The organism is Spirillospora sp. NPDC047418, from assembly GCF_040643275.1.
GTDB lineage: Bacteria > Actinomycetota > Actinomycetes > Streptosporangiales > Streptosporangiaceae > Spirillospora.
This window is the reverse complement of the sequence record NZ_JBEYTW010000013.1, coordinates 1-56,254: the sequence shown is the minus strand read 5'-3', so window position 1 is coordinate 56,254 and position 56,254 is coordinate 1. Positions and strand designations below refer to the sequence as shown.

56 protein-coding genes and 1 riboswitch (1 of these 57 cut by a window edge) are annotated in these 56,254 nt (G+C 73.6%); of the genes, 36 read left to right on the top strand and 20 right to left on the bottom strand.

The window, feature by feature from the left end:
- The 4 genes from ABZ806_RS10920 to ABZ806_RS10905 all read left to right on the top strand — a co-directional run.
- Positions 1-240, top strand: the 3' end of a protein-coding gene (locus ABZ806_RS10920; RefSeq protein ID WP_500216701.1) for a sulfite oxidase-like oxidoreductase. It extends 384 nt beyond the left edge of the window; only the last 240 of its 624 coding nucleotides appear in the window; its start codon lies beyond the left edge, outside the window; it ends in the stop codon at positions 238-240.
- Positions 241-352: 112 nt separating this feature from the next.
- On the top strand, positions 353-1,957 hold the full coding sequence (locus ABZ806_RS10915) for a histidine kinase (protein ID WP_500216700.1): 1,605 nt from the start codon (positions 353-355) through the stop codon (positions 1,955-1,957).
- Between the two features lie 76 nt (positions 1,958-2,033).
- Positions 2,034-2,819 (top strand): LytR/AlgR family response regulator transcription factor, encoded by a 786-nt coding sequence (locus ABZ806_RS10910; RefSeq protein WP_500216699.1) that lies wholly within the window; start codon positions 2,034-2,036, stop codon positions 2,817-2,819.
- Positions 2,820-3,405: 586 nt separating this feature from the next.
- Complete coding sequence (locus tag ABZ806_RS10905) at positions 3,406-3,621, top strand: hypothetical protein (protein WP_500216698.1); 216 nt, start codon at positions 3,406-3,408, stop codon at positions 3,619-3,621.
- A gap of 434 nt (positions 3,622-4,055) precedes the next feature.
- On the opposite strand, the gene ABZ806_RS10900 is transcribed toward ABZ806_RS10905, so the two are convergent.
- The 8 genes from ABZ806_RS10900 to thiO form a co-directional block, all read right to left on the bottom strand.
- On the bottom strand, positions 4,056-4,271 hold the full coding sequence (locus tag ABZ806_RS10900) for a hypothetical protein (protein ID WP_500216697.1): 216 nt from the start codon (positions 4,269-4,271) through the stop codon (positions 4,056-4,058).
- Positions 4,272-4,452: 181 nt separating this feature from the next.
- Positions 4,453-4,716, bottom strand: coding sequence for a hypothetical protein (locus ABZ806_RS10895; RefSeq protein WP_500216696.1), 264 nt, complete (start codon positions 4,714-4,716; stop codon positions 4,453-4,455).
- Between the two features lie 160 nt (positions 4,717-4,876).
- Positions 4,877-5,725 (bottom strand): deoxyribonuclease IV, encoded by an 849-nt coding sequence (locus ABZ806_RS10890; RefSeq protein WP_500216695.1) that lies wholly within the window; start codon positions 5,723-5,725, stop codon positions 4,877-4,879.
- A 20-nt stretch (positions 5,726-5,745) separates the two neighbouring features.
- Positions 5,746-7,665, bottom strand: coding sequence for a Stk1 family PASTA domain-containing Ser/Thr kinase (gene pknB / locus ABZ806_RS10885; RefSeq protein WP_500216694.1), 1,920 nt, complete (start codon positions 7,663-7,665; stop codon positions 5,746-5,748).
- A gap of 36 nt (positions 7,666-7,701) precedes the next feature.
- Positions 7,702-8,673 carry a DMT family transporter gene (locus tag ABZ806_RS10880; protein WP_500216693.1) on the bottom strand — a complete coding sequence of 324 codons (972 nt, stop codon included), beginning with the start codon at positions 8,671-8,673 and terminating at the stop codon, positions 7,702-7,704.
- Between the two features lie 144 nt (positions 8,674-8,817).
- Positions 8,818-9,588: a thiazole synthase gene (locus ABZ806_RS10875; RefSeq protein ID WP_500216692.1), complete on the bottom strand. Its 771-nt coding sequence runs from the start codon at positions 9,586-9,588 to the stop codon at positions 8,818-8,820.
- Between the two features lies 1 nt (position 9,589).
- Positions 9,590-9,790: a sulfur carrier protein ThiS gene (gene thiS / locus ABZ806_RS10870; RefSeq protein ID WP_500216691.1), complete on the bottom strand. Its 201-nt coding sequence runs from the start codon at positions 9,788-9,790 to the stop codon at positions 9,590-9,592.
- Entirely contained in the window at positions 9,787-10,911 is a 1,125-nt protein-coding gene (gene thiO / locus ABZ806_RS10865; protein WP_500216690.1) for a glycine oxidase ThiO, read from the bottom strand. Before thiO ends, thiS begins: the two co-directional genes overlap by 4 nt.
- Positions 10,901-11,013: riboswitch (TPP riboswitch) on the bottom strand. It overlaps the preceding gene by 11 nt.
- Before the next feature lie 95 nt (positions 11,014-11,108).
- On the opposite strand from thiO, the gene ABZ806_RS10860 reads away from it, so the two are divergent.
- The 4 genes from ABZ806_RS10860 to ABZ806_RS10845 all read left to right on the top strand — a co-directional run bounded on the left by ABZ806_RS10860 (position 11,109) and on the right by ABZ806_RS10845 (position 13,802).
- Entirely contained in the window at positions 11,109-12,323 is a 1,215-nt protein-coding gene (locus ABZ806_RS10860) for an NAD(P)/FAD-dependent oxidoreductase (protein ID WP_500216689.1), read from the top strand.
- Between the two features lie 81 nt (positions 12,324-12,404).
- Positions 12,405-12,779, top strand: a complete 375-nt coding sequence (locus ABZ806_RS10855) for an Rv2175c family DNA-binding protein (RefSeq protein ID WP_500216688.1) — start codon at positions 12,405-12,407, stop codon at positions 12,777-12,779.
- A 126-nt stretch (positions 12,780-12,905) separates the two neighbouring features.
- Positions 12,906-13,574, top strand: coding sequence for a thiamine phosphate synthase (thiE, locus tag ABZ806_RS10850; protein WP_500216687.1), 669 nt, complete (start codon positions 12,906-12,908; stop codon positions 13,572-13,574).
- Positions 13,575-13,637: 63 nt separating this feature from the next.
- The gene (locus ABZ806_RS10845; RefSeq protein WP_346046452.1) at positions 13,638-13,802 is read left to right on the top strand and encodes a hypothetical protein; all 165 of its coding nucleotides are present in this window, start codon (positions 13,638-13,640) and stop codon (positions 13,800-13,802) included.
- 15 nt (positions 13,803-13,817) lie between these two features.
- On the opposite strand, the gene ABZ806_RS10840 is transcribed toward ABZ806_RS10845, so the two are convergent.
- The 4 genes from ABZ806_RS10840 to ABZ806_RS10825 form a co-directional block, all read right to left on the bottom strand.
- A complete protein-coding gene (locus ABZ806_RS10840; RefSeq protein ID WP_500216686.1) occupies positions 13,818-14,897 on the bottom strand; it encodes a serine/threonine-protein kinase in 1,080 nt (359 codons plus the stop codon).
- 92 nt (positions 14,898-14,989) lie between these two features.
- On the bottom strand, positions 14,990-17,131 hold the full coding sequence (locus ABZ806_RS10835; protein WP_500216685.1) for a beta-glucosidase family protein: 2,142 nt from the start codon (positions 17,129-17,131) through the stop codon (positions 14,990-14,992).
- Positions 17,131-17,691, bottom strand: a complete 561-nt coding sequence (locus ABZ806_RS10830; protein WP_500216684.1) for a carboxymuconolactone decarboxylase family protein — start codon at positions 17,689-17,691, stop codon at positions 17,131-17,133. Before ABZ806_RS10830 ends, ABZ806_RS10835 begins: the two co-directional genes overlap by 1 nt.
- Before the next feature lie 77 nt (positions 17,692-17,768).
- Complete coding sequence (locus tag ABZ806_RS10825; protein WP_500216683.1) at positions 17,769-18,821, bottom strand: polyprenyl synthetase family protein; 1,053 nt, start codon at positions 18,819-18,821, stop codon at positions 17,769-17,771.
- 170 nt (positions 18,822-18,991) lie between these two features.
- Between ABZ806_RS10825 and metF the strand changes: the two genes are divergently transcribed.
- A complete protein-coding gene (gene metF / locus ABZ806_RS10820) occupies positions 18,992-19,927 on the top strand; it encodes a methylenetetrahydrofolate reductase [NAD(P)H] (RefSeq protein WP_500216682.1) in 936 nt (311 codons plus the stop codon).
- Here the strand turns inward: metF and ABZ806_RS10815 are convergent.
- Genes ABZ806_RS10815 through ABZ806_RS10795 form a run of 5 tightly spaced genes read right to left on the bottom strand, consistent with a single transcriptional unit; the run spans position 19,864 to position 22,547 of the window.
- A complete protein-coding gene (locus ABZ806_RS10815) occupies positions 19,864-20,466 on the bottom strand; it encodes a GNAT family N-acetyltransferase (RefSeq protein WP_500216681.1) in 603 nt (200 codons plus the stop codon). The two genes, metF and ABZ806_RS10815, sit on opposite strands and share 64 nt — an antisense overlap.
- 10 nt (positions 20,467-20,476) lie before the next feature.
- Complete coding sequence (locus tag ABZ806_RS10810; protein WP_500216680.1) at positions 20,477-20,809, bottom strand: hypothetical protein; 333 nt, start codon at positions 20,807-20,809, stop codon at positions 20,477-20,479.
- Positions 20,810-20,826: 17 nt separating this feature from the next.
- Positions 20,827-21,675, bottom strand: a complete 849-nt coding sequence (locus tag ABZ806_RS10805) for a hypothetical protein (protein WP_500216679.1) — start codon at positions 21,673-21,675, stop codon at positions 20,827-20,829.
- A 56-nt stretch (positions 21,676-21,731) separates the two neighbouring features.
- Positions 21,732-22,082 (bottom strand): arsenate reductase family protein, encoded by a 351-nt coding sequence (locus ABZ806_RS10800; protein ID WP_500216678.1) that lies wholly within the window; start codon positions 22,080-22,082, stop codon positions 21,732-21,734.
- Positions 22,083-22,547, bottom strand: a complete 465-nt coding sequence (locus tag ABZ806_RS10795; RefSeq protein WP_500216677.1) for a YbaK/EbsC family protein — start codon at positions 22,545-22,547, stop codon at positions 22,083-22,085.
- Positions 22,548-22,570: 23 nt separating this feature from the next.
- Here ABZ806_RS10795 and ABZ806_RS10790 point away from each other — a divergent pair, with 23 nt between their 5' ends.
- From ABZ806_RS10790 to ABZ806_RS10780, 3 genes are all read left to right on the top strand, one after another.
- Positions 22,571-23,362 (top strand): L,D-transpeptidase family protein, encoded by a 792-nt coding sequence (locus tag ABZ806_RS10790; protein ID WP_500216676.1) that lies wholly within the window; start codon positions 22,571-22,573, stop codon positions 23,360-23,362.
- Between the two features lie 235 nt (positions 23,363-23,597).
- Entirely contained in the window at positions 23,598-24,107 is a 510-nt protein-coding gene (locus ABZ806_RS10785) for an SAV_6107 family HEPN domain-containing protein (RefSeq protein WP_500216675.1), read from the top strand.
- Between the two features lie 246 nt (positions 24,108-24,353).
- Positions 24,354-25,541 carry a CoA transferase gene (locus ABZ806_RS10780; protein ID WP_500216674.1) on the top strand — a complete coding sequence of 396 codons (1,188 nt, stop codon included), beginning with the start codon at positions 24,354-24,356 and terminating at the stop codon, positions 25,539-25,541.
- Between the two features lie 22 nt (positions 25,542-25,563).
- Here ABZ806_RS10780 and ABZ806_RS10775 read toward each other — a convergent pair whose 3' ends face one another.
- Complete coding sequence (locus tag ABZ806_RS10775; protein WP_500216673.1) at positions 25,564-26,079, bottom strand: hypothetical protein; 516 nt, start codon at positions 26,077-26,079, stop codon at positions 25,564-25,566.
- 141 nt (positions 26,080-26,220) lie between these two features.
- Between ABZ806_RS10775 and ABZ806_RS10770 the strand changes: the two genes are divergently transcribed.
- On the top strand, positions 26,221-27,633 hold the full coding sequence (locus ABZ806_RS10770; RefSeq protein ID WP_500216672.1) for an MFS transporter: 1,413 nt from the start codon (positions 26,221-26,223) through the stop codon (positions 27,631-27,633).
- A gap of 86 nt (positions 27,634-27,719) precedes the next feature.
- Here the strand turns inward: ABZ806_RS10770 and bldD are convergent, their stop codons facing one another.
- Positions 27,720-28,214: a transcriptional regulator BldD gene (gene bldD, locus ABZ806_RS10765; RefSeq protein ID WP_021597992.1), complete on the bottom strand. Its 495-nt coding sequence runs from the start codon at positions 28,212-28,214 to the stop codon at positions 27,720-27,722.
- 425 nt (positions 28,215-28,639) lie between these two features.
- Between bldD and pyrR the strand changes: the two genes are divergently transcribed.
- The 13 genes from pyrR (at position 28,640) to metK (ending at position 43,337) form a co-directional block, all read left to right on the top strand.
- A complete protein-coding gene (gene pyrR, locus ABZ806_RS10760) occupies positions 28,640-29,218 on the top strand; it encodes a bifunctional pyr operon transcriptional regulator/uracil phosphoribosyltransferase PyrR (protein WP_500216671.1) in 579 nt (192 codons plus the stop codon).
- Positions 29,215-30,156, top strand: a complete 942-nt coding sequence (locus ABZ806_RS10755) for an aspartate carbamoyltransferase catalytic subunit (protein ID WP_500216670.1) — start codon at positions 29,215-29,217, stop codon at positions 30,154-30,156. Before pyrR ends, ABZ806_RS10755 begins: the two co-directional genes overlap by 4 nt.
- Entirely contained in the window at positions 30,153-31,439 is a 1,287-nt protein-coding gene (locus ABZ806_RS10750) for a dihydroorotase (protein ID WP_500216669.1), read from the top strand. Before ABZ806_RS10755 ends, ABZ806_RS10750 begins: the two co-directional genes overlap by 4 nt.
- On the top strand, positions 31,436-32,554 hold the full coding sequence (gene carA, locus ABZ806_RS10745; RefSeq protein WP_500216668.1) for a glutamine-hydrolyzing carbamoyl-phosphate synthase small subunit: 1,119 nt from the start codon (positions 31,436-31,438) through the stop codon (positions 32,552-32,554). Before ABZ806_RS10750 ends, carA begins: the two co-directional genes overlap by 4 nt.
- Positions 32,554-35,940, top strand: coding sequence for a carbamoyl-phosphate synthase large subunit (carB, locus tag ABZ806_RS10740; RefSeq protein ID WP_500216667.1), 3,387 nt, complete (start codon positions 32,554-32,556; stop codon positions 35,938-35,940). Before carA ends, carB begins: the two co-directional genes overlap by 1 nt.
- Positions 35,941-36,021: 81 nt before the next feature.
- A complete protein-coding gene (locus tag ABZ806_RS10735; RefSeq protein ID WP_500216666.1) occupies positions 36,022-36,909 on the top strand; it encodes a dihydroorotate dehydrogenase electron transfer subunit in 888 nt (295 codons plus the stop codon).
- Positions 36,906-37,898, top strand: a complete 993-nt coding sequence (locus ABZ806_RS10730; protein ID WP_500216665.1) for a dihydroorotate dehydrogenase — start codon at positions 36,906-36,908, stop codon at positions 37,896-37,898. The genes ABZ806_RS10735 and ABZ806_RS10730 overlap by 4 nt, the downstream gene beginning before the upstream one ends.
- Positions 37,895-38,590 (top strand): orotidine-5'-phosphate decarboxylase, encoded by a 696-nt coding sequence (gene pyrF, locus ABZ806_RS10725; RefSeq protein ID WP_500216664.1) that lies wholly within the window; start codon positions 37,895-37,897, stop codon positions 38,588-38,590. Before ABZ806_RS10730 ends, pyrF begins: the two co-directional genes overlap by 4 nt.
- A gap of 790 nt (positions 38,591-39,380) precedes the next feature.
- Positions 39,381-39,707: an integration host factor, actinobacterial type gene (mihF, locus tag ABZ806_RS10720; RefSeq protein WP_131939722.1), complete on the top strand. Its 327-nt coding sequence runs from the start codon at positions 39,381-39,383 to the stop codon at positions 39,705-39,707.
- Positions 39,708-39,801: 94 nt separating this feature from the next.
- A complete protein-coding gene (gmk, locus tag ABZ806_RS10715) occupies positions 39,802-40,389 on the top strand; it encodes a guanylate kinase (protein ID WP_500216783.1) in 588 nt (195 codons plus the stop codon).
- Positions 40,390-40,415: 26 nt separating this feature from the next.
- A complete protein-coding gene (rpoZ, locus tag ABZ806_RS10710; protein WP_021597645.1) occupies positions 40,416-40,670 on the top strand; it encodes a DNA-directed RNA polymerase subunit omega in 255 nt (84 codons plus the stop codon).
- A 43-nt stretch (positions 40,671-40,713) separates the two neighbouring features.
- Complete coding sequence (coaBC, locus tag ABZ806_RS10705) at positions 40,714-41,973, top strand: bifunctional phosphopantothenoylcysteine decarboxylase/phosphopantothenate--cysteine ligase CoaBC (protein WP_500216663.1); 1,260 nt, start codon at positions 40,714-40,716, stop codon at positions 41,971-41,973.
- A gap of 170 nt (positions 41,974-42,143) precedes the next feature.
- The gene (gene metK, locus ABZ806_RS10700; RefSeq protein WP_500216662.1) at positions 42,144-43,337 is read left to right on the top strand and encodes a methionine adenosyltransferase; all 1,194 of its coding nucleotides are present in this window, start codon (positions 42,144-42,146) and stop codon (positions 43,335-43,337) included.
- A gap of 84 nt (positions 43,338-43,421) precedes the next feature.
- On the opposite strand, the gene ABZ806_RS10695 is transcribed toward metK, so the two are convergent.
- Positions 43,422-45,002, bottom strand: a complete 1,581-nt coding sequence (locus tag ABZ806_RS10695; protein WP_500216661.1) for a DUF8823 domain-containing protein — start codon at positions 45,000-45,002, stop codon at positions 43,422-43,424.
- Between the two features lie 248 nt (positions 45,003-45,250).
- On the opposite strand from ABZ806_RS10695, the gene ABZ806_RS10690 reads away from it, so the two are divergent.
- The 10 genes from ABZ806_RS10690 (at position 45,251) to ABZ806_RS10645 (ending at position 56,119) form a co-directional block, all read left to right on the top strand.
- Entirely contained in the window at positions 45,251-47,374 is a 2,124-nt protein-coding gene (locus ABZ806_RS10690; protein WP_500216660.1) for a primosomal protein N', read from the top strand.
- A gap of 16 nt (positions 47,375-47,390) precedes the next feature.
- Complete coding sequence (locus ABZ806_RS10685) at positions 47,391-49,199, top strand: hypothetical protein (protein WP_500216659.1); 1,809 nt, start codon at positions 47,391-47,393, stop codon at positions 49,197-49,199.
- An 89-nt stretch (positions 49,200-49,288) separates the two neighbouring features.
- Positions 49,289-49,834 carry a peptide deformylase gene (gene def, locus ABZ806_RS10680; protein ID WP_500216658.1) on the top strand — a complete coding sequence of 182 codons (546 nt, stop codon included), beginning with the start codon at positions 49,289-49,291 and terminating at the stop codon, positions 49,832-49,834.
- Positions 49,835-50,761, top strand: coding sequence for a methionyl-tRNA formyltransferase (gene fmt / locus ABZ806_RS10675; protein ID WP_500216657.1), 927 nt, complete (start codon positions 49,835-49,837; stop codon positions 50,759-50,761).
- Positions 50,761-52,167, top strand: coding sequence for an RsmB/NOP family class I SAM-dependent RNA methyltransferase (locus ABZ806_RS10670; RefSeq protein WP_500216656.1), 1,407 nt, complete (start codon positions 50,761-50,763; stop codon positions 52,165-52,167). Before fmt ends, ABZ806_RS10670 begins: the two co-directional genes overlap by 1 nt.
- Before the next feature lie 14 nt (positions 52,168-52,181).
- A complete protein-coding gene (locus ABZ806_RS10665) occupies positions 52,182-53,132 on the top strand; it encodes a phosphatase PAP2 family protein (protein ID WP_500216655.1) in 951 nt (316 codons plus the stop codon).
- 13 nt (positions 53,133-53,145) lie between these two features.
- Positions 53,146-53,823, top strand: coding sequence for a ribulose-phosphate 3-epimerase (gene rpe, locus ABZ806_RS10660; RefSeq protein ID WP_500216654.1), 678 nt, complete (start codon positions 53,146-53,148; stop codon positions 53,821-53,823).
- Positions 53,820-54,455: an HAD-IA family hydrolase gene (locus ABZ806_RS10655; protein WP_500216653.1), complete on the top strand. Its 636-nt coding sequence runs from the start codon at positions 53,820-53,822 to the stop codon at positions 54,453-54,455. Before rpe ends, ABZ806_RS10655 begins: the two co-directional genes overlap by 4 nt.
- Before the next feature lie 228 nt (positions 54,456-54,683).
- A complete protein-coding gene (locus ABZ806_RS10650; RefSeq protein ID WP_500216652.1) occupies positions 54,684-55,613 on the top strand; it encodes a hypothetical protein in 930 nt (309 codons plus the stop codon).
- Positions 55,610-56,119, top strand: a complete 510-nt coding sequence (locus ABZ806_RS10645) for an NUDIX domain-containing protein (RefSeq protein ID WP_500216651.1) — start codon at positions 55,610-55,612, stop codon at positions 56,117-56,119. The genes ABZ806_RS10650 and ABZ806_RS10645 overlap by 4 nt, the downstream gene beginning before the upstream one ends.
- Positions 56,120-56,254: the final 135 nt, after the last annotated feature.

Here is a 56,254-nt window from a genome sequence, read left to right as displayed (position 1 = left end):
ACGATGTTCGCCACGCACCACGACGGCGAGCGGCTGACCGCCGACCACGGCTTCCCGCTCCGCATCGTCGTCCCGCACCTGTACTCGTGGAAGAGCGTGAAGTGGGTCCGCGGCATCGAGTACATGGCGAAGGACCGGCGCGGCTTCTGGGAGGAGCGCGGCTACCACAACGTCGCCGACCCGTGGCGGGAGCAGCGCTACTCCTACCAGGAGGACGAGGGCGAGTCCCCGCCCCTGTGACGCCCCGGACGCGCCCGCCCGCGGGCGCGTGGCCGGGTGTGGCCCATCCGAGACATTCGTAAATGGCCAACGGCCGGACTGCCGGGCACGGAAGACGTTACCGTAAGTCGTCATGGTCCTACCGTCCGTCGCCGATGCCGTGGTGTGCGCCACGGCCGCCGGTGCCGCCTCCGGATTCTGGGCGCTGCGCCGGTGGCCGCCCCTGCCGTCCGGCTGCCTGCGCGCCTCCCGCGTCCCCGGCGGCCCGGCCGAGCAGGCGGCGTTCGCGACCCTGCACCTGCTCGCGCGGGCGGCGCAGCCGCTGCGCGCCGGGCTCACCGACGACACGGCCCGCACGGCGGCGCGGCGGCTGCGGCCACTGCTCGGCGCCGAGGCGATCGCCCTGGTCGCAGTGCGCCCCCCGACCAGCGTCCCGAACGACCCCGACGACCCCGACGACCCCGACGACCCCGACGACCCCGACGACCCCAACGGCCACGGTGACCCCCGCCGCTCCGGTGATCTCCGCGGCCCCGATGACCCCGGCGGCTCCGGCGACTTCCGCGGCTCCGGCTGCCCCGGCGACCTCGGCGGCTCCGGTGACCTCCGCGGCCCCGGCAACCTCCGCGGCCTCGGCGGCCTCGGCGGACCCAGCGGCCCCGGAGACCCCCGGGACCCTGGCGCGCCGGGCGTCCCCGGGGACTCCGGCGACTTCGGCGGCGGGCCGCTGCGGGCCGAGCCGCGGCTGCTGGCCTGGGCCGGCCCGGACGGCGGCGCCCATGCGGCGGAGGCCGTCCGGCAGGCGCTGCCCGTGCTGGCCTCCGGCCGGCCCCGGGTCGGCCGGCCCGGCCCGGCCGGCTGCGGCGATCCGCACTGCCCCGCCCGGGTCGCGATGACCGCGCCGCTCACCGTCGAGGGACGGGTGGAGGGCGTGCTGACCGCCTACTGGAGCGGCGCGTCGGCCGCGCGGATCCACGCCACCGGCGAGGCGGCCCGGCAACTGGCCACCCAGCTGGAACTGGCCGAGCTGGACGCGGCCCGCGTCCGGCTCGGCGAGGCCGAGACGCGGGCGCTGCGCGCCCAGATCTCCCCGCACTTCGTCTACAACTCGCTGACCACGATCGCCTCGTTCGTGCGCACCGACCCCGCCCGCGCCCGCGCCCTCCTGCTGGACTTCGCCGACTTCGCCCGCTACTCCTTCCGCAACCCCCGCGACTTCACCACCCTCGCCGACGAGCTGCGCTCCATCGACCGCTACCTGCTGCTGGAGCGGGCCCGGTTCGGCGAGCGGCTGCTGTGCAGCGTCGACGTCGCGCCCGAGGTGTTACCGGTCGCCGTCCCGTTCCTGGCGCTGCAGCCGCTCGTCGAGAACGCCGTCCGGCACGGCATGGCGGGCCGGCGCGGACCGTTCCACATCACGATCACGGCGCGCGACTCCGGCGCCGAGGCCGCGATCAGCGTCGAGGACGACGGGGCCGGCATGGACCCCGAGCGGCTCCAGGAGATCCTGTCCGCCCCGCTCGGCCGCCCCGGCCCGACCGGCTGGGGCAGCATCGCGTCCCGGCCCCGCCGGCGGGACGGGCACGCCGACCCCGGCATCGGCCTCGCCAACGTCGACGAGCGCATGCGGCAGGTCTACGGCGACGAGTACGGGCTCACCGTCGAGACAGCGCTCGGCGCCGGGACCAAGGTCAATTTGCGCGTGCCGAAGTACCGTCCAGGGGTGTTTCCGGAGTGACCCGTGACCGAGCGCCGCCGCACTCACTTCTTGGAATCGATTGCGGACGGACGGTAATCGCGGCAAAGTCGCCCTCATGCTCCACGTCCTTGCCGTCGACGATGAACGCCCCGCGCTGGAGGAACTCGCCCATCTCCTCCGCGAGGACCCGCGGATCGGCCGGGTCACCGGCGCGGGCGACGCCTCGGCGGCGCTCCGCGACCTGAGCCGCATGCTCGTCGAGGGCGAGCGCCTCGACGCGGTGTTCCTGGACATCCGGATGCCGGGCCTCGACGGGCTCGACTTCACCCGGCTGCTCACCGGGTTCGCCGCGCCCCCGCACGTGGTGTTCGTGACCGCGCACGACGACTGCGCCGTCACCGCCTACGAGCTGGGCGCGCTCGACTACCTGCTGAAGCCCGTCCGGCCCGAGCGGCTCGCCGAGTCGGTCCGCCGCGTCGCCGAGGCCGTGCACCGGACCGGCACGCCCGCGGCCGAGCCCACCGACCCCGACGACGAGCTGATCCCCGTCGAGCTCGGCGGCCGCACCCGGCTCGTCTCCCGCCGGACGGTGACGCACGTGGAGGCGCAGGGCGACTACGTCCGGCTGCACACCGCCGACGGCGGCTACCTGGTGCGGATGCCGCTGTCGGCGCTGACCAAGCGGTGGGAACCGGCCGGGTTCATCCGGATCCACCGCAGCACCCTGGTCGCGTGCGCGCACATCACCGAGGTCCGCTTCGACGGCGGCCGCGCGGCCGTCCGGATCGGCGACGAGCTGCTGCAGGTCAGCCGCCGGCACACCCGCGAGGTGCGGGATCGCCTGGTGCGCAGCTTCCACCAGAACGGGGACGGTCCGGGGCAGGCCGGCGATGCCCGCTGAACGCCGCGTCGCGGCGTCACCGGGGACGGCCGCCCCCGCCCGGACGCCCCCGCACGCCGCCCGGCGCCCGCACCGCCGACACGGAGCCACCGGACCCCGGCCCGCCGGACCCCGACCCACTCCATACCGCCCCCACCACCCCCGCAAAACCCACAAGGTCCACCGGGTCCGCAGGGTCCGCTGCGTCCACCGGGTTCACCGCGCCCGCAGGGTCCGCCGCGTCTATCGGGTCCGGCGCGTTCGCTAGGTTGGGCTGGGGCTGGGGCTGGGGCTGGGGCTGGGGGTGCTCGGGGGCGTTGGGGCGAGTGCTCTGATTCGCGCTTAGTTGCGGACGGCCTTCGGGACCGGTGCGGTCGTTCTCGTCGTCCTGGTGGGTCTGCCGTTGTCGGCGCTCGTCCCGGCGGGCCCGCGTGCACGGGGTGCCGCTGTGCTGGCTCGTCCTCGTCCTCGTCCCTCGGCGTCCAGCCCCTCTTGATCGCGCTCGCGTTCCGGCAGCTGAGACGGGCCGAGCGCGCGGCGGACCGCCGGTGACCGTGCCGGCCGCGGCGGCGGCGCTCGCCGCACTCGCCGCCCCCTGTCCGGCGGGATGCGCAGCATCACCCCGGTGCAGGCCGTCCAGTTCTGGGTGAAGCTGGCCGCCGTGGCGGTGCCCGCCGTCGCGCTGCTCGGGACGTGGCACATGTCCGCGGACTCCGGCCCGCTCGGCACCGGCGTCCCCCGGTTCGAGCACGCCACGCGGCCGCGACAACCGGAACAGTCGCGATTGCGACCGAAGGCAGGTTCGAGCGAAGCGAGAACCTGATCGCGCAGCGAGCTGCTAGGCGAGTCGGAGCGATGCAGCAATCGCACCGCATTTCTCGACGATGGAGGGCCGCCAGGCCCGAAGGAGGAGAGAAAGGCAATGAACACAGCACGACTCGGGCGCCGCTGGACAACCCCCCGACTGTTCAGCGACGCCCGAGCCACAGGCCACCGGATCCCACCCCCCCGGTACGGGATCCGGCGACTCCGATCCGGCTTGCGCCGGATCTCCGGGATTTGCTCTTGTGGCGTGTGGTGCCACTGAGAACACTAGACGCGCCGCACGGCTCGGCGGCACCAAGAAAACGCGACCGTCGATGAGCGGTACGTAGTCGTAGATGTGCGTAGCGTAGTTGTACGACGAGCGGTCTGTGCGGCGGGACGAGCGGTCGCGCGGGAACGGTCGCCGTGTCGGGGAGTCCGTTCGTGGATGAGTTACGGGGCGAGCGCCTTCTCCGGGAGGTGGAGCCGACGCAGTGCGTGGGGGACGCGGCGGCGGGTCGGCAGCGACACTGCGGCCATGACGGCGAACGCGGTCGGCGCGATCGGCGGGACCGGCTCGGCGAGGACGGCCGCGGGCCAGCCGGCGGTGGCGTCCCGGAAGAGGCGGGCGACGCCGGTGCGGAACGCGGCCGGGCCGGTGCGGCGCACGCACTGCGAGAGCGTCCCCGCCGACGGCGACGGCGAGCCCGCACGACGCGGAGTTGAACGCGGCGAACGCGCCGGCGGTGACGAGGCCGGTGAGCAGCGCGCCGGGCGGTCCGGGGATCATGCGGCGCGGGAGCAGCAGGAGGGTCGCGTCGGTGTCGCCGGTCATGAGCAGTTCGGGGGCCTACAGGCGTCCGAGCGTTCCTGGGAGGGCGGGGAACACAGAGAACAGGGCGAGGAGGACGGGCACGAGCGCGGCCGTGCGGCCGGCATCGCTCCCGGAGGCGTTGGCGAAGAAGCGCATCAGGATGTGGGGTAACCCCATCGTGCCCAGCAGGACGCACAGCATCGCCGAGTAGGTGCGGAAGAGCGCGTGCTCCTCGCTGCGGGTGAACGGCGTCGCCCAGGTGCCGCCGTCCTGGGCGGGCAGCCGTTCGGCGTGCGGCACCGCCGTGCCGCCGGGGAAGATGACGTCGGTCCCGCGGCCGATGGTGTGGGCGCCCGCGGCCAGCGGGACCGGCTCGCCGCCGCGGTGACGTCGGTGTGCATGTGCACGCTGAGGCGGCGGCTAAAGGCGGTGCGTGCTGTGGTGGGACCTTTGCTGCTGCTTACGTGTCGCGTAGGCGTTTTAGGGTTTCTATGTCCTTCGCGTGTGGCTCGGGGGCCCTGCCCGGGGTCTCGATGATGAAGGGGAGGCCCTGTACTGCTGGGTGGTCGAAGAGGTCTGCGAAGGGGTGTTCGCCGATCTGGCCGGCGCCGATGTTCTCGTGGCGGTCTCGGCCGGAGGCGCAGGGGTCCTTCGAGTCGTTGGCGTGGATCAGCTTCAGGCGGCCCTCGCCCACGGTCGCCACCAGGGCGTCGATCGTGTCCTTGGCGCCGCCCGGGGCCGCCAGGTCGTGGCCGGCGGCGAAGGCGTGGCAGGTGTCGAAGCAGACGCCCAGCTTCGGGTGGTGCTCCAGCTTCTCGAAGAACGGGCCCAGGTCCTGGACCTTGGCGCACAGCATGTTGTTCTGGCCCGCCATGGGCTCCAGGAGGAGGTCCGGGCCGTCGTCCGGGATCTCTTCGAGGAGGGGCAGGACGTGCTCGCGGACCTGCGCCATGGCCTCGTCGTAGGTCTGGGACACGGCGGAGCCGGTGTGGACGACGACGCCGCGGGCGCCGATGGCCCGGCCGCGGGTCAGCGAGTGGCGGACGGTCGCGACCGACTTGGCCAGGGTCTCCGGGGTGGGGGAGCCGAAGTTCACCAGGTACGGGGCGTGCACGTAGACGGGGATGCCGTGCTCGCGGAGCCTCGCGTCCTCGGCGGGCCTCCCCTCGGGGAGCGCCCAGCCGCGCGGGTTGGAGACGAACACCTGGATCGCCTCGGCGCCGATCTGCGCCGCGTACTTCAGGCCGCCGGTGGCGAGGCCGCCGGCCACGGGGACGTGCGCCCCGACGGGGCTGTTCGGTGAGGTCATAGCCGGTTCAGCCTAGCCGGTCACGGGCCCCGGACGATGGTGACCGTGGAGCCGCGCCGGGCCTCGCCGCTGGAGGGCGACTGGAACCGGACGACGTCGCCGCCGAAGCCCGTCACGTTGACCTTGAAGCCGGACTCCTTCAGGGCCTTCCTGGCGTCGTTGACGGTGTGGCCGGTCATGTTGGGGACGGGGACGTTCTGGTCGCCGCCGTCGTCGCAGCCGAACTGGAACGGGCCCGCGTCGACGATGCAGTCGCGCTTGTTGACGACGATGGTGACGTCGTCGCCGCGGGAGACGCCGGTGCCCTCGGCCGGGTCCTGGCTGATCACCGTGTTGGGCTCCTTGCCGCCCACCTGCTTCTTCTGGACGGTGACGTTCAGGCCCATGGAGCGCAGCTGGTTCGCGGCGGCGTCCCCGTTCCGCCCGAGGAGGCCGGGCATCGACATGCCGGTGGAGACGACGATGGCGACCGGCTCGTCCGGCGACCGCTTCTCGCCGCCGTCCGGGTCGGTGCCGATGACCTTGTCCTTCGCGACGGTCTGGGACGGGCTCGTGCTCGTCTCGCCCACCGTGAAGCCCTTGTCCTCCAAGGTCTTCTTGGCGTCGGCGAGGCTCTTGCCCGCGACGTCGGGGACCTCGCGGGGCGTGATCCCCCTGGACGGCGTGAGCGTCACCGTCTGCCCCTTGGCGACGCGGGCGCCGGCGGGCGGGTCGGACTTGGCGACGCCGCCCTTGTGGACGCGGTCGTCGTAGACCGCCTTGGCCGTCCGCACGTCCAGCCCGTTGGAGCGCAGCTGGTCGCGGGCGTCGGAGACCTTCATGCCGATGATCGACGACGGGACGTGCTCGTACTGGCCGGACGTCTGGTACCAGACGGCCCAGCCGAGGATGAGCGCGGCGATCGCGCCGAGGGCGACCAGGACGTAGCGGCCGGTCAGCGCGCCGATGGCGCGGTCGGCCTTCGTGCGCCGCGGGGCGTACTCCTCGGCGGGCACCGTGCGCGGGTCGAGGACGGCGGTGTGGCCCTGCGGGGGCGCCTCCAGCACGCTCGTCGTGCCCCGGCCCGACTCCTCGATGCGCCGGTCGAAGTCGCGGGGGAGCCCGCCGAGCACCTCGGCGACCTCGGCGTGGTACTGGTTCGCGTCCTGCGGGCGGCGCGCCGGGTCGTGGCCGGTGGCGTCGGTGACCAGGTCGTCCACCCGCCGGGGGATGCCGGGCACCAGGTGGGACGGCGGCGGGACCGTCTCGTTCACGTGCTTGTAGGCGACCGCGAGGGGCGTGTCGGCCTGGTGGGGGAGCTGCCCGGTGAGCAGCTCGAACAGCATGATCCCGGCGGCGTACACGTCGGAGCGGACGTCGGCGCTGCCGGACAGCACCTGCTCGGGCGCGAGGTAGCCGACCGTCCCGATGATCATGCCGGTCTTGGTCATCTTGCTCGCGGTCTCGGCCCGGGCGAGCCCGAAGTCGGCGACCTTGACCTGGCCGTCCTCGGTGATCAGCACGTTCTCGGGCTTGACGTCGCGGTGCACGAGCCCGGCGCGGTGCGCGGCGCCGAGCGCGGCGAGCACCGGCTGCACGACCTCCAGCGCGGCGCGCGGGCCGAGCCGGCCGCGCGCGGCGAGGGTGTCGCGGAGCGTGCGGCCCGCGACGTACTCCATCACCAGGAAGACGTGCTCGCCGTCGGTGCGCTGGTCGTAGACCGCGACGACGTTCGGGTGCGACAGCGCCGCCGCGGCCTTGGCCTCCCCGATGAAGCGGGCGACGAAGTCCTCGTCGGAGGCGAGTCCGGCGTGCATCACCTTGATCGCGACGGTGCGGTCGAGGCGGAGGTCCCGCGCGAGGTAGACCGTCGCCATGCCGCCGCGGGCGATGCGGGACTCAATGCGGTAGCGCCCGTCGAGCACCTGCCCGACGAGTGGATCTTCCACCGTCGTGTCCATCGGTGCGAGTTTACGGGCGGATCGCAGCGGATCTCATCAGTCGTGAGTATGAGCATCGATGAGCCCCGGGGCCGATGCGGCCGGGGCGCCCGGTTCCGCTGGGGCGGCCGGGGCGCGCCGCCCGGGCCGACGGGTGCTGCGGGACACGGCCACGCCGGCCAGGCACAGCAGGCCGCCGGCGAGCGTGACCAGCCCGGGGATCTCCCCGAGGAACAGCCACGACATCCCGACGACCAGGGCGGGCACGGCGTAGGTCGTGGCGCCCATCTTCCCGGCGGACGTGCGGGCCAGCGCGTAACCCCAGGTGGTGAACGCGATCGCGGTCGGGAAGACGCCCAGGTAGACCATGTTGAGGGTGGCCCCGGCCGGGGCGTCCGCGGCCTGGGACACCAGCTGCCCGGCGAACGGCAGGCAGAACAGCGCGCCGACGGCGCACGCGAACGTGGTGAACTGCAGCGCGGAGGCGTGCCGCAGCGCGGGCTTCTGGCTGACCACGCCCGCCGCGTACGTCACGGCGGCGACCAGGCAGAGCAGCACCCCGCCGACGGACGCGCGGCCCTCCCCGGACATCGACAGCCCGACGACGGCGGCACCGGCGAACGACACGGCCATGCCGGCGATCAGCCGGGGCGCCAGGCCCTCCTTCAGCAGCCAGCCGCCGAGGAGCGCGATCAGGATCGGGCCGATGTTGACGACGAGGGACGCGGTGCCCGCGTCCACGAGCTGCTCGCCCCAGTTCAGCGCGACCATGTAGGCGCCGAACCACAGGACGCCCGCCGTGACGATGCCCGGCCAGGCCGCCCTGGGCGGCAGCCCCTCGCGCCGGACGAGCCACAGGGCGCCCAGCACGACCGTCCCGGACAGGAGGCGGCCGAGGGCGAGGGCGCCGGGACCGTACTCGGCTCCGGCGCTGCGGATCGAGACGAAGGCGGACGCCCACAGCACCACCGTGATCGTGGCGGCGGCGACCGCGCGCCGGTCGATGCGACCTGTGCTCTCCTGCTGCATGTCATGCACCTTAGGTATGGGACATTTCCACGAACACCGAAGGAACATGCCGGGTCGCGGCATGCCCAAATGGACCGGCCCCAGTCTGCTGACGTGCTGGTTTCAGGTCTAGCGAATATTCCTACAGGCGATTCTTTAGCTCTTCTACGAGGTGGCGAGGCCCTCGAACGGCGACGACGCCTGCGCGTAGCGGCGCTTCGGAATGCGTCCGGCCAGCCTGGCGAGGCGCCCGGCCTCGACCGCGTGCCGCATCGCCGCCGCCATCCGCTCCGGGTGCCGCGCGCGGGTGACGGCGGTCGCCAGCAGCACGGCGTCGCAGCCGAGCTCCATGGCGAGCGCCGCGTCGGACGCGGTGCCGAGCCCGGCGTCCAGGATCACCGGCACGCCCGCCCGCTCCACGATCAGCTCGATGTTGTGCGGGTTGCGGATGCCGAGACCCGACCCGATCGGGGAGCCGAGCGGCATCACCGCGGCGCACCCGATCTGCTCCAGGCGGTGCGCCAGCACCGGGTCGTCATTGGTGTACGGCAGCACGACGAAGCCGTCGTCGACGAGCTGCTCGGCGGCCTCGACCAGCTCGATCGGGTCGGGCAGCAGCGTGTGCTCGTCCGCGATCACCTCCAGCTTGACCCAGTTCACGCCGAGCGCCTCGCGGGCCAGCTTGGCGGTGAGGACGGCCTCCCCGGCGGTGAAGCAGCCCGCCGTGTTCGGCAGCACCCGGATGCCGCACTCCTTCAGCACGTCCAGCACCGAGCCGCGCGCGGACGGGTCCACCCGCCGCATCGCGACCGTGGTCAGCGCCGTCCCGGACGCCGTCAGCGCCTCCCGCAGCACGTGCATGCTGGGCGCGCCGCCCGTCCCCATGATCAGCCGGGAGCCCAGCTCCTCCCCGGCGATGACCAGCGGATCCGACATGTCAGCCTCCTTGCACGGCGGTGAGCACTTCGATGCGGTCGTCCTCGCGCAGCACCGTCGTCTCCCACGCGGAACGGCGGACGACCTCGTCGTTCAGCGCGGCCGCCACGCCGGTCCCGGCGGCGCTCACCGACGCGACGACCGCGGCGACGCTCGTGCCCTCCGGCAGCTCGCGCGGCTCGCCGTTGACGATCACCTTCATGCTCGCACCTCGGAGAAACGGGCCGGGGAGAACGGCCCGGCGACCTCGGGGACGGGGGCGTCCAGCAGCATCGCGGACAGGATGTCGGCGCTCACCGGGGTCAGCAGGACGCCGTTGCGGAAGTGCCCGGTGCCGACGAACAGGCCGGGCGGCCCGGCCGGGCCCATGACCGGCGCGTTGTCCGGGGAGCCGGGCCGCAGCCCGGCGGCGACCTCGGCGAACTCCAGCTCGGTGATGCCGGGCAGCAGCTCGCGGGCGTCCCGCAGCAGCTCCCACAGCCCGCCGGCGGTGACCCGCCGGTCGAAGCCCAGCTCCTCCTGGGTGGCGCCGAGGACGATCTCGCCGTCCGCGCGCGGCACCAGGTAGACCGACGAGCCGCGGACCAGGCCGCGCGTGGTCCGGGTGAGGAAGGGCGTCCGGGTGCGGAGCCGCATCACCTGGCCCTTCACCGGGCGGACGGGCGGGACGGCTCCCGGCGGCAGCCCCTCCAGATCGCCCGACCAGGGCCCGGCGGCGATGAGCACCCGGTCGGCGCGGATCTCCGTCCCGTCGTCCAGGGCGACTCCGGCCGCCGCGCCGCCCTCGGTCAGCAGACGCACGGCCCGCCGCCGGACCAGCCGCACGCCGAGCCGCTCGGCCGCCGCGAGCAGTGCCGCGGTGAGCCGGCGCGGGTCGATCGAGCCGTCGCGCGGGGCGAGCAGCCCGCCGCGCACGCCCGGCGCGAGCATCGGCTCCGCCCGGCGGCTCTCCCGGCCGGTCAGCGCCTGGACGGGGATGCCGAGGCTCTCCTGGAAGCGGCGCAGGTCGTCGAGGTAGGTCAGGTCGTCGGAGTCGAACGCGACCTGGAGCAGCCCGTCGGTGCGGTACCCGGTCCCGAGGCCGGTCAGCTCCTCCAGTTCGGCGACGAACGCGCCGTACCGGTCGCGGGAGGCGAGGCCGAGCCGCAGCAGCGGCTCCTCGCCGTAGGTCAGCTCGCTGACCGGGGTGAGCATGCCCGCCGCCACCGACGAGGCGCCGCTCGCGGGGGACGGGTCGATCACCGTGACCGCGGCGCCCCCCGCCGCGGTGCGCCAGGCGGTCGCGAGGCCGATGACGCCCGCTCCCACGATCGCGATCTGCATGCGCGCTCCCTTCGCCGGCATGATCCGGATCAGGTCCGGCGGTCGGCGGCCCGGTCAGCCGCCCTCTCAGCCCGGTCGCACCGGACTCCCGCGCTCTGTAACGTTTTTACCCGGTTCCCACCCTACGACCTCGGCGGAGCCGTCCATCATCTGGACAGGTGTCCACCCGAAAATCGCGGCGCATTAGGCTGGCCTTCATGGAGAGCGTGATCGTCGTGGGTGGCGGGCTGGCCGGCGTGCGCGCCGTGGAGGCCCTGCGGGGCAAGGGGTACGGGGGCGCGCTGACGCTCGTGTCGGCGGAGCGGCACCGGCCCTACGACCGGCCGCCGCTGTCGAAGGCCGTCCTCGCGGGCGAGTCCGACGACACGACCGTCGACGCGGACTGGGACGCGCTGCGCTGCGACCTGCTGCTCGGCGAGCGCGCCACCGGCCTGGACCTGCACGCGCCGGGACGCGGCGGCGTGCTCGCGTCCACGGCGGGCGGCCTGCCGTTCGACGGGCTGGTCATCGCGACCGGCGCGGCCCCGGTCACGCTGCCGGGGGACGGCCGCCAGCACGTCCTGCGGACCGTCGACGACTCCCGCGACCTGCGGTCCCGGCTCACCGAGGGCGCCCGGATCGTGATCGTCGGGGCCGGCTGGATCGGCGCGGAGGTCGCGACCACCGCCGCGAAGAAGGGCTGCCGGGTCACCGTCGTGGAGGCGGCCGACACCCCGATCGCCCACGCGATCGGGCCGGAGGTGGGCGCGCTGACCGCCCCCTGGTACGCCGAGGCGGGCGTCGAGCTGCGCACCGGCGTGAAGGTCGCGGCGGTCGAGGAGGGCGGCCTGGCCCTCGCCGGCGGCGGCCGGATCGAGGCCGACGAGGTCGTGGTCGGCATCGGCGTCCGCCCGGAGGTGTCCTGGCTGGACGGCTCCGGCCTGCTGGTGCAGCGCGGCGTGGTCACCGACGGCTCGTTCCGCGCCTACCAGGGCGAGGAGGAGCCCGGCGCCCTCCGCCCGGACATCGTTGCGGTCGGCGACTGCGCCGCCTGGTGGTCGGCGCGCTACGGGCGGCGGCTCCTCGTCGAGCACTGGGACACCGCCCTCAACGCGCCCGAGACCGCCGCCGCGGCGCTCCTCGGGCAGGACGCCGCCTACGACGCCGCCCCGTACTTCTGGTCCGAGCAGTTCGGGCGCATGGTCCAGTACGCGGGCAGCCACGCCGCCGCCGAGCGGCTCGTCCACCGCGGCGACCCGTCCGGCCGCAAGTGGTCGGTGGTGTGGCTCACCGGCGACCGGCTCGACGCGATCCTCGCCGTCGACCGGCCCCGCGACCTGGTGCAGGCGAGGCGGGTGATCGCCGCCGGGACGCCGGTGGACCCCGTGGCGATCGCCGACCCGGACGTCCCCGTCCGGCAGGCCGTTCGCTGATGGCGATCGCCGCGGCGGCGGATCGGCTGTCCAGGGGGTTTGAGCGTTCCGGAGGCGTGGTAGCAAGGGGGCGTGACGCAGATGCACGCAACCGTTGACAGCGCACTCGACCCCCGGACCGACGCCCTCGCCGGCGAGTGGCTCACCCTCCGCGAGACCGCCGACCGACTCGGGATCAAGTCCAACCGGATCAAGCAGTTCATCCACGAGCACCGCATCCTCGCGGTGCGCCGGGGCGGTGAGCCGATGGTGCCCGCGGCCTTCATCAAGGACGGCCAGGTCATCAAGGGGCTGCCCGGCACACTGACCCTCCTGTCGGACGCGGGGTTCGACGACGTGGAGACCATCCGCTGGCTGTTCACCGCCGACGACACCCTGCCGGGGACGCCGGTGGACGCGCTCACCGAGAACCGGGGGACCGAGGTCCGCCGCCGAGCCCAGGCCCTCGCCTTCTAGAACCGACCGGTATCAACGGAAGACAACGCACGTGACACGATCGCGGGGCCGTGCGGCGGGACGCCCCCGCCGCGCGGCCCCGCGATCCCGTACGACCGACCGCCGCTGAAAGGACGTTCCTCCGCCGTGTCCAGGCATCTCCCCTCCGAACGCGCCGTCGCGCTGCGCGCCCGCCTCAGCCGGGCCCGCCTCTACCTCTGCACCGACGCGCGGGAGCGGCGGCGGGACCTGCCGGACTTCCTGGACGCCGTCCTCGCGAACGGCGTCGACATCGTCCAGCTCCGGCAGAAGGGCCTGGAGGCCCGCGACGAGATGACCTACCTGGAGATCTTCCGGGCGGCCTGCGAGCGGCACGGGGCGCTGCTCGCGGTCAACGACCGGGCCGACGTGGCGCAGGCCGTCCGCGCGGACGTGCTGCACCTCGGCCAGGACGACCTGCCGGTGCCCGCCGCCCGCGAGATCGTCGGCGGCGACATGCTGGTCGGCCGGTCCACGCACTCCGACGAGCAGGCGTCGGCGGCGGCCGCCGAGCCCGGCGTCGACTACTTCTGCGCGGGTCCGGTCTGGCCCACGCCGACCAAGCCGGGCCGGCCCGCGCCCGGCCCGAAGCTGCTGGAGTACACGGCGGCGCAGCGGGTCCCGCGGCCGTGGTTCGCGATCGGCGGCATCGACCTCGGGAACCTCGGCGAGGTGCTCGCGGCGGGCGCGACGCGGGTCGTGGTGGTGCGGGCCATCACCGAGGCGGACGATCCCGGCGCCGCGGCGGCCGAGTTCGCGCGCCGGCTGGCGGGCTGACCCGCCCGGCCCGGCGGGGGGCCGCGGCGCGGGCCGCTCGGGCGATCACCGACAATGGGGATCATGAGCGTGGGACCTGACGACGACGACCGCACCGTCGACCTGGACGACGACCTGGAGATCCTGCCCGACCAGACGTCCGACGACACCGACACGGGCTGGGGCGACTGGCGCGCGACCGACGACAACGACGCGCGCCTTCTGGAGGACCGCCCGCCGCACTGGTAGGACCGGACCGGCCCGTCAGAACATCATGCCGAGCGCGAACCCGGCGACGACGACCGCGCCGAGCGCGACCATCATCCGCCAGCGGTAGCGCGGTATCCGGGTCGGGCGCGGCCGCGGCGCCGGGCCCTGGCCCCCTCGCAGCGCCCGGACGAGCTGCGGCGCGGTCGGCCGCGCGGCCGGGTTCTTGTCCAGGCAGCGGGCCGCGAGGTCGCGCAGCGGGCCCTGCAGGTCGCCGAGTTCGGGCCGCCGGGAGGTGACGCGGCGCATCACCGCCGCGCTCGGCCCGGTGCCGAACGGCGGGCGCCCGGTCGCGGCGAACACGATCGCGGCGCCCCAGGCGAAGACGTCGGCGGGCGGCCCGACCGGCTCGTCCTCGATCTGCTCGGGCGCCATGTAGGCGGGCGTGCCGACGGGGCCGGTGGTCAGCGGGGCCGCGTCGGCGGTGCGGGCGATGCCGAAGTCGATGACCTTGGCGCCGTCCGGGCCGAGCAGCACGTTGCCGGGCTTGAAGTCGCGGTGCACGATCCCGGCGCGGTGGATCGCGGCGAGCGCCGCCGCGGTCCGCAGCGCGACCTTGCGCAGTTGCGGGGCGGGCAGCGGCCCGCGGTCGGCGACGACGTCCTGCAGCGACGGGCCCTCGACGAACTCGCTGACGATGTAGGGGCGGTCGCCGGTCATGTCGGCGTCCAGCACCCGCGCGGTGTGCCGCCCCGACACCCGCAGGGCGGCGTCCGCCTCCTTGACGAAGCGGCTGCGCGCCCGGTGCCCGGCCGTCGCGCCGCCGCGCAGCAGCTTCACCGTGACCAGATCGCCGTCGCCGTCCCGGCCGAGGTACACGATGCCCTGGCCGCCCTCGCCGAGCCGGCCGAGCAGCGTGTAGCCGCCGAGGCCGCGCGGGTCGTCGGGGCCGAGCGGCGCGCCGCGCCGCCGGTCGCGGCCGTGCCCGGGGCGGGGCCCGCCGCCCGGGCGTCCCTGCCCGGCCCGGGGCTTGCCGGCGCGGCCGCCGTGCCCCGGATGCGCCGGGCGCCCGGTACGGGCGCCGGCGGGACGCGGGGAATGCGGATTCGTCCTCCCGCGGGAGGTGTCGTGCGGCACTGGATGACTCCGACTCGGCGGGGGCGGACGAAGATTTCCTTATTTGTACCGTGTGACGGCTGGGCACGGCAGGGGAACCGAGATCTTTGTTTTTACTGGCATGTCCCCAGTGTCCCCTTCTGGGTGATCTTTCGGGACGAGGCGCCGACCATGACCGTGTAGCAGCCGTCCGCGACCTTCCACGCCTTCGCCTCCTCGTTCCAGTAGGCGAACGACCGCGCGGACAGCGGGAACGTCACCGTGGTGCTCGCGCCAGGCGCGAGGGTGACCTTGCTGTAGCCCTTGAGCTGCTTGGGGGGCTGCCGCACGTCCACGCCCGGCGAGGGCATGCCGATGTAGAGCTGCGGGACGGCGACCCCCGTACGGCCGCCCGTGTTGGTGACGGTCACCTGGACCGCCTTGGTGCTCGCCTTGAGCCCGCTGTAGGAGAACGTCGTGTAGGACAGGCCGTGCCCGAACGGGAACCGCGGCGCGATGCCCTTCGCGTCGTAGTGCCGGTAGCCGACCATGACGCCCTCGGAGAACGTGACGGTCTTGTCGACACCGGGGTATTGGGCGGGGTTCCCGGACGCCGGGGCGTCGTTCTCGTTCACGGGGAAGGTCACCGGCAGCCGCCCACCCGGGTCGACGTCCCCGTACAGGACGCGCGCGAGGGCGTTCCCCGCCTCCTGGCCCGGATACCAGGCCTCGACGATGCCCTTCACCTGGCCGGCCCAGGGCGTCAGCACGGGCCCGCCCGTGTTCAGCACGACGATCGTGTTGGGGTTGGCCTTGGCGACCTCGGAGATCAGCCCGTCCTGGTCGCCCCGGAGCGGTTCGCCGCACTGGAGCGTCAGGCACGACTTGTCGAAGAACTCGCCCTGGCTGTCGGTGGCGAACACGATGGCGACGTCGGCGTTGCGCGCCGCGTTCGCGGCGTCGCCGCGGTCGTCGCCGTTGGTGTAGGTGATCGCGGTGCCGGATCCGGCGCGGCGCGCGATGCCGTCCCGCGCGCTGACCGTCGTGAACGGCACGACCTTCGCCGAGCCGAACCCGCTCGGCGCGTCCTGTGCGGCCCGCCCGATCAGCGCGATCGACTTCGGCGCCGCCAGCGGAAGGGCGCCGTCGTTCTTCAGCAGCGTGATCCCCGCCTCCTCGATCCGGCGCGCGGCGGTCTCGCTCGCCGTCCGGTCGATGCGGGACAGGTCGTTGGGGTACGCCTGCCGGTCGAACACCCCGAACTTGAACATCGTCCGCAGGATGTTGCCGGCGTGCCCGTCGATGGTCGCCTGCGTAACCTTCTTCTGGGCGACGGCCATCTTCAGCATGAACGCGTTGTACTTCATGCTGATCGGCAGCTCCATGTCGAGCCCGCCGTTGGCGGCCCCCACGGTGTCCTGCACGGCGGTGTGGTCGGACGGCACGAACCCCGTGAAGCCCCACTCGGACCGCAGGATCTTGTTGAGGACGCCGTCGTCCTGGCACGCCCACCGGCCGTTCAGCTTCCCGAACCCGCACATGACGGTCGCCGCGCCGCCCTCCTTCACCGCGGCCTCGAACGGCGGCAGGTAGATCTCCCGCAGCGTGCGCGGGTCGACGTTCATGGCGAGCGACAGCCGGTCCTGCTCCTGCGTGTAGACGGCCATGTGCTTGACCGACGTCATCACGCCCTGCGCCTGCGCGCCCCTGATCCACGGGGCGCCGAGCGTCGCCGACAGGTAGGGGTCCTCGCCGAAGCCCTCGAACGTCCGGCCGTTGCGGGGCGTGCGCAGGACGTCCACGGTCGGGCCGAAGACCAGGTCGTTGCCGCGGTGCCTGGCCTCCCACGCGACCGTCCCGCCGTACAGCCCCGCGGCGTCCCGGTCGAAGCCCGCGGCGAGCGCGATCGGCGCGGGCAGCGCGGTCGCCTTGCCCTGCCGGACGCCGGCCGGGCCGTCGGCCATGTAGACGGGCGGGATGCCGAGCCGCTCGATCCCGCGGTTGGTGTCGGCGTGCGCGTCCTCGAAGAACCCGCCGAGCGGGCCGCCGAACGGGTCGTCGGACGCCAGCAGCGCGATCTTCTCGTCGTCGGTCATCCGCGGCAGCAGCAGCGCCGTCCGCTGGTGGGGCGTCAGCGAGGCGTCGCACCAGGGCCGCTGCACCGGGTCGCCGCAGCGGCCCGCCGCGGCCCGCGCGTCCTGCGGCGCCGGGACCGCCGTCAGGGCCAGCACCGCCGTGAGCGCCCCCGCCGCCGGGAGCCACCGTCCCGCCCGCATCAGTGCCCCTCCCCGTTCTGGACGCTTTCCTCGTTCTGGACGCGCAGGGCGTTCAGCGCGAACGCGACCATGTGGTAGTGGCCGATGAGGATGACCAGCTCGATCAGCTCGCGCTCCCCGAACCGGGTGGCCAGCTCCGTCCAGGTCGCGTCGGTGACGGTTCCGGACGCGTGCAGCTCGTCCGCCGCGGTGAGGACCATGTGGTCGTCGTCGCTCCAGTCGTGCGCGTCGATGTCGAGCCGGAGCGCCGCGATCTCGTCCTCGGTGAGCCCGGCGCCGAGCGCGAGCCCGCGGTGGTGGTGCCACTCGTAGCCGCAGGACCGGTGGTGCGCGGTCCGCATGATCGCCAGCTCGCGGTCGCGGGCGCCGAGCGTGCCCTTCATGAGCAGCATCGACCCGAACCCGATCCAGGAGTGGAACAGGTCCGGGTGCCGGGCGAGCGTGGTGAAGATGTTCAGCGGACCGGTCGTGGCGGCCACGGCCTTGAGGACGTCGTCCCACGCGTCCTCGGGCAGCGGATCGAAGCGCGGGACGCGATTCCCCGGGGTGTCGGCGCACATGGCGACATTTCTGCCACCAATCAGTGGGAAAGTTCTAGTCCACCGGGGAAATTTGGCCGAATCGTGTCATTAATCACTTACGTGGTCCGTGTGGTCGCCGCGACGGCCAGCTCCTCCAGGGCCTGCCGGGACTCGTCGGTGACCGGGGCCGAGGCGAGGATCTTCTCCGCCTCCCGCTGGTACCGCTCGATCATGGCCTCGCAGGCGGCCAGCCCGCCGGTCTCCTCGATGATCGTGCGCAGCTCGTCCACGCCGGGGCGGTCCAGGGCGGGGTCGCCGAGGCGGCGCTGCACCGCGGCGGCCTGCGCGGCGGTGGCGCGTTCCAGGGTCAGCGCGATGAGCACGGTCCGCTTGCCCTCGCGCAGGTCGTCGCCGGCGGGCTTGCCCGTCGCGGCCGGGTCGCCGAACACGCCGAGCACGTCGTCGCGGAGCTGGAAGGCGATGCCGAGCGGCAGGCCGTAGCCGGTGAGCGCGGCGGTCACGTCCGGGCGGGCGCCTGCCAGCGCGGCGCCGAGGTGCAGCGGGCGCTCGATCGTGTACTTGGCGCTCTTGTACTCGACCACGCGCAGCGCCGTCGCGACGGTCGCCAGGCCGCGGGTGCCCTCCAGCATGTCGAGGTACTGCCCGCACATGACCTCGGTGCGCATCAGGTCGTAGACGGCCCGGCCGCGGCGGCGGCGCTCGGGCTCCAGCCCGCACGTCTCGAACATCTCGCTCGACCAGGCCAGGCACAGGTCGCCCAGCAGGATCGCGGAGCCGCCGCCGAACGCCTGCGCGTCCCCCGGCCAGCCCTGCGCGCGATGCAGCGCCTCGAACCGGCGGTGGGCGGACGGCTGGCCCCGGCGGGTGTCGCTGGAGTCCATCACGTCGTCGTGGACGAGCGCGCTCGCCTGGAGCAGCTCCAGGGACGCGGCGGCGGCCACGATGCCGGGGCCGTCCTCGCCGCCCGCGGCGCGCCACCCCCAGTAGCAGAACGCGGGCCGCAGCCGCTTGCCGCCGCCGAGCAGGGCGTCGAGGGCGGACAGCAGCGGCGCGAGGTCGTCGCTGATGGTCAGCAGCGCGGGGCGCTGCCGGTCGACGAAGCCGAGGAGGGCCTCGTCGACCTCCTTGCGGATACGGCTGGTCGACATGCCGAGATCGTATCCACGTGGGGCGATTCAACCTTGCCCCCAGAACGTGAGAAGTCACTGGATCTTCGGAAATAGGGGCATAACGCCCGTGAGGTGTGGTGAGCATCACGCATAACGGCGGTTCCGGAGACCTGCCGGGGCCGCCCGGGGCCCTTCTGTAGGCTTGGGGAATGCGACGTGCACGCCCCGACCGGGCCCCCACCGTCCGAGAGCTGCTGGCCTCGGGCGGGAGGTCCTTCTCGTTCGAGTTCTTCCCGCCCAAGACCGACAAGGGCGCCCGGAACCTGTGGCGCACGATCCGCGAGCTGGAGTCCCTGCACCCGACGTTCGTGTCGGTGACCTACGGCGCCGGCGGCGGCACCCGCGACACGACGGTCGACATCGTCGAGCGCATCGCGACCGACACCACGCTCACCCCCGTCGCGCACTTCACCGCCGTGAACCACTCGCAGGCCGAGCTGCGCAACCTGATCGGCCGGTTCGCCGCGGCCGGCGTCCGCAACGTCCTCGCGCTGCGCGGCGACCCGCCCGGCGACCCGATGGGGGAGTGGGTCAAGCACCCGGACGGCGTCGCGTACGCCGCCGAGCTCGTCCGGATGATCCGCTCCTACGGCGACTTCAGCGTCGGCGTGGCCGCCTTCCCCTACAAGCACCCGCGCTCGCCCGACATCGACAGCGACGTCCGGTACTTCGTCGAGAAGTGCCGGGCCGGCGCCGACTACGCGATCACCCAGATGTTCTTCCGCGCCGAGGACTACTTCCGGCTCCGCGACCGCGTCGCCGCCGCCGGCTGCGACGTGCCGATCCTGCCGGGCATCATGCCGGTGACCCAGCTGAGCACGATCGAGCGGTCCGAGCAGCTGTCGGGCGCCCCGTTCCCGCCCGAGGTCAGGGCCCGGTTCGAGGCCGTCGCCGGCGATCCGGAGGCGGTGCGCAGGCTCGGCGTCGAGCACGCCGCCGAGCTGTGCCGCGAGCTGCTCGACCAGGACGCGCCCGGCATCCACTTCATCACGTTCAACAAGTCGACGGCGACGCGCGAGGTCTACTCGCTCCTCGGCGCCGCCGAGTACGGCGCGAGGGGCAGCGTCCCGCCCATGACGGCGTAGCGCGGCCCGCCGCCCGGGAACTCGAAGTCGCTCAGCAGGTCCACCATGCCGACCGAGCGGTAGAGGTTGCGGGCCGGGGTGTCCGGCCGCCGGTCGAGCGTCGACAGCACGACCGTCCGCTCCGGCCTGCCCTCGCACAGCGCGTTGAGCAGGCTCCGGCCGAGGCCCCCGCCCTGCGCCCGCGGGTGGACGTGCAGTTCGGCGACCTCGAACGCATCGTCCAGCCACGCCTCCGCGTGCTCGGGGCCCTCCAGGTCCGACAGCGCCTGGTGGACGACGTCGTGCCACCACTGGCCGCGCGTCCCCCGGAACCCGTAGGCGAACCCCAGGACGGGGCCCGCCAGGACGGGCAGCGCCCCCCGCCGCTCGACCACGAACGCGCGGAACCCCGGGTACGAGGCGTGCCGCTCCATGATGGTGTGCCGGCCGGGGAGTTGCTCGTTCGGCGGCTCCATCGCCGCCGCGTACACGTCCAGCATGGGGTTGAGCCTGCGTAGGAAGGCGCGTTGGTCGATCTCGCGCAGCTTCGGGTCCCTCACTCGACAGAGACTAGACCCGGGGGACGGTCCGCTGGGTCGCCGAGAGCCGATCGTAGACGTCCCAGAGGATGCGGTCGGCCGCCTTGCGCAGGGCCGCGCGGTTGGCGTCGAGGCGCCCGCCCCACGCGCGCGCCTCCGGGCCGAGCCACGCGTCCGTCCCGCGCAGGGTCCGCACCGGCGCGTCGAGCGCCTGCCGGAGCCGGTCGATGCCGCCGTAGGCGTCCGCGTACGCCCGGTAGAGCCGCTGGTACTCCGGATTGGGCTGCTCGGACGGCGGCAGCTTCGCGGCGGCGGCGCCGGTGAGCGGCGGAGGCAGGCTCCCGGGAGGCGGGGGAGCGGCCATGGCGACCTCTCAGGCTCTCAGGCGACGTCGGTCGCTTCGGGTCCGTGCGGATCGAGCTCGGCGACGGCCGCGCGCGTCCGCTCGCTCAGGGCCGCCGCCGTGAGCACCTGGACGGCGGCGGGGCGGACCCCCGCGCGGTCGGCCTCGGCGAGGAAGGCGCGCAGCCACTTCACGTCCATCGCCAGGTGGTGGCTGGACACGCCGAGCGACTCCTGGACGGCCGCCAGCCTCGCCTCGTCCCCGCCGGCGGCCTTCAGCAGATCGGCGGTGGCCGCCGGGCCGAGCCTTTCGTAGAGCTTCTCGGTGTAGTCGGGGTCATCGGCGTTGGCCTCGAGGTGCTTCCAGACCGAGCCGGGGACCGGCCTACCGTCCTGGACGGCCGCCACCACGGTCAGGGCGTCCGTCCTGGCGGCCTTGGCGGCGGCCTGCCGGGTGGGGAAGTTGCCGATGTCGCCCGCCCCTCTCGGCGTGGGCGCCGGCTCGAACCGGGGAGGCGCCGCCTTAGCGGACGGCGGCTTGACGGGCCGGGGCGTGCCCACGGGGGCCGGGGCCGTCCCGCCCGGCCGCGGCGCGGGGGCGGGCGGCGGCGGGGCGTCCACCCCGCCGCCGGGGGACGGATGGGTGACCGCGTAGCTGTGCCGGCGCGACAGCATCCCGAGCTGGTCGGCGGCCCACTGCGCCACCTGGTCGGCCTGCCGGTACCCGGCGGCGGACACCCCCGGCGGGGGACGGTGCGCGTTCAGCCACCCCTGGATCGCGGTCTGCGCGTCCTGCAGCTGCCTGATGACCTGGTTGAGCGCGGGCGGGTCGATCCCCCGGAACTCGGGGTCGCGCGCCGCCGGGCCCGTGCGCATCTGCGCGGTCATCGCCCCTCCGGAGGTCACCGATCGTCATGCCCTGACTCCCCAGAATCACATCCGTGTCACCGGCTGTCGAGGGCCTTGCGCACCGATTCCTCGTCCCGCGCCACCACGGCGGCGTCGCCGGTCAGCACGATCGGCCGCTGGATCAGCACGGGGTTCGCCACCATGACCTCGATCCACCGGGCCCGGTCGTGCTCCATGTCCTTGAGGCCGAGCTCCTTGGCGACCGGCTCGTTCAGCCGCGCCACGTCCCACGGCTCGGCGCCGACGCGCTCGAGCACCTCGTCCAGCTCCTGCGCCGTGGGCGGCTCGTCCAGGTAGCGGCGCTCGGTGTACTCGACGCCCGCCTCGTCCAGCGCGGCCTTCGCGGCCCGGCTCTTCGAGCAGCGCGGGTTGTGCCAGATCTCCATCTACTCCACCTCCGCGGGGGTTCCCCCGGTGATCCTCAGCAGTTCCTCGTACGACGTGGGGAAGACGGTGTGCGGGTGCCCGCCGGCCGCCCAGACCTCGCCGTACCCGTCCAGCCAGACGTCCACGAGCGTACGGACCGGCGCCGGGTGGCCGAGGGGCGCCACGCCCCCGATCGGCTGCCCGGTCGCCGCCCGGACGAACTCCGGTGTCGCGCGCCGCACCTTCGCCGCGCCCACCAGCGCCGCCACCTTCGCCGTGTCCACGCGGTGCGCGCCGCTCGTCATGACCAGCAACGGAGCCCCGTCGGCGTCGAACAGCAGGCTGTTGGCGATCGCGCCCACCTCGCAGCCCAGCTGCTCGGCCGCCGCCTGGGCCGTCCGCGCGGAGTCGGGAAGCTCGATGATGGCCCCGGTCGCGCCCTGGTCGCGCAGGGCTTTCGCGACGATTTCGGCATTCGGATGCATGGGAAGCACTTTAAGCTTCCTTCATGCGCGGGATACCGATCGACGTGCGGAGAAGCGCGGTGCTTCTGATCGCGGCCGTCGCCCTGGCGGGATGCACTGGGACAGAGCGGGCGGCGCCCCGCGCGCAGGAGGGCTCACCGGCCGCGACGGCACCGGCGCCGCCGGCCGCGACGCCCGCGCCGACACCGACGCATCGCACGCTGAAGCCGGGCGCGAAGGGGGCCGACGTCGAGGCGCTCCAGCGGCGCCTCAAGGGACTCGGCTACGACCCGGGCAAGGCGGACGGGAAGTACGGGCCGTCCACGCAGATGGCCGTGTGGGCGTTCCAGGCGGTCAATCGCCTCAAGCAGAAGAGCACCCTGGGCGGCTCCTTCTGGGAGGCCCTGGACGCGCCGGAGCAGCCGCGCCCGATGGCGAAGAAGCGCGAGAAGGACCGCGTCGACGTCGACCTGAAGCGGCAGTACCTCGTCCTCTACAAGGACGGCAGGCCGCGCCTCATCTCGCACATCTCGTCCGGCTCGGGGGAGTACTACTGCGCCAAGGACCGCGGCGCCACGGTCGCGCGGTGCCGCTACGCGACGACGGGCACGGGCGACTTCCGGACGGGGCGCCGCTTCACCGGCTGGGAGACCTCGCCGCTCGGGCGCCTCTACAACCCGATCTACTTCAACGGCGGCATCGCCTTCCACGGCGCCCTGGACGTGCCCAGGTACCCGGCGTCGCACGGCTGCGTCCGGATGCCGATGCACATCGCCGCGTACTTCCCGGACCTCCTCGGCACGAACGTCCCGGTCCACGTCAGACGCCCCCGCTAGCCCCCGGCACGTCCGCTGACCTGCGGCGCACGACACGCGTTCGAACACGTTGACGAATCGCCGCCGGGGCGCTTTACTGTGAATGCGTCGAACTTATGTTCGACGTTGGCGCGGGACTCGCGGCCCGCGCCAGGGCGACGTCCCCGCCGATCGCGGTGTTTCGGCGGGACGGACGGCCGGGCGGAGTGAGGGGAAGCTCTCCGCCCGGCCGGCCCGAGCCCGGAAGGAGGCACACATGTCCGGCACGATGACCGCACGCGGCGTCCACTCCGCCGTCCACTCCGCCGCCCAGCCCGCCCCGCCGCCGAGCCCACGCCACCGCCCGATGCCCGCGCCGCGCCCGGCGCACACGGCCGTCGGCCAGCTGCACGCGGCCCGGATGGGGCTCGCCGAGGCGGCCGAGGCGTCCTCGCCCGCCGTCCGCTACGTCTGCGCCCACCTGGCCGCGCTGCGCGCGGCCGCGGCGGTGCTGGCGTCCAAGGAGCCACTGGAGACCCACCGCCGCGGCCGGCCGCGCAGCGTGTGGGTGCTGCTGCCCGAGGCCGAGCCCGCGCTGCGCGAATGGGCCGCGTTCTTCGCCGCCGGCGCCGACAAGCGCGCCGCCGCCGAGGCGGGCCTGCCGCGCGCCGTCACCCCGCGCGAGGCCGAGGAGCTCGTGCACGACGCGGAGGTGTTCGTGACCCTCGTCGAGGACACCCTCGGCATCGACGGGCAGCCGACCCTGCCGGTGCCCGAGGCCGGATAGCCGGAGCCGGAGGCCCGTCCCACCTCCCCGGGGCCGGCCTCCGCCGGAGCCGGGCCGCCCGCCCGCCCCCAGGGGCCTGACACAGGGCGGCGGCCCGGCCCCGGCGTTCCCGGACGATCGCGCCGGCGGCGGCCGCAACCCCCCGAGCCGGCCCCGCCGGCGCGATCCCCTGCCCGCCCGTGCCCGCCCGCTGCCCGCCCGCCCCGTCCGGAGACGCGCGGCACGGGGCCTGATAGACATCGCTGCATGACGGGAACGCTGCCGCTGGACGGGATGCGCGTCGTGGAGCTGTCCAGCTTCGTCGCGACGCCGCTGGGAGGGATGACCCTCGCGCAACTCGGCGCGGACGTCATCCGGGTCGACCAGGTGGGCGGCGGCCCCGACGTCGACCGGTGGCCGCTCGCCGCGTCCGGCCGGAGCCTGTACTGGGCGGGGCTGAACAAGGGCAAGCGCTCGGTCACCGCCGACCTGCGCTCCCCGGAGGGCCGCGCGGTGGTCGCCGCCCTCGCGGCCGAGAGCGGCGTCGTCCTGACCAACGCGCCGCCGCGCCGGGGGCTCGCCTACGAGGAGCTGAAGGCGGCGCGGCCCGACCTGATCCACGTCCAGCTCCAGGGCACCCGGGACGGGGGCAACGCCGTCGACTACACGGTGAACGCCGCCATGGGCTTCCCGGCGATCACCGGCCCGCCCGGCCGCGGCGAGCCGGTCAACCACGCACTGCCCGCCTGGGACGTGGCGTGCGGCCTCTACATGGCCATCGGCCTCCTGGCGGCCGAGCGGCACCGGTTCCGCACCGGCGAGGGGCAGAGCCTCCGGATCGCCCTGCAGGACGTCGCCCTGGCCACCGCCGGAAACCTCGGATACCTGGCGGAGGCGCAGCTGGGCGAGTCCAGGCCGCGCTTGGGCAACCACCTGTTCGGCGACTTCGGACGCGACTTCGCCACCGCCGACGGCCGCGTCATGGTGGTGGTCCTCACCGCCCGCCACTGGCGCGACCTCGTGGACGCCACCGGCCTCGGCGAGGTGTCGGCCGCCCTGGAACGCGCCCTCGGCGCCGACTTCCGCCGCGCCGGCGACCGCTTCGCCTACCGCGAGGCGCTCGGCGGCGTCCTCGCCCCCTGGTTCGCGTCCCGCACCTGCGACCAGGTCGGGGACGGATTGAAGGGCACGTCCGTCCTGTGGTCGCGCTACCGCGACTTCGCGGACGTGGCCGCCGCCCTGCACGACGAACCCCTCATGGCCCGGCTCGACCAGCCGGGCATAGGCCCGCACCTCGCCCCCGGCTCCCCGCTGCGCCTCGGCGACGCCGCCCCGCCGCCTGCCCCGGCCCCCGAACTCGGTGAACACACGGACGAGGTCCTGCGCCAGGTCCTGAACATGCCCCCCGACCGCATCGAGGCCCTGCGCGACAGCGGCGCCATCGCCGGCCCCTGACCCGCCACCCGCGTACCGGGCGTCATCCCGCCCTGCGGCGGCGCTGGTAGGCGAGCGTCAGGACGGCGAGCAGGGGCGCCCACGCGACGAGCGGGAGGTACAGGAGCCCGACGAGGGTGTGGCCGGCCGGGGTCATGCCGTCCGCGGGCATCGTCCACCAGGCCAGGAGGGGCGTCCACAGCACCGCGAGGACGGCGACACCCGACCAGGCCGGGACCAGGACGGCCGCCGCCGGGACGGTCCGGCCGCCGATGAGCGGAACCCGGCGCGGAACGACCTCGCCCCATCGCTGGACCAGCCCCAGCGACAGCAGCGCCGCACTCTCACCGACCACCGCGAGCAGGACCAGGTAGCCGGGGCCCCAGAAGCCGGGCGGGCAGACGGCCCGGTACCCCTCCTCGGTGTAGCCGAGGTGCAGGCCCAGGGCGAGCCCGAGCCGCCAGAGACCGGACGGCAGCGCCAGCAGCGTGATCGCGTGGGCGGCCCGGCGGTGCGGGCGGAGCGGGCGGTCCAGGAGCGGGGCGGCTGTGCGCGTCATGAGAACGATCATGTCCGCCGGGGGTGGCCGGGACCTCCCGCCGCAGGGGGGTGGTCTCCCCCTGCGGGGGAGTAGGGCGTATCGGTGGCGGTCTGTCTTGATATGAGATCGTTAGCACGGCGAAGTAGGGGAGGGTGCACGGTGGCGGGGCGGGGCGGGCGCGGGCTGGTACCGCTGCTGGCGTTCCTCGGCGTGATGGCCTACTCGCTGTCCATGGCCGTCGTGACGCCCGCGCTGCCGCAGATCCAGGAGGGCCTGGACACCACCCCGGCCGGCGCGGCGTGGGCGCTGACCGCGATGACGCTGTCCGCGGCGGTCGCCACGCCCGTGGTCGGGCGGCTGGGCGACCTGTACGGGCCGCGGCGCGTCCTGCTGGCCGTGCTCGCGATCGCGACCGTGGGGATGGTCGTCGCCGCGCTCGCCCCGACGGTCCCGGTGATGCTGGTGGGACGGGTGCTGGGCGGCATCGGCGGCGGCGTGTTCCCGCTCGCGTACACGATCATCCGGGACGTGGTCCCGCCCGCCCGGACGGCGTCCGCGGTCGGCCTCATGTCGTCCATGCTGGGGCTCGGCGGCGCGGTCTCCTGGTGCCTGGCCGGGCCGATCATCGACTTCCTCGGCTGGCGGTGGCTGCTGTGGCTGCCGGTGCTCGGGCTGGTGCCCGGCCTCGTCCTCGCCTGGTGGATCGTGCCGCGGTCGGCGCCCGGAAAGGCGGCCCGGGTCGACTGGTGGGGCGCCGTCCTGTTCGCCGGCTGGCTGGTCGCCGCGCTCACCGCGCTGACCGAGGGCCTGGACTGGGGCTGGACGTCCCCCGGCGTCCTCGGCCTGCTCGCCCTCTCGGCCGTGACGGCCGCCGCCTGGCTGCGGGTGGAGGGCCGCGTCGCCGAGCCCCTCGTCGACCTGCGGCTGATGCGCGTGCGCGGGGTCTGGACGGCGAACGCCGCGTCGCTGCTGTCCGGCTACGCGCTGATGGCCGGCGGGCTGCTGTTCCCGCTGCTCGTCCAGCTTCCGGCCGACACCGGGTACGGCTTCGGCGGGACGGCCACCCAGGCGGCCCTCCTGCAGCTCCCCGCGAGCATCGGGATGACCGCCGCCGGAATGACGGCGGGCCTGCTCGACCGGCGGATCGGCTCCCGCATGGTGCTGTTCGGCGGGGCGCTGATGACCGGCCTCGGCTACGCGTTCACGGTGTTCCAGCACGCCGCCATGTGGCAGCTCTACGTCGGCGGCCTCGCCCGGGGCATCGGCCTGGGCTTCGCCTACGCGGCCGTCGCGAACCTCGTGGTCGCCGCCGTCCCGGCGGGCGAGACGGGTGTGGCGACCGGCATCAACACCCTCATCCGCACGGTCGGCGCGTCCCTTGGGACGCAGGTCACCGCGGTCGTCATCGTCGTGGTCCCCGGCGAGGCCGGCTACACGACCGGTTTCGCGCTGAGCGCCGCCGCCATGGCCGTCGTCCTGCCGCTGGCGCTCCTCGCCCCGCGCCCCCGCCGGGCGCGCGGACGCGGAACGGGGCCCGGCGCGGTGCCGGACCCCGTCACGGTCGTGCGGTGAAGCGGATCGTGCGGTGAAGCGGGTGGTGCGGTGGAGCGGGTGGTGCGGTGAAGCGGGTCGTGCGGTGAATCAGGTGGTGCGGTGGGTCAGAACGACTCGACGGCGCGGCGCGCCTCCGGGTCGAGGACGCCCCAGCCGATCAGTTCCTCGGTCAGCTCGGTCGGGGACTTGTCGTAGATGACCGCGAGTGAACGCAGGTCTTCCTGGCGGATGGACAGGACCTTTCCGTTGTAGTCGCCCCGCTGGCTCTGGATCGTCGCGGCGTAACGGGCGAGAGGACCGGCCTTGTCTTTCGGAAGCTGCTGCAACCGCTCTAGATCGATCACGAGCTTGGGTGTAGGCCCGAGCGGGCTCGGCGCGGCTCCGCCGGGCAGCAACTCGGATACCGGCACGCCGTAGAAATCGGCGAGCTCGGCCAGCTTCTGAACGGTGACGGCGCGGTCGCCCCGCTCGTACGAACCCACGACGACGGCCTTCCAGCGGCCGCGTGACTTCTCCTCCACACCGTGCAGGGACAGGCCCTGCTGGGTGCGGATGGCGCGCAGGCGCGCGCCGAGAGCCTTAGCGTATTCAGACGGCATTCTCGGCCCCCCAGGCTCACTTTCAGCGTCGTCGGACCCCGGCGTGTGTCACCGGGGGGAGACAGATTCGCGAAGCCAGGGGGCCTCAGGAGTCCGTCTCCAGGGATGGTTACGGACAGTGACGGTAAAACGGGTACGGCCCCAGGTCAAGCTGATTGGAAAAAAGCGGTCGAATCCGCAGGACTCGATCCGGGCCGTCCGGATCGCGCGCGGGCCGCGCGCACGCGTGCCGCGGGTCCCGTCACCGAGCGCGGCCTGGGGCCGAATGTGACGCCTCTCACCTGCGAAGACGTGGACCGGTCCGGGTGCGGGGCGGTCCTGGCCGGCTGCTAACGTGGGGGAGACACAACGTCCTTTAAGGCCCGTCCCGTGAGGCGGGGAAGGAGGTTTCGGCGGTGAATGCTGCCTCCGGACAGGAGCAGCGCGTGGCGGACGGTGACCCCCGGCCCAAGGCCGTTCTGGAGAGTCCCGACATCAGACGCGCGCTGACCCGCATCGCACACGAGATCCTCGAGCGCACCAAGGGCGGCCGCGACGTCCTGCTGCTCGGCATCCAGACCCGCGGCGTGACGCTGGCCGAGCGGCTGGCGGCGGCGCTGCGCGAGGTCGAGGGCGGCCCGGTGCCCTGGGGCTCGCTCGACGTGACCATGTACCGGGACGACCTGCGGCTGCGTCCCGCCCGCGCCCTCGGCCGCACCGAGCTGCCGCCCGGCGGCGTCGACGAGAAGGTGGTCGTGCTGGTCGACGACGTGCTGTTCTCCGGCCGGACGGTGCGCGCCGCGCTCGACGCGCTGAACGACCTCGGCCGGCCCCGCGCCGTCCAGCTGGCCGTGCTGGTCGACCGCGGGCACCGCGAGCTGCCGATCCGCGCCGACTACGTGGGCAAGAACCTGCCCACCTCGATGCGCGAGACCGTGAAGGTCCTGCTGGACGAGAACGACGGGCGCGACGCGGTCCTGCTGGGCCCGGCGGCGCCGCCCGCCCCGACGGGGGGAGCCGAGTGAACCGCCATCTGATCTCCGCGGCCGATCTGACCCGCGACGACGCGCTGCTCGTCCTCGACACGGCCGAGGAGCTGGCGCGGATCGCGGGCCGCTCCATCAAGAAGCTGCCGACCCTGCGCGGCCGGACGGTCGTCAACCTGTTCTTCGAGGACTCCACCCGCACCCGGATCTCGTTCGAGGCGGCCGCCAAGCGGCTGTCCGCCGATGTGATCAACTTCTCGGCGAAGGGGTCGAGCGTGTCCAAGGGCGAGAGCCTGAAGGACACCGCCCTCACGCTGGAGGCGATGGGCGCGGACGGCGTCGTCATCCGGCACGGCGCCTCCGGCGCCCCGCACCGGCTCGCCGGCTGGGTGCACGGCAGCGTGGTCAACGCCGGCGACGGCACCCACGAGCACCCGACCCAGGCGCTGCTGGACGCGTTCACGATGCGCAAGCGCCTCGGCGACCTGGAGGGGCGCCGCGTCACGATCGTCGGGGACGTGCTGCACAGCCGCGTGGCACGATCCAACGTCCTGCTGCTGGGCACGCTCGGCGCGGACGTCACCGTGGTCGCGCCCCCGACGCTGCTGCCCGTCGCCATCGACACCTGGCCCTGCTCGGTGTCCTACGACCTCGACGGCGTCATCCCGAAGAGCGACGTCATCATGATGCTGCGCGTCCAGCAGGAGCGGATGAACGCCGCCTACTTCCCGTCCGTCCGCGAGTACAGCCGCCGCTACGGGCTGGACGGCGAGCGCATGGCGCAGCTCCCCGAGCACGCCATCGTCATGCACCCGGGCCCGATGAACCGCGGCGTCGAGATCGCCGCCGAGGTCGCCGACTCGGTCCGCTCCACGATCGTCGAGCAGGTCGCCAACGGCGTCAGCGCCCGCATGGCGGTCCTCTACCTGCTGCTCGGCGGTTCCGAGGCGGCGATCGGCCAGGAGGTCACCCAGTGACGACGTACATCATCAAGGGCGCGCGGATCCTCGGCGGCGACCCCGCCGACATCCTGGTCCGCGAGGGCGCCATCGCCGAGGTGGGCCGCGGCCTGGACGAGGCCGGCGCGCAGACCATCGACGCCGGGGGCCTGGTGGCCCTCCCCGGCCTGGTCGACCTCCACACCCACCTGCGCGAGCCCGGCCGCGAGGACGCCGAGACCGTCGAGTCCGGGACGCGGGCCGCCGCGGTGGGCGGGTACACCGCCGTCCACGCGATGGCCAACACCGACCCGGTCGCCGACACCGCCGGCGTGGTCGAGCAGGTGTGGCGCCTCGGCCGCGAGGCCGGGTACTGCGACGTCCAGCCGGTCGGGGCGGTCACCCGCGGCATCGCCGGCGAGAAGCTCGCCGAGCTCGGCGCGATGGCCGACTCCGCCGCGCGCGTCCGGGTGTTCTCCGACGACGGCCACTGCGTGTCCGACGCGGTCATCATGCGCCGCGCGCTGGAGTACGTGAAGGCGTTCGACGGCGTCGTCGCCCAGCACGCGCAGGAGCCGCGCCTCACCGAGGGCGCGCAGCTGAACGAGGGCGAGATGTCGGCCGCGCTCGGCCTGCGCGGCTGGCCCGCGGTCGCCGAGGAGGCGATCATCGCCCGGGACGTGCTGCTCGCCCAGCACGTCGGGTCGCGGCTGCACGTCTGCCACGTGTCCACGGCCGGCTCGGTGGAGATCCTCCGCTGGGCGAAGAGCAAGGGCTGCCCGGTGACCGCCGAGGTCACCCCGCACCACCTGCTGCTGGACGACGCCCGGGCCGGCACCTACGACCCGATCTTCAAGGTCAACCCCCCGCTGCGCACCGCCGACGACGTCACCGCCCTGCGGCACGCGCTCGCCGACGGCACGATCGACTGCGTCGCCACCGACCACGCCCCCCACCCGGTCGAGGCCAAGGAGACCGAGTGGGCCGTGGCCGCGATGGGGATGATCGGCCTGGAGACCGCGCTGCCGGTCGTCCAGGAGGCGATGGTCGAGACCGGCCTGCTCGACTGGGCCGGGGTCGCCGACCGCATGTCCGCACGTCCCGCCCGCATCGGCCGCCTGTCCGGACAGGGTCGTCCGCTGGAGGCAGGTTCGCCCGCCAACATCACGCTGTACGACCCGTCGCCCCGCCGCGCCGTGGACCCGTTCGCGATGACCTCCAAGAGCCGCAACACCCCCTTCGCGGGGCTGGAGCTGCCCGGCCGGGTCGTCGCGACGCTGCTGCGCGGCCGGCCGACCGTCCTGGAAGGGAAGCTCCAATGACCCCTGCTCTGCTCGTTCTCGAAGACGGCAGGGTGTTCCACGGGACCGCGTACGGGGCCGAAGGGGAGACCTTCGGCGAGATGGTCTTCAACACCGGGATGACCGGTTACCAGGAGACCCTCACCGATCCCTCCTACGCCCGCCAGATCGTGGCCATGACATCCCCCCACATCGGCAACACCGGCATCAACGGCGAGGACCCCGAGTCCCGCCGCATCCAGGTGGCCGGCTACGTGGTGCGCGAGCCCGCCCGGGTGGCGTCCAACTGGCGCGCCACCGGCTCGCTGGGCTCGGCGCTGCGCGACCAGGGGATCGTGGGCATCGCCATCTCCGGCACGCGCGCGCTGACGCGGCACCTGCGCGACAAGGGCGCGATGCGCGCCGCCATCTTCAGCGGCGCGGACGCGGTGGCGCCCGGCGCGGACGCCCTCGTCGAGCGCGTCAGGCAGAGCCCCTCGATGGAGGGCGCCGACCTCGCCCGGGACGTCTCCACCACCGAGCCCTACATCATCCCCGCGCAGGGCGAGAAGCGCTACACGGTCGCCGCGGTCGACCTCGGCATCAAGGCGATGACGCCCAACCGGCTGGCGATCCGGGGCTGCGAGGTGCACATCCTGCCCGCGGCCAGCACCACCCAGGACATCCTCGCCCTCTCTCCGGACGGCGTGTTCTTCTCCAACGGCCCCGGCGACCCGGCGGCGGCCGGCTACGCCGTGGACGCGCTGAAGGGCGTCCTCGACGCCGGCACGCCGTTCTTCGGGATCTGCTTCGGCAACCAGATCTTCGGCCGTGCGCTGGGCCTCGGCACCTACAAGCTGAGGTTCGGGCACCGGGGCGTCAACCAGCCCGTCCAAGACCGCGCCACCGGCAGGGTCCACATCTCGGCCCACAACCACGGGTTCGCCGTGGACGCGCCCACCGAGGGGCGGTTCGACACGCCCTACGGCCCGGGCGAGGTCAGCCACGTCAACCTCAACGACGGCTGCGTCGAGGGGCTGCGGCTCCTGGAGCGGCCCGCGTTCAGTGTCCAGTACCACCCGGAGGCCGCCGCGGGCCCGCACGACGCGTCCGGGCTCTTCGACCGTTTCTGCGAGCTGATGGAGGGGTCGAAGTAATGCCGCGCAGGGAAGACCTGACGTCCGTCCTGGTCATCGGCTCCGGGCCGATCGTCATCGGCCAGGCGTGCGAGTTCGACTACTCCGGCACCCAGGCGTGCCGGGTGCTGAAGGCCGAGGGCCTGCGGGTGACGCTGGTCAACAGCAACCCGGCCACGATCATGACCGACCCCGAGTTCGCCGACGCGACCTACGTCGAGCCGATCACCCCCGAGGTCGTCGAGAAGATCATCGCCAAGGAGCGGCCGGAGGCGCTGCTGCCCACCCTCGGCGGCCAGACGGCGCTGAACACCGCCATCGCGCTGTACGAGGGCGGCGTCCTGGAGAAGTACGGGGTCGAGCTGATCGGCGCCGACGTGGACGCCATCCAGGCCGGCGAGAACCGGGAGAAGTTCAAGGAGGTCGTCGCCAAGGTCGCGCGCGAGCAGGGCCTGAACGCCGAGTCCGCCCGGTCGCTCATCTGCCACACGATGGACGACTGCCTCGCGGCGGCCGGCGAGCTCGGCTACCCGCTGGTCGTCCGGCCGTCGTTCACGATGGGCGGGCGCGGCTCCGGCTTCGCCCACGACGAGGACGACCTGCGCCGCATCGCGGGCGCCGGGCTCGACGCGTCCCCGACCGGCGAGGTGCTCCTGGAGGAGTCGATCCTCGGCTGGAAGGAGTACGAGCTGGAGGTCATGCGCGACCGCGCCGACAACGTGGTCATCGTGTGCTCCATCGAGAACCTCGACCCGATGGGCGTGCACACCGGCGACTCGATCACGGTCGCGCCCGCGCTGACCCTCACCGACCGCGAGTACCAGAACATGCGGGACGTCGCGATCGCGGTGATCCGCGAGGTCGGCGTCGACACCGGCGGCTGCAACATCCAGTTCGCCGTGCACCCCGGCACCGGCCGGATGATCGTCATCGAGATGAACCCGCGCGTGTCGCGGTCGTCGGCCCTCGCTTCCAAGGCCACCGGCTTCCCCATCGCCAAGATCGCCGCGAAGCTCGCGATCGGGTACACCCTCGACGAGATCCCGAACGACATCACCCGCGAGACGCCCGCGTCGTTCGAGCCCACCCTCGACTACGTCGTGGTCAAGGTGCCCCGGTTCGCGTTCGAGAAGTTCCCCGGCGCCGACGGCACGCTGACCACGCACATGAAGTCCGTGGGCGAGGCCATGGCCATCGGGCGCTGCTTCACCGAGGCCCTGCAGAAGGCGCTGCGGTCCCTGGAGAAGAAGGACTCGTCGTTCAGCTGGGCCGGCGACGTCGACGCCGCCGCGCTCGTCGAGTCCGCCGCGCGCCCGCACGACGGGCGGCTCAGGGACGTCCAGCGCGCGCTCTGGGCCGGCGCGGGCGTCCAGGAGCTGTACGAGGCGACCGGCATCGACCCCTGGTTCCTCGACCAGATCGCCGCCATCAACGAGACCGCGGAGGAGATCCGCACCGCCGACGACGCGCTCACCAGGGACAAGCTGCTGCGCGCCAAGCGGCACGGGTTCTCCGACGCGCAGATCGGCGAGCTGCGCGGCCTGTCGGAGGAGGTCGTCCGCGAGGTGCGGCACGCGCTCGGCGTCCGCCCCGTGTACCTGACGGTGGACACGTGCGCGGCCGAGTTCGAGGCGCAGACGCCCTACCTGTACTCGGCCTACGACGAGGAGACCGAGGTCCCGCCGGGCAGCAGGCCCAAGGTCATCATCCTCGGCAGCGGCCCGAACCGCATCGGGCAGGGCGTCGAGTTCGACTACTCCTGCGTCCACGCGTCGTTCACGCTGGCCGAGGCCGACTACGAGACCGTGATGGTCAACTGCAACCCCGAGACGGTCTCCACCGACTACGACACCTCCGACCGGCTGTACTTCGAGCCGCTCACGCTGGAGGACGTCCTGGAGGTCGTCCACGCCGAGCAGCAGTCCGGCGAGGTCGCGGGCGTCATCGTCCAGCTCGGCGGCCAGACGCCCCTCGGGCTCGCGCAGAAGCTGAAGAACGCCGGCGTGCCGATCGTGGGCACCTCCCCGGAGAGCATCCACCTCGCCGAGGAGCGCGGCGCGTTCGGGCGGGTCCTGCACCGCGCGGGGCTGCTCGCGCCCAAGCACGGCACCGCCTCGTCCTACGAGGAGGCGCGCGAGATCGCCGACGAGATCGGCTACCCGGTCCTCGTCCGCCCCTCGTACGTGCTCGGCGGGCGCGGCATGGAGATCGTGTACGACGACGCCACGCTGGAGTCGTACATGGGCCGCGCCACCGTCGCGCTGGGCACGGACGCGCTGCTCGAACACCCCATCCTGGTCGACCGCTTCCTGGACGAGGCCATCGAGATCGACGTCGACGCCCTGTTCGACGGCGAGGACCTCTACCTCGGCGGCGTCATGGAGCACATCGAGGAGGCCGGGATCCACTCCGGCGACTCGGCGTGCGCGCTGCCGCCCATCACGCTGGGGCACGACGACATCCGCCGCATCCGGGAGTCGACGGAGGCGCTCGCGCGCGGCGTCGGCGTGCGCGGGCTCATGAACGTCCAGTACGCGCTCGCCGCGGGCGTCCTGTACGTCCTGGAGGCCAACCCCCGCGCGTCCCGCACGGTGCCGTTCGTGTCCAAGGCGACGGCCGTGCCCCTCGCCAAGGCGGCGGCGCGCGTCATGATGGGCGCCACCATCGCCGAGCTGCGCGCCGAGGGCATGCTGCCGGAGACCGGCGACGGCGGCACCCTGCCGCTGGACGCGCCGATCGCGGTGAAGGAGGCCGTCCTGCCGTTCGACCGGTTCCGCAACGAGCGCGGGCAGGGCGTCGACATCGTCCTCGGCCCCGAGATGCGGTCGACCGGCGAGGTCATGGGCATCGACGAGGTGTTCGGCACGGCGTTCGCCAAGTCGCAGCAGGGCGCCTACGGCGGCTCGCTGCCGACGAAGGGGCGCGTCTTCGTGTCCGTGGCGAACCGGGACAAACGGCACATGGTGTTCCCGGTGAAGCGGCTCGCTGACCTGGGCTTTGAGATTCTTGCCACGGAAGGGACCGCGGAGGTCCTGCACCGCAACGGCGTGCGTGCCAAGATCGTGCGCAAGCACAGCGAGGGTCCGGGCCCGTCCGGCGAGCCCACGATCGTGCGGCGCGTCCTGGACGGCGAGGTCGACCTCATCGTCAACACTCCCTTCGGCAGCCCCGGCCAGTCCGGGCCGCGGCTGGACGGTTACGAGATCCGCACCGCGGCCGTGCTGCGGGGCGTACCGTGCGTGACGACCGTGCAGGGGCTCGCGGCGGCCGTGCAGGGCATCGAGGCCGTCGCCGGCGGCCAGGTCGGCGTCCGCTCCCTCCAGGAGCACGCCGAGCGGATCGGCGGCGCCCGCGGGCGCACCGGCCCGGCGGGCCCCGCCGGACCGGGCGGGGACGGCGCGCCGTGACGCCCGGGTGACGACAGCCCGGACGGGCCGGGCGGCCGCGCCGCCCGGCCCGTCCGGCCCGCGACGAGGAGAGGGAGACGGGTGTCCGACACGCCGGTGCGGACGTCGGCGACGGTGCTGACGGTCCGCCAGGTGCAGGACTACCACGCGATGACGCTGGTGGCCCCGGCCATCGCCGAGCGGTTCCGGCCCGGCCAGTTCGTGGCGCTCGCCGTCGGCGGCGAGCACACGTCCCGGCTGGTCCGCCGCTGCTTCGGCGTACACGAGGTCAAATCCGACTACGGCGGCACCGTCGAGCTGGTGTTCGCCGACACCGAGCCCGGCACGGCGTGGCTCGCGGGCCGCCGCTCCCGCGACCAGATCGACCTCGTCGGGCCGCTCGGCCGCCCCTTCCGGCTGCCCCGCGACCCGGTCACCTGCCTGCTCGTCGGCGGCGGGCCCGGCGGCGCGTCGGTGTTCGCGCTCGCCGACTCGCTGCTGCGGCGCGGCTGCCAGGTGCACTTCGTGCTCGGCGGGCCGTCCGCCCGGCAGGTGTTCGGCTCCCGGATGGCCCAGCGCATCGGCGACACCTCCACCGTCGCCACCGAGGACGGCTCGATGGGGGAGAAGGGCACCGTCCACGACGTCCTGCCCCGCGCCATCGAGGAGACCGGCGCCGACGTCGTCTACGCCTGCGGCCCGACGAGCCTGCTGCGCTCGGTCACCCAGGTCGCCGGCGACTTCGGCCTCCCCTCGCAGGTGTCGGTCGAGGAGTTCCTGCAGCGGACCGGCGCGTGCGGCATCGGCGTGTGCATGACCTGCATGCTCCCCGTCCACGGCGAGGACGGCGTGACCCGCATGGTGCGCGCCTGCGCGGACGGGCCCGTCCTGCGCGGCGACCGCGTCCGCTGGGGCGACCTCGGCACCATCCCGTTCGACGCGCTGGGCGCACCGCGCGTCCTCAGCGTCTCCGAAGGGGGCCCGCAATGAGCGACCGGGCCAGTGACCGGCTCAGCACCGCACTCGGGCCCCTGGAGCTGCCCAACCCCGTCATGACGGCCGCCGGATGCGGCGGGACGGGACGCGAGCTCGCCCAGTTCTACGACCTGGGCCGCCTGGGGGCGTTCGTCACCGCGTCGGTCATGCCCCAGGCGCGCGCGGGACGCCCCACGCCCCGCGCGGCCGAGACCCCGAGCGGCCTGCTCACCGCCACGGGCCTCCCCGGGCCCGGCGTCGAGGCGTTCCTGGAACGCGACCTCCCCTGGCTCACCGAGCAGGGCGCCCGCACGATCGTCTCCATCGCCGGCGGCAGCGTCGAGGAGTACGCCGACCTGGCCCGCCGCCTGCGCGGCGTCCCCGGCATCGCCGCGCTCGAGGTCAACGTCGCCTGCCCCAACGTCGCGGACCGCGGGCGCGTGTTCGCCTGGCACCCGGCCGCCGCCGCGTCCGTCGTCCGCGCCGTCCGCGGCCACGCCCGGCCCGGCGTCCCGATCTTCGCCAAGCTCGCCCCGGACGTGACCGACATCGCCACGATCGCGCTCGCCTGCGTCGACGCGGGCGCCGACGGCCTCACCCTGATCAACACCATGGAGGCCATGGCGATCGACCCGGGCACGCTGCGGCCCGCGCTGAGCGGCGTGTCGGGCGGCCTGTCCGGGCCCGCGATCCGGCCCGTCGCGGTCCGCTGCGTCTACCAGGTGCACGCCGCGCTGCCGAGCACCCCGATCATCGGCGTCGGCGGCATCGCCACCGGCCTGGACGCGCTGGAGTTCGTCCTCGCCGGCGCGTCCGCCGTCGCCGTCGGCACCGCCGTCCTCCACGACCCGATGGCGGGCCCCCGCATCCTGCGCGAGCTGGAGGAGGCCCTCACGGCCCGCCGCATCGGCCGCCTCGCCGAGGCGGTCGGCCTAGCGCACAAGCCCGCGGGGTACGTCCCGCCGCAGGTGCGCCCGCAAGAGCCCGAGAAGGAGAGAACGTGACCGCCGCCCCCATCGCCGTCGCGCTGGACGCACCCGACCTGGAGACGGCCGCGCGCTGGGCCACCCTGGTCACGCCGCACGTCTCCACCGTCAAGGTGGGCCTGGAGCTGTACCTGCGGTACGGCCCGGACGTCGTCGCCAGCGTGCGCGGGGCCAGCCGCGTCCAGGTCTTCCTGGACCTCAAGCTGCACGACATCCCGGCGACCGTCCGCGGCGCCGCCCGCGCCGTGGCGCGCCTCAAGCCGTCCTACCTGACCGTGCACGCCGCCGGCGGCCCGGCGATGATCCGCGCGGCCGTGGAGGCCGCCCCGAGCTCCAAGATCGCCGCGGTGACGGTCCTCACGTCCCTGGGCGACGCCGACCTCACCGCCCTCGGCATCGCCGGGCCGGCCCCGGACGCCGTCCGCCGCCTCGCCCTGCTGTCGGTCGAGGCGGGCGCGCAGGCCCTCGTCTGCTCGCCGCGGGAGGCCGCCGCCGTCCGCGCCGAGGTCGGCCCGGACGTCACGCTGATCACACCGGGTGTCCGCCCGGCGGGCGCCGCCACCCAGGACCAGGCCCGGGTCGCCACCCCCGAGGACGCCCTGGCCGCCGGAGCCGACCTCCTGGTCATCGGCCGCCCGATCACCGGCGCCCCCGACCCCGGCGCCGCCGCCGCCGCCATCGCCGCCGCGCTCCGCCGCACCGCCCCCTGATGGCGCCGGGCGTCCGGCGACGGACCGTGACCGCGGCCCGAGGGGCGCCCGCGCCGGGTGGGGGCCGCCGGGCGCCGTCTCGCGGGAAAAGCTCTTTCTTCGAAAGTTTCGAAGGGTTCTTGGGCGTGCTGGAGTGCTCATTGTGGTTTTACCCGTATGCGAATGCGGGGGGCGGAGTGTTCGCATTGGGGAGTACGTGGCGAACGACGAACTCGTTCACGCGGAGTGGCGATTCCGGCCGGAGACGGGCCCGGCGGTCACCGGTCGTCCGCGTCCATGTCGGTGCCCTGGCGGCGGGCGGGGGAGCTGAGTGGCGGTGCGGCGGCCCTCCGAGCGGGAGACGATCTTGGCGGGGTCGGGTGTTGTCGAGGATGACAGTAACGCTGCCGCCGCGACGTGCGGAACGGCCCGGCGTGACGAGTGTCACGCGGTCGGGATCGGTTGTGGGGGACCTCACAGGGGCGGGGTGCGGCGGACGATGCGGGGGCGCCGGCGGACCGGCGGAACCGCGCCGCGGGACGGCGAACGGCAGTGACATAAGGGTACCGAGTGCCGTATTTGGGGTCGGAACGGGGGGATTTTCACGATCATGCGAAAGTCCCAGCAAGGCAAGGGGATGGGCCGCCGACCCCTCCGGATTGGGTACACTCTGTATTCAGGACACTCCGGGGAGTGATTTTCGTGAATTTGTGGTGGGCTAAACGGCACTTCACGTTGCCTTATGGGTGGTGAACTCGCTAGTTTCCCAACCCGTCCGACTCCGTCGAGTGGAAACCTGAGGTGACCCGGCGTGGCTCTTCCGCCCCTAACCCCCGAACAGCGCGCCGCAGCCCTGGAGAAGGCTGCCAAGGCCCGCAAGGAGCGGGCCGAGGTTAAGAACAAGCTCAAGCACGGGGGGACCTCGCTCGCCGAGGTTCTCAAGGAGGGACAGACCGACGACATCATCGGAAAGATGAAGGTGTCGGCCCTCCTCGAATCGCTGCCCGGTGTGGGCAAGGTCCGTGCGAAGCAGATCATGGAGCGTCTGGGCATCGCCGAGTCCCGCCGTGTGCGGGGCCTCGGTGCCAACCAGCGCGCCTCCCTGGAGAGTGAGTTCGGCGGAAGTGCGAACCGCTGACGCACGACTCACGGACGGGCGCGGCGGTCAGGCCGCCGCGGCCGGTGCGGGGCGACCCGCGGCCGGCTCCATCCCGCCCGGCTCCGGCGCACCCATCACTGCGCCGGAGGGCTCCAGCACGAAGGGCCCGCTCGCGCGGCGGCTGACGGTCCTCTCCGGGCCGTCGGGCGTCGGCAAGAGCACGGTCGTCGCCGAGATCCGGCGCTCACACCCCCGGGTGTGGCTGTCGGTCTCGGTGACCACCCGGGCCCCCCGCCCGGGTGAGACCGATGGCGTGCAGTACTTCTTCGTCGACGACGCCGGTTTCGACCGGCTCGTCGACGAGGGGGAGCTCCTCGAATGGGCCGAGTTCGCGGGGAACCGCTACGGGACCCCCCGCCGGCCCGTCGAGGAGCGCCTCGCCCGCGGCGAGCCGGTGCTCCTGGAGATCGATCTGCAGGGCGCCCGGCAGGTCCGCGGGACCATGCCCCAGGCGCGGCTGGTCTTCCTCGCGCCGCCCAGCTGGGACGAGCTCGTCCGGCGGCTCACCGGCCGCGGCACCGAGCCCCCCGAGGTGATCGAGCGCCGCCTCGACGCCGCCCGCGTGGAGCTGGCCGCCGAGAAGGAGTTCGACGTCACGCTCGTCAACACGTCCGTCCAGGACGTGTGCGACGAGCTGGTAGCCTTGTTGGCTGACCAGTAAGCGACCTACCAGTGGAAGGCCACCGAGTGGCAGCCAGCAACGAGGGCATCACCAACCCGTCGATCGACGAGCTCCTGGAGGTCGTCGACACCAAGTACGGCCTCGTCAGCATCGCGGCCAAGCGCGCCCGGCAGATCAACGCCTACTACGCCCAGCTGGGCGAGGGCCTGCTGGAGTACGTCGGCCCGCTCGTCGAGACCCAGGTGCAGGAGAAGCCCCTGTCGATCGCGCTCCGCGAGACCCGCGAGGGCCTTCTGAACGCCGAGCCCATCGAGGGCTGACCCCGGTGCGTGCCGGTCCGGCACGTGATGGGATCGTGAGGGGATGACCTCCCGTAAGCCGCGTGTCGTGCTCGGTGTGAGCGCCGGGATCGCCGCGTACAAGGCGTGCGAGCTGCTCCGGCGGCTCACCGAGTCCGGCCACGACGTCACCGTCGTGCCGACCGCCGACGCGCTCCGCTTCGTCGGCGAGCCGACCTGGGCCGCGCTGTCGGGCAACCCGGTGTCCCCGCAGGTGTGGGACGGGGTCGCCGAGGTCCCGCACGTGCGGCTCGGGCAGGGCGCCGACCTCGTGTTCGTCGCCCCCGCCACCGCCGACCTGCTCGCCAGGGCCGCGCAGGGGCTGGCCGACGACCTGCTCACCAACACGCTGCTCACCGCCCGCTGCCCCGTCGTGTTCGCGCCCGCGATGCACACCGAGATGTGGGAGCACCCGGCGACCCGGGCGAACGTGGCGACGCTGCGGTCCCGGGGCGCGGTCGTGGTCGAGCCCGCGTCCGGGCGGCTCACCGGCAAGGACACCGGCCGCGGCCGGCTGCCCGACCCCGCCGAGCTGTTCGAGGTGGCGCGGCACGTCCTGGCCCGCGGCGCCGGCGGCCGCGACCTGGCCGGCCGGCACATCGTGATCTCCGCGGGCGGCACCCGGGAGCCGATCGACCCCGTCCGGTTCATCGGGAACCGCTCGTCCGGGCTGCAGGGGTACGCCCTCGCCCGCACCGCGGTGGCCCGCGGCGCCCGCGTGACGCTCGTCTCCGCCAACGTTGCGCTGCCCGATCCGGCCGGCGCCGAGATCGTCCCCGTCGGGTCGGCCGAGGAGATGCACAAGGCCGTGGTGGGGGCCGCGGGCGCCGCCGACGCGGTCGTGATGGCCGCCGCCGTCGCCGACTTCCGCCCGGTCGGCTACCGCGGCTCGAAGATCAAGAAGGCCGAGGGGGCGGAGCCGGAGCCGATCCGGCTCGCCAAGAACCCCGACATCCTCGCCGAGCTGGGGGAGAGCCGCCGGCCCGGGCAGGTGATCGTCGGTTTCGCGGCCGAGACCGACGACGTGCTCGCCAACGGCCGCGCCAAGCTCGCCCGCAAGCGCTGCGACCTCCTCGTCGTCAACCAGGTCGGGGAGAACCTCACCTTCGGCCGGCCCGACAACGAGGCCGTGATCCTCGGCGCGGACGGCTCGCAGACCGAGGTGCCGCGCGGTGCCAAGGAGGACCTCGCGGAGACCGTCTGGGACCTCGTCGCGGCCCGCTTGCCGTCCGCGTCCCCGCCGGAGGGATCCGGAGGGGCGTCCCCGGAAGGCGGCCCGGAATGACGGGAGACGTCCCGCACCGGCGCGTGTGGCGGTGTCCGGCACCGATCCCGCTAGACTTCTGGGCCTAGCACCCTGGGGAACCCGGGCGGGGGGCCGGCGTCCCCCGCCGAACTCGACAAAGAATCCGTCCTGCGACGTCAGTCAGCAGCCGCTGCAAGGAGTTCACGTACGTGTCTCGCCGCCTGTTCACCTCCGAGTCCGTGACCGAAGGACACCCGGACAAGATCGCGGACCAGATCAGCGACGCGATCCTCGACTCGATGCTCAAGGACGACCCGAAGAGCCGGGTCGCCGTCGAGACGATGATCACGACCGGCCAGGTGCATGTGGCCGGTGAGGTCACCACCGAGACCTATGTGGACATCCCGGGTGTGATCCGGGAGAAGATCCTGGAGATCGGCTACGACTCGTCCAAGAAGGGCTTCGACGGCCACTCCTGCGGCGTGTCGGTGTCCATCGGCGCGCAGTCGCCCGACATCGCGCAGGGCGTCGACGACGCCTACGAGACCCGCGAGGGCGAGGGCGTCGACGACCTGGACCGGCAGGGCGCCGGCGACCAGGGCCTGATGTTCGGCTACGCCACCAGCGAGACGCCCGAGCTGATGCCGCTGCCGATCACGCTCGCGCACCGGCTCGCGCAGCGGCTGTCGGCGGTCCGCAAGAGCGGCGACGTGCCCTACCTGCGCCCGGACGGCAAGACCCAGGTCACCATCGAGTACGACGGCGACCGCGGCGTCCGCCTCGACACCGTCGTGGTGTCCAGCCAGCACGCTCCCGACATCGACCTGAAGGAGCTGCTCGCGCCGGACGTGAAGGAGCACGTGGTCGACCCGGTGCTCGCCCAGTTCGACCTCGACATCGAGGGCTACCGGCTGCTGGTGAACCCGACCGGCCGGTTCGAGATCGGCGGCCCGATGGGCGACGCCGGCCTCACCGGCCGCAAGATCATCGTCGACACCTACGGCGGCATGGCCCGGCACGGCGGCGGCGCGTTCTCCGGCAAGGACCCGTCCAAGGTCGACCGGTCCGCCGCGTACGCGATGCGCTGGGTCGCCAAGAACATCGTGGCCGCGCAGCTCGCCGACCGCGCCGAGGTGCAGGTCGCGTACGCGATCGGCAAGGCGCACCCCGTCGGCGTGTTCGTGGAGACGTTCGGCACCGAGAGGGTCGCCCCGGAGAAGATCGAGAAGGCGGTCGACGACGTGTTCGACCTGCGTCCGGCCGCGATCGTCCGCGACCTGGACCTGCTCCGCCCGATCTACTCGCAGACCGCCGCCTACGGCCACTTCGGCCGGTCGGAGCCCGACTTCTCCTGGGAGTCCACCGACCGCGCCAAGGACCTGGCCTCCGCCGCCGGTCTCTGACCGCCCGCCGCCCCTCTGGAAGCGTGAGGAAGCCCCGGGGACGTTCTCCCCGGGGCTTCGTCGTCCGCGCGGTGCCGCGGCCGGTCAGGAGCCGCAGTGGTTGCCGCGGTGCAGGCCGTAGCGGGCGGCGATGGTGTAGCGGCCGGGCTCGTGCGCCGTCAGCCGCACGAAGTCGCCCTCGCGCGCCAGGCAGGCGTCCCCGCCGGTGGCGCTCAGCCAGGGCGACCAGGAGACCCGCACGAGGACGGACCCGCGGGTCGGCATGTCGACGACGAGTTCGCCCGCGTTGAGCTCGTGCACGGACGCGGGAGCGTCGATCAGCGGTGTCGGCCGCGCGACCTGGAACAGGCGCCAGTGCTCGTCCCGCCAGACCTCCGTCAGGTACGGCTGGCCGCCCTCGACGAGCGCGGCCTCGTCCTGCGCGGACCAGTCGACCTCCTGCTCGGGCAGGACGACGTACTGCACCGCCCACTCGTGCAGCCAGTCGCGGTAGGAGGCGGGCGTCAGCGCGCCGTCCTCGTAGAACAGCTTGTGGCGTTCGGCGTCGACCTGGCGGTTCCAGCCGCGCGCGAGGACGAAGTGGCGGCTGAGGCCGGACGACTCCCAGTGCGACCGCAGCGGCACGACCTCGATCCGGGCCCTCTCGGCGCCGAGGGCGTCCAGTTCGGCGACGAGCCCGCGGGCGTGGTCGGCCGCGGATGCCGCCGGCTCGGTGTGGATGAGGTCGTCGACGGGCTTCACGACCTGCCAGGACGCGGTGACGATGAACGCCAGCGACAGCACGGCGATCCGCACCCGGCCCTGCGCGCGGGCGACCGCCGACAGCAGGAACATCCCGCCGAACAGCAGCGACAGGCGTTCGACGTTGCTGCCGACGGGGGAGGGGATCAGCCAGGTCAGGATGATGCCGGCCAGGTAGACGCCCGCGCCGACGCGCACGAACGTCCAGTTCTTCGGCGCGCACAGCAGGACCGCGATGACGCTGGTCACGGCGGGCAGCACGATCGCGGTGAGCGAGATCGGCTGCACGCCGCTGAACGGGAAGAGCAGGCTCGTCGTCCCCACGACCAGGGGCAGGCCGGCGGCGACGCACACGCCCGCGCGGCGGCGGCCGGTCAGGAACAGCGCGGCGGCCAGCACCAGCAGGAACAGGCCGGCGACCGGGCTCGCGAGCGAGGCCAGCACGCCGAGGACGACCATCCCGGCGGCGCGCAGGGCGGGCGTGCCGCGCGAGGTGAACGCCAGGATCGTCGCCATGAGGGCGAACAGCAGGCCCAGGCCGAACGTGACGCGGCCCGAGGCGGCGTTGCACGACAGCGCGAACGCGGCCCACAGCGACGCGGGCAGCGCCACCGGGGCCCGGAACTTCTTGAGCAGGTACGCGGTCAGGGTGGCCGAGAGGGTGCCGGTCACCACCGCGACCGTCCGTATGCCGAACAGCGCCATCACGTACGGCGATATGACGCTGTAGGACGCCGGGTGCATCCCGCCGTACCAGGCGAAGCTGTACGCCGCGCCGGGATGTTTCCAGGCGAAGTCGGTCCACGCGGCCTGGGCGGCGAGGTCGCCTCCCTCGGCGGCGAGGAACAGCGCCCACACCAGATGGAGGACGGCGGCGGCGAACGTGGCCGCCACCACCGGGTGGCGGGCCCGCTTCTCCCACATCCGCCATGCGGACGGAGGGCTCGCGGGACGGCGCGGCGATCCATGCCGGACCGGGGCGTCCGCCCGCTCTTCAGTATGCGCTGTGGTCACTTGGGTATGCGCTGGGGTCACTTCGCCTGCACGGGCTCGTCGGACGGCGGGGGCGCGGAGGGACAGCGGGCAATGGGCCGGCGGGACGCGCGCCCGTTCAACCTGATCAACCCTAGCGTGCGCGTCCCGCTGTCGGGTTGGTCTGGTAGGACGGTGGCGTGACGAAGGACGGCGGGGGAACGGACCTGATCCCGGGGCTGGACGACCTCCCCCGGGTGCCCGCCGACAAGCCCGGAAAGCCGGGCGCGGCGGGCAAGCCGAGCAAGCCGGGCACGGCGAAGAAGACGGGCAAGGGGAGGAAGGGGGCGCGCCGTCCGGCGGAGGAGCTGCCGGTGGCGCGGGTCGCGGTCGACATGTCCCTGCCGCACCTGGACCGGCCCTTCGACTATCTGGTGCCCGCCGAACTGGACGCCAGGGCCGTGCCGGGGTGCCGGGTCCGGGTGCGGTTCGCCGGGCAGCTCGTCGACGGGTTCCTGCTGGAGCGGGCCGCCGAGAGCGGCCACGACGGGAAGCTGCTGTTCCTGGAGCGGGTCACCTCGTCCGAGCGGGTCCTGACGCCGGAGATCGCCGCGCTGGTCCGGGAGGTGGCCGACCGGTACGCGGGCACGTTCGCGGACGTGCTGAGGCTGGCCGTCCCGCCGCGGCACGCCCGCGTCGAGGCCGAACCCGTCCCGGAGGCCGAGGACCGCGAGACGCCGGGAGAGGTCGCCGCCGGCGTCTGGGCGGACTATCCGGCCGGGCCGTCGTTCCTGAGCGCCCTCGCCGGCGGAAGGGCGCCCCGCGCGGTCTGGACGGCGCTGCCGGGGCCCGGCTGGACGGCCGCCATCGCGCGGGCCGTCGCCGCCACGCTGAGCGGCGGACGAGGTGCGATCGTGGTGGTCGCCGACGGGCGCGACGCGGCCCGCGTGGACGCCGCCCTCACGGCCGAGCTGGGGGAGGGCCTGCACGTCGCCCTGACGGCGGAGCTCGGCCCGGCCGAGCGCTACCGCAGGTGGCTCGCCGTCCTGCGCGGCAGGGCGCGGGCCGTCGTCGGCACCCGCGCCACCATGTTCGCGCCCGTCGCCGATCTCGGGCTGGTCGTGCTGTGGGACGACGGCGACGACGTCCACGCCGAACCCCACGCGCCCTACCCGCACCCGCGCGACGTCCTCGCCCTCCGCGCGCACAGGACGGGGGCCGGGGCGCTGATCGGCGGGTTCACCAGGACCACCGACGCCACGCAGCTGGTGGAGACCGGCTGGGCGCACGCCCTGTCCGCCGGCCGCGAGCGCGTCCGGGCGGAGATGCCCCGCGTCCGCTACGTGGGGGAGGACGCGCAGCTCGCCCGGGACGCCGCGGCCCGCACGGCACGCCTGCCGAACGTCGCGTTCGAGGCGGCCCGGCACGCGCTTGAGGACGGGCCCGTCCTCGTCCAGGTGCCGAGGCGCGGATACGTGCCGGGCATCGCGTGCGGACGCTGCCGCGAACCGGCGCGGTGCGAGGCGTGCCAGGGGCCCCTGTCGCTGGCGTCGTCCCACGCCGCGCCCTACTGCCGGTGGTGCGGACGTATCGCGGGTGACTGGCACTGCCCCGAGTGCGGTTTCTTCCAGGTGCGCGCCGTCGTGGTGGGCGCCAAGCGCACCGCGGAGGAGCTGGGCCGGGCGTTCCCCGGCGTGCCGGTACGGACGTCCGGGCGCGATGCGATCCTCGAACGGATCGGCCCGGAACGCGCCCTCGTGGTGTCCACGCCGGGCGCGGAGCCTCCCGCCGAGGACGGGTACAGGGCCGCGCTGCTGCTCGACGGCTGGGTCCTGCTGGGCCGCCCGGACCTGCGCGCCGGTGAGGAGACGCTGCGGCGCTGGATGAACGCCGCGTCGCTCGTCCGCCCGCAGGGCCCGGTGATCGTGGCCGCCGAAGGGTCGCTTCCGGCCGTCCAGGCGCTCGTCCGCTGGGATCCCGTCACCTACGCGGAGCGCGAGCTGGCCGAGCGCGGGGAGGCGGGGTTCCCGCCCGCCGCGCGGATGGCCTCGCTCACCGGCTCCCCGGCGGCCGTCCGCGAACTGCTGGCCGACGCCCGGCTGCCCGACGGCGCGGAGGCGCTGGGGCCGGTCCCCGTGCCGGTTACCCAGGGCCCACCGCAGGCGGGAGCCGGCGTCCAGGAGCGGGAACGCGCGCTGGTACGCGTGCCCCGCCGGGCGGGACACGCCCTGGCGCGCGCGCTGAAGGAGGCCCAGGGCGTGCGCAGTGCGCGCAAGGCCGCCGACACCGTAAGGGTCCAGATCGACCCCCTGGAGCTGATCTGACCAATAGGGTTCTCGGGTGGCCGACAACTGGGTGGAGGGCACCGCCGGCGACCTGCGGCGGTGGGCGGACGAGCGCGGCGAGGCGCTGGACGAGCAGGGGGTCCTCATCCTGCTCGGCCTCGCGCGGGAGGAGATGGGCCTCGCGGGCCCGGAGGAGCTGACCCCGGACGGGATCCGCGGGCTGCTGCTGGAGGTCTTCCCCGAGACCGTGGTCGCCTCGGGCGACGACGTCCCCACCGTCCTGGACGCCCTCCGCAAGATCGTGTCCTATCTGCGCGACACCGCCGCCGTCCCCGCGCCGGACGCCGACGCGCTCGCGGCGGAGATCGACCGGGCCGCGCCCCGGTTCGCCGAGGTCGTGTCCGCGGCCGACAGCGAGGAGCGGGCGGCGGCCGCCGAGGTGATCGGCGGGCTGCTGGAGGCCGACGGGGTCTCGCTGGACGACCAGGAGGCCGTCGACGCGTGGGTGCGCGCGTTCGAGTCGCTGCCGGAGGCCGAGCGCTACGCCCGCACCGAGGAGTACCTGCGGCGGACCGGTGAGCTGGTCGTGCCGCCGGTCCGGCCGGCGCCCGTGGCCGACGTGGCCGCGGCGGCGCGCGGGTCCCGGCTCACCGGGACGGTCCTGGCCCTCGCCGACTGGACGGGCGAGCGCGCCCTCACCGAGCACGACACGCTCACGGACGCCGACATCGAGGCGGCCGGCGCCGCCCTCGGCCTCGACACGCCGCGCCGATACGGGCAACTGGAGGACGAGGGCGAGCTGGAACGGCTGTGGTGGGCCGCCGTGGAGGCGGACGTCATCACGGCCGAGCAGGGCACCGCCTCCCCGGGGCCGGCCGGTGCCGGCCTGCGGTCCGATGACGACGAGGCGCTGCTCGCCGCATGGCTGCCGCTGTTCGAGGCGGTCGCCGTGCCCGGTCACGACTACGCCGACGGCCTGGACGCGCTGGAACTCGTCCAGAACGAGCTGACCGGCGTCCTCATCCACCTGTACGAGCAGGAGGAGCCGACCGAGCCGGAGATCCTGGCCGGGGCGCTGCTCGGCCACGTCGAGGAGGCCTACGACCTGTCCGACGCCGACGCCATGACGGCCCTCGTCCAGGACGCGTTCCACCTGGAGCTGGCGACCCTCGAGGACTGGGGGATCGTCGAACGGGCCGGGGACGGGCGGGCGCTGACGGCGCTCGGCGTGTGGGCCGTCCGGCAGCTGCTGCTGGCGGATGGCTTCACCGCCCCGCTCATCGGCGAGCTGGCCGGTGCGCGCGCGTCCGAGCTCATCGCGGGGCTCACCTGGTACCGGCCGGAGGCCGCCGACGAGGAGATCGACGGCTGGCTGGCCGCGCACGACCCCAAGGACGCCGCCGCCGACCTGCTGGACGTGATGCGGACCGGCGGCCCCGGCGCCCGCAACCTGGCCGCGGCCGTCCTGCACCGCATCGGCCCGGAGGCCGCGGGCGTGGTGCGCGCCGCGCGGGAGCACCCGCTCGTCTCGCCCTACGCCGCGCTCTGGCTGAACGGCGTCGGCGACCCGGCCGGACGGGAACTGGCGCGCGAGGAGTACCTCTGGGTGTTCGTCGACACCGTCTCGGGGATGCTGGAGACCGCCGAGCCCGACGAGGCGGTCGAGGCCGCCCTGATCGACGCTCCGCCCGAGGCGGAGATGAAGGTCATGGTCGACGAGCTGTGGCGCACGGACCATCCGGGCGCGGCCGACGTCCTGGAGGCCCTGGGCGCGCACCATCCCGACAGGGCGACGGCCAAGGCCGCCCGCACCGCCGCCTACAAGGCGCGCTCGGCGCACCAGGGCGGGCCCCGCAGAGTGTGAAGCGGCGTGTGAAGGAGCGGCGGATGTCTCCGTAGACTGGGCGGATACATCCCATACGCAAGAGAATCTCGCAGGAAACGGAGCCCTCGTTGGCCGTCAAGCCCATCCGCCTCTTCGGCGATCCCGTGCTGCGCACGCCCGCGGAGCCGGTGAAGGACTTCGACAAGGAGCTGCGCCAGCTCGTCAAGGACCTCACCGACACGATGATCGACGCTCCCGGCGCGGGCCTGGCGGCGCCGCAGCTCGGCGTGGGCCTGCGGGTGTTCACCTACTACGTCGACGACATGCTCGGCCACGTGGTCAACCCCACCCTGGACCTGTCGGACGAGCAGGAGACCGACGACGAGGGCTGCCTCTCCCTGCCGGGCCTCGCGTTCCCCACGCCGCGGTCGGTCGGCGCCGTGGCGAAGGGCTTCAACATGCACGGCGAGCCCATCACGCTGGAGGGCACGCACCTGCTGGCCCGCTGCGTCCAGCACGAGACCGACCACCTCGACGGGATCATCTTCATCGACCGGATGGACCCCGAGCAGCGCAAGGCCGCGATGAAGGCCATCCGGGAGGCCGAGTGGTTCGGCGACCCGGCCCCCGTCGTCAAGGAGTCGCCGCACCGGACCCTCGGGAAGGCGATCTAGGTGCGTCTCGTCTTCGCCGGCACTCCCGAGACGGCGCTCCCGGCGCTGACGGCGCTGCTGGGGTCCTCGCACGAGGTGGTGGCGGTCGTGACCCGCCCCGACCGGCCCGCGGGCCGTGGAAGGCAACTGAGCGCCTCGCCGGTCGCCGCGCTCGCCGCCGAGGCGGGGATCGAGGTGCTCAAGCCGGCCAAGGCCCGCGACCCCGAGTTCCTCGACCGGCTCCGCGCGATCGCGCCCGACTGCTGCCCGGTCGTCGCCTACGGGGCCCTGCTGCCCCGCGAGGCGCTCGGCATCCCCCGGCACGGCTGGGTGAACCTGCACTTCTCGCTGCTGCCCGCGTGGCGCGGCGCCGCGCCCGTGCAGCGCGCCATCCTGCACGGCGACGACATGACCGGGGCGGCCACGTTCCAGATCGAGGAGGGTCTCGACACCGGCCCGGTGTACGGGGTCCTCACCGAGCCGATCCTGCCGGGCGACACGTCCGGTGAGCTCCTGGGGCGCCTCGCCGTCGCGGGCGCGACGCTCCTGCTCGACACGATGAACGGCATCGAGGCGGGGGTCCTGGAGCCCCGGCCGCAGCCGACCGAGGGCGTGTCCCACGCGGCGAAGCTGACGCCCGAGGACGGCCACGTCGACTGGCGTAGTCCCGCACTGCGCATTGACCGCCTCGTGCGCGCGTGTACGCCCGCCCCCGGCGCGTGGACGAACTTCCGTGACATGCGGGTCAAGCTGGGCCCGGTCCGCCCCGCGCCCGGCGCGGAGACGCTGGCGCCCGGCGAGATCCGCCCGGGAAAGAACGAGGTACTGGTGGGAACGGCCACGCACCCCGTCGTGCTCGGCGACGTCCAGCCGCAGGGCAAGCGGCGCATGGCGGCCGCCGATTGGGTGCGCGGGGTCGGCCTCACCGGCGAGGACGCGCTGCACTGATGCCGCCTACCCGCAACCGCCGACACGTCCCGAACCGCAGGCCGGGCGGCCCCCGCAAGACGGGCCGCCCCCAGGACCTCGTCCGCCGCACGGCGTTCGACGTCATCCGCGCGGTCGAGACCCGCGACGCCTACGCGAACCTCCTGCTGCCCAAGCGCCTGCACGACCGCGGCCTGACCGGGCGCGACGCCGCCCTCGCCACCGAACTCACCTACGGGACGCTGCGCGGCCGCGGCACCTATGACGCGGTCCTCGCGCTGTGCAGCGACCGTGAGCTGCGCCGCATCGACGCCCCGCTGCTGGACGTCCTGCGCCTGGGCGCGCATCAGATCCTCGGTACCCGGATCCCGCCGCACGCCGCCGTGGGGACCACCGTGGAGCTGGCCCGTTCCGTGTCCGGCCCCGGCCAGGCCAAGTTCGCCAACGCGGTGCTCCGCAAGGTCGCCACCCGCGACCTGGACTCCTGGCTGGAGATCGTGGCGCCGTCGGACGCCGACGCGACGACCCGCCTGTCGGTCGCGCACAGCCACCCGAAGTGGATCGTGTCCGCCCTGCGCGATGCCGTCGGGCCGGACGAGATCGGCGAACTCCTCGCCGCCGACAACGCCCGCCCGAGGGTGACGCTGGTCGCCCGCCCCGGCCGGGCCACCTTGGCGGAGTTGCGGGAGTACGGCGCGGAGCCCGCCCAGTACTCGCCCTATGCCGCCGTACTGCCCGAAGGGGACCCGGCCGGTATCGCCGCCGTCCGCGATGGGCGCGCCGCCGTCCAGGACGAGGCCAGCCAGATGGTCGCCCTGGCCCTGGCCGCGGCCCCCTTGGACGGCCGTGACGCCCGCTGGGCGGACCTGTGCGCCGGCCCCGGGGGCAAGGCGGGCCTACTGGCCGCCCTGGCAAACCAGCGCGACGCACGCCTCTTGGCCGCCGACGTCCAGCCGCACCGTGCCGCGCTCGTCCAGCGAGCGGTCGACACCCGTACGGGTGTGGTCGCCGCCGACGGAACCGTCCCCGCATGGCGTCCCGGAGTCTTCGACCGGGTCATGGTGGACGCGCCCTGCACCGGCCTGGGAGCACTGCGCCGCCGCCCCGAGTCCCGCTGGCGCCGGGGCCCCGAAGCGGTCGCCGAGCTGGGCCCGCTCCAGCGGAGACTGCTCACCGCCGCACTGGAGTCGGTGCGCCCCGGCGGTGTGGTCGCCTACGTCACCTGCTCACCCCACCTGGCCGAGACCCGCGTGGTGGTGGACGACGTCCTGCGCAAGCGCGACGACGTCGAACGGCTCGACGCACCGGCGGTCCTCACCTCGCTCAGCGCGGACCTCACCGGTGTGGGCGACGGCCCGTACGCACAGTTCTGGCCGCACCGCCACGGCACGGACGCGATGTTCCTGGCCCTCCTGCGCCGCACGTAGCCCATGGGAGGTGTGTGCTGACCGACTTCATGCTCTTCATGTCGTACCTGGGCAGCTCGGCCTTCTACGTCCCGCTGCTCGTCGCGCTGTTCTGGTGCGTGGCGCCGCGCCTGGCGGCGCGGGCGTCGGTCGTCCTGCTGTCCGGCGCGCTGCTCAACACGCTCCTCAAGCTGGTCTTCCACGAACCGCGCCCGTACTGGACGGACCCCGCCGTCCAGGGCAGGCAGTCGCTGTCGTCCTTCGGCATGCCCTCCGGCCACGCCCAGAACGGAATCGTCGCCTGGGGGTTCTTCGCCGCCCAGACCGGGCGGCGGCTCCTCTGGGTGGGCGCCGCCGTCGTCATCGCCTTGATCGGGGTGTCCCGCGTCTACCTGGGCGTCCACTCGACCGGCCAGGTCCTCGCGGGATGGGCCATCGGCCTGACCCTGCTGGTCGCCGTCCTGGCGCTCGAACCCATCGTCGTCCCGTGGTGGACCAGCCGCCACCTGGCCGTGCAGCTGGCCCTCTCACTGGTCATCTCCCTGCTGCTGCTGGCAGCGGCCTGGGGCGCGTGGCAGTCGCTGGAGAACTGGCAGTGGCCCCAGGCGTGGGCGGACGCCATACGGGCGGCCGGGGGCCAGACCGCCCCCGTCACGCTGACGGACTCGGCCCGAGCCTCCGGCGCACTCTGCGGCGCCCTCGCGGGCCTGTCGCTCCTCGCGGCACGCGGCTGGTTCGACCCCGGCGGGCACGCCTGGCAGCGCCTCGCCCGCCTCCCCGTGGGCCTCGCCGGAGCCGCCGCCATAGCCGCCCTCGACCTGCTGCCGGACGGGACGAACCTCGCCCAGGCGTTCGCCGTCCAGACGCTGCTCGCCCTCTGGGTCACCTCGGGGGCCCCCGAGGTGTTCGTCCGGCTCCGCCTGGCCGCCCGTCCCACCCCCGGTCTCACCCGGCCGGGTGACGATCGGGCCGGACTGCACCAATAGAATCTGGGGCATCATGGCTCCGCAGATCTCACCCAGCATCCTGTCCGCCGACTTCGCCCGTCTGGCCGAGGACGTCGAGCGCATCGCCGACTCCGCCGACTGGGTCCATGTCGACGTCATGGACAACCACTTCGTGCCCAACCTCACCCTCGGACTGCCGGTCGTCCAGGCGCTGCTGAAGCACAGCAGGCTGCCGATCGACTGCCATCTGATGATCGAGGACCCCGACCGCTGGGCACCCGAGTACGCGGAGGCGGGCGCGAAGAGCGTCACCATCCACGCGGAGGCGGCGAAGGCCCCCATCCGCACCCTGCGCACCATCCGCGCCGCCGGCGCGCGCGCGGGGCTCGGCATCAACCCGGCCACCCCGGTGGACGGCTTCGAAGACCTCCTCGGCGAGGTCGACATGCTCCTGCTGATGACGGTCGAGCCGGGCTTCGGCGGCCAGAAGTTCCTGGACGTCGTCCTGCCGAAGGTCCGCCGCGCCCGCGAGCTCATCAAGGGCCGCGACCTGCCCGTGTGGCTCCAGGTGGACGGCGGCGTCAGCGCCGAGACGATCGAACGCTGCGCCGAGGCCGGCGCGGACGTCTTCGTCGCCGGCAACGCCGTCTACGGCGCCGACGACCCGGTGCAGGCGATCCGCAACCTCCGCGCCCAGGCCGAGGAGGCCACGGCCAAGGCGAACTGGTGATCCTGCCCTGCGCCGCCGTCCTGTTCGACGTGGACGGCACCCTGGTCGACTCCACCCCCCTCGTCGAGCGCGCGGCCCGCGCATGGGCCGCCGAGTACGGCATCGACCCGGACGAGTTCCTCGCCGATGCCCACGGCCGCCGCACGAGCGACCGCGTCGCCGACTTCCTCCCACCCGACCGGGTCCCCGAAGCCACCGCCCGCCTGGACGCCCTCGAATCAACCGGCACAGACGGAATCACCGCGCTCCCGGGCGCGGTGGCCCTCCTGACCACCTTGAACGGCCTGCCCCACGCCTTCGTCACCTCGATGGACAGGCAGCAGCTCAAACTCCGCACGACCGTGGCAGGCGTCCCCGTCCCACCGGTGGTCGTCACAGCGGAAGACGTCCCGATGGGCAAACCCGACCCGTCCGGCTACCTCCAGGCGGCGGCGCACCTGGGCGTGGACCCGTCCACCTGCGTGGTCATCGAGGACGCCCCCGCAGGCATAGCCGCGGCCCGCGCCGCCGGCGCCACCGTCCTGGCAGTGACCACCAGCCACGACCCCTCCGCCCTAACCACGGCCCACCACATCATCACGGACCTCACGACCGTGACCGCAACCCCGAGCGGCGTCCGCCTGACCCTCTGACCGCCGCGGAGGAGTGCGCGGCCGTCAGAAGGGTGGGGTCACGCTGCCGAGCGATGCGTGCCATGAGCGTCGCCGATCGGAAGGGTGAACGCTCGGGTTCCTCCGAATGCCCGGCGCGCTCTATCGAAGCACGCGCGTTATGTCCCTTTCCGTGCCTTGTCGGTGTAGTTGGTCGAAGATGGCATTACGAGCACGATCTGACGTGCGCCAGTCGACCCGGGGGCCGACGTGGACATCAGCGCGGTGTTGACGATCACATCCGAGGTGGCGGGAGCCACCGGTTTGGTGACCGTGTCGTCCAGTGCGTCCCAATGGATGAAGAGGACTGCCAGGCTGCGCCGGCAAGCGGATGTGGCCAAAGAGGTCCTTGGTCTGCATCAGGGTCGGATGGTCGCCTACCGGCATGATTCACGGCATGTCCTCTACAACGAGTCTCTTCACCCCGACAATCTTCATGGCCTCGTCGCGGCGAGCGGCAATGACTACATCCGGGCTCAAGAGGCGGGGCGTCTGCGGGTCGAGGACGAGATACGCACCCACGTCACGCACGACCTGGTGCTGATCGGCAGCCCGACTGCAGAGGGGTTGTCGCGGGTGCTGTTCGGCTACGAACTCGATGGTGACGCCGATTCGCTGGTCCTGGGCGACGCACCCGTGGACCTTCCCTACCGATGGATCCTCTCCAAGAACCAGGTCGCAGATGGAGCGGTCGCCCGGCGTTTTGTCGCGGGGCGAGGGATGGTCGAGAGGCCCAACTGGCGTATCCAAGGCCCTGACCGCAGCTTCGTGCCGCGAGTTGACGGGGACGGTGTTCTCCTGGAGGACTATCTCCTCGTCACCAAGCTCCGGAACTACCTCTCGCCGGTCGCATTGGACGACGGGCGCGCAGTGATCAGCTTCGGCGGCACCCACGGCACCGGCACCCGGGCGCTCGGCCTGATCTTCCGGGACAAGGACGTCCTCCGGGAAATCGTGGGCCAGTTACGTTCTCGACCCGCCGCGTTCCAGATGCTGTTCCGGGTAGGCGACATCGCACACGATCCGAGGACGGGGAGCCGTGCCCGCACGATAGAACTGGTCGAGAACGCCATCGTCCTGCCCGACAGCGACCAGGTCTGGCGCACGGCTGCGCAGACCCTTGAGAGGAACCTGCCGTGACGTTGCGCAAGTGCCCAGAGGTGAAGTACGCGCCGAGAGAGGTCTTCGAGAAGATACTCGAATACGCGGTGATCCCCACGTTCGACCTGGTAGTGGAACTGCCAGAGGGCGGCGGTGTCGTGCTCGTTCGGCGCACCATCGCGCCCTACCAGAACAAGTGGGCGCTCCCCGGTCTGCGCATGTTCAAGCCGGAGGGCATCGACGACGTCATCGCCCGCATCGCTGAGGACGAACTCGGCCTGGACGTCGATGTGGACGGCAAACGGTTCCTCGGCCAGTACGTCGGCCGCTTCAAGACCGAGCACGAGCGGCAGGACCTCTCCACGGGCTACGTCGTCAGCGCGTTGAGCACCGACATCCGTATCAACCCCGACCACTTCTCCGGCCACCAGATCATCCAGAAGTGGGGAGAGGTGCCACCCGCCACCGGCGCGATGTACCGCTACTACCTGGCGCGGTACTTCGACCACGCCGACGACCCCCGCGACGCTCCCGACCCACGCTGACCCGTCACCGGCCACCCCCGCTTCGTTGATCTGCGGCGTGTTGTTGTTTTTGGGGGGGGGGGTGAGAAAAAAACACCCCGCTAAAAACCGCGCCGGCCCCCGGGGGGGGGGGGCGCCCGGTGCGGGGGGGTGTCG

Coding starts and splice junctions, on each gene's coding strand:
- ABZ806_RS10805 (WP_500216679.1), bottom strand. CDS start 21,675: ATGACCGCGCAGATGCGCACGGGCCCGGCGGCGCGCGACCCCGAGTTC.
- ABZ806_RS10790 (WP_500216676.1), top strand. CDS start 22,571: ATGCGCGGGATACCGATCGACGTGCGGAGAAGCGCGGTGCTTCTGATC.
- ABZ806_RS10795 (WP_500216677.1), bottom strand. CDS start 22,547: ATGCATCCGAATGCCGAAATCGTCGCGAAAGCCCTGCGCGACCAGGGC.
- ABZ806_RS10775 (WP_500216673.1), bottom strand. CDS start 26,079: ATGACGCGCACAGCCGCCCCGCTCCTGGACCGCCCGCTCCGCCCGCAC.
- ABZ806_RS10830 (WP_500216684.1), bottom strand. CDS start 17,691: ATGTGCGCCGACACCCCGGGGAATCGCGTCCCGCGCTTCGATCCGCTG.
- ABZ806_RS10695 (WP_500216661.1), bottom strand. CDS start 45,002: ATGTGGGAGAAGCGGGCCCGCCACCCGGTGGTGGCGGCCACGTTCGCC.
- ABZ806_RS10860 (WP_500216689.1), top strand. CDS start 11,109: ATGGAGAGCGTGATCGTCGTGGGTGGCGGGCTGGCCGGCGTGCGCGCC.
- thiS (WP_500216691.1), bottom strand. CDS start 9,790: ATGAAGGTGATCGTCAACGGCGAGCCGCGCGAGCTGCCGGAGGGCACG.
- ABZ806_RS10810 (WP_500216680.1), bottom strand. CDS start 20,809: ATGGCCGCTCCCCCGCCTCCCGGGAGCCTGCCTCCGCCGCTCACCGGC.
- ABZ806_RS10875 (WP_500216692.1), bottom strand. CDS start 9,588: ATGTCGGATCCGCTGGTCATCGCCGGGGAGGAGCTGGGCTCCCGGCTG.
- pknB (WP_500216694.1), bottom strand. CDS start 7,665: ATGGACACGACGGTGGAAGATCCACTCGTCGGGCAGGTGCTCGACGGG.
- carB (WP_500216667.1), top strand. CDS start 32,554: ATGCCGCGCAGGGAAGACCTGACGTCCGTCCTGGTCATCGGCTCCGGG.
- ABZ806_RS10780 (WP_500216674.1), top strand. CDS start 24,354: ATGACGGGAACGCTGCCGCTGGACGGGATGCGCGTCGTGGAGCTGTCC.
- thiO (WP_500216690.1), bottom strand. CDS start 10,911: ATGCAGATCGCGATCGTGGGAGCGGGCGTCATCGGCCTCGCGACCGCC.
- ABZ806_RS10855 (WP_500216688.1), top strand. CDS start 12,405: ATGCACGCAACCGTTGACAGCGCACTCGACCCCCGGACCGACGCCCTC.
- ABZ806_RS10825 (WP_500216683.1), bottom strand. CDS start 18,821: ATGTCGACCAGCCGTATCCGCAAGGAGGTCGACGAGGCCCTCCTCGGC.
- ABZ806_RS10890 (WP_500216695.1), bottom strand. CDS start 5,725: ATGACCTCACCGAACAGCCCCGTCGGGGCGCACGTCCCCGTGGCCGGC.
- ABZ806_RS10670 (WP_500216656.1), top strand. CDS start 50,761: ATGCCGCCTACCCGCAACCGCCGACACGTCCCGAACCGCAGGCCGGGC.
- metF (WP_500216682.1), top strand. CDS start 18,992: ATGCGACGTGCACGCCCCGACCGGGCCCCCACCGTCCGAGAGCTGCTG.
- ABZ806_RS10910 (WP_500216699.1), top strand. CDS start 2,034: ATGCTCCACGTCCTTGCCGTCGACGATGAACGCCCCGCGCTGGAGGAA.
- bldD (WP_021597992.1), bottom strand. CDS start 28,214: ATGCCGTCTGAATACGCTAAGGCTCTCGGCGCGCGCCTGCGCGCCATC.
- ABZ806_RS10785 (WP_500216675.1), top strand. CDS start 23,598: ATGTCCGGCACGATGACCGCACGCGGCGTCCACTCCGCCGTCCACTCC.
- ABZ806_RS10845 (WP_346046452.1), top strand. CDS start 13,638: ATGAGCGTGGGACCTGACGACGACGACCGCACCGTCGACCTGGACGAC.
- ABZ806_RS10730 (WP_500216665.1), top strand. CDS start 36,906: ATGAGCGACCGGGCCAGTGACCGGCTCAGCACCGCACTCGGGCCCCTG.
- carA (WP_500216668.1), top strand. CDS start 31,436: ATGACCCCTGCTCTGCTCGTTCTCGAAGACGGCAGGGTGTTCCACGGG.
- ABZ806_RS10835 (WP_500216685.1), bottom strand. CDS start 17,131: ATGCGGGCGGGACGGTGGCTCCCGGCGGCGGGGGCGCTCACGGCGGTG.
- ABZ806_RS10800 (WP_500216678.1), bottom strand. CDS start 22,082: ATGGAGATCTGGCACAACCCGCGCTGCTCGAAGAGCCGGGCCGCGAAG.
- ABZ806_RS10880 (WP_500216693.1), bottom strand. CDS start 8,673: ATGCAGCAGGAGAGCACAGGTCGCATCGACCGGCGCGCGGTCGCCGCC.
- ABZ806_RS10915 (WP_500216700.1), top strand. CDS start 353: ATGGTCCTACCGTCCGTCGCCGATGCCGTGGTGTGCGCCACGGCCGCC.
- ABZ806_RS10905 (WP_500216698.1), top strand. CDS start 3,406: ATGCGCAGCATCACCCCGGTGCAGGCCGTCCAGTTCTGGGTGAAGCTG.
- rpe (WP_500216654.1), top strand. CDS start 53,146: ATGGCTCCGCAGATCTCACCCAGCATCCTGTCCGCCGACTTCGCCCGT.
- coaBC (WP_500216663.1), top strand. CDS start 40,714: ATGACCTCCCGTAAGCCGCGTGTCGTGCTCGGTGTGAGCGCCGGGATC.